The sequence below is a fragment of the Dyella sp. genome (genome assembly GCF_035486915.1).
Lineage (GTDB): Bacteria > Pseudomonadota > Gammaproteobacteria > Xanthomonadales > Rhodanobacteraceae > Dyella_B.
Genome location: NZ_DATHMR010000178.1, coordinates 1 through 57,671 on the forward strand (window position 1 = coordinate 1; position 57,671 = coordinate 57,671).

Consider the following 57,671-nt stretch of genomic DNA (forward strand, 5'->3'; position numbering starts at 1 on the left):
CCGAGACTCCGCTATGTCTGGTTTGGGTGAAAGCGGACATGTTCACCGAGACTCGATGCCGCAGCTCTCCCACAGAGATTCACTTCGTGATATCTGGTTGCGGCGCAACCACCTGCGGATTCGGCGGCTTGACATCAAGCAACTCCAGATCAAACACCAGCGCCTGATTCGGACCGATACGCGGCAGCAGGCCCTGTTCGCCGAAGGCCAATATGGAAGGAACCACCACCGTCCAGCGATCGCCCACATGCATGCGCGGTATCACGTATCGCCAGCCTGAAATCACGCTGCCCACAGTGAAGCTGACTGGACGGCCATGTGCCCACGTGTTGTCGAATTCCGTGCCGTCGATCAGCATAGCGCGGTAGTTGATCGTGACGATGCTGTGGTCATCCGGACTAACGGTGCCATCGCCCTTCTTGATCACCGAATACTGAATGCCTGAAGGAAGTTGTACGACGCCAGGCTGCGTAGCATTACGCGTCATGAATTCCGCGCTCTTGCGAGCATTGTCGACCGCAATTTGATTGAACTCCGAAACTGCATTGCCGTGGATCTGTTCGCCAAGGCCGGCGAGCTGCTCGTACATATCTTCCTTGGGCACGGCAGGCGCGCGTTTGGCGTAGGCGTCTTCCATAGCTTTTCGTACGACATTGATGTCCACGCCCGCCGGAAGCTCTCCGCTTGAAAGCTGCCAGCCGACGCGATAACCGATCGCATAAGAAAGTTTGTACTTGTCGGCTTTGACTGGCGCGGACTGCGGCGAGCTGGGCGCAGTCGGCCCTTGTGCCTGGACTGCAAAAGCGGCAATCAGCGGCAACCCAGAAACCAGCCATCGCGTGTATGCCATGTCTTTCCCCGTGGCGGCAAGCATATGGTCGAAGTCATCGATTGGATTCGGGCGTTTGATACGGCCACGCCCTTCGCCCAATCCCATCGCTAGCATCTACTTGAGAAAACCATAAGGGGACAAAGGTTCCCGCTGCTAACACGGGGCGCCCTCATCCGCGCGGCAGGCTGGCTGGATTTCTCTAGACAATCGCATTGGGCGAGACGGCTTATATCCATAACATCTGCTTTGGGTTGCGAAAGCGGACATCATCATCCTAAGGCAATCCCATCAAAGCAAAACGGTATAGCCATGCCGCCTTTTCCAAAATCCCCGCATAAACATGTCATCTTTTACCGCGTATCGCCCTACTTAAACTGGGTAGTCGCTTGATGTCACTAAATGCTCGGTCATTTGTCGAGAAGTTCGACAGATGGCACGTTTAAGCGGGGAGCGACATGGGTGGTCTGCCAATCAGAACCGCTCGCCGACCATCGCTTCACTCTTGACCCAAAGCGCCTTCGCACGTTCCGCATCAAGCGCGTAGGGACGAATGCCCTCACTCACCGCACCAAGGTTGGGATCGGTGACGATTTCGCCGACATGGCAGTCTTCGCAGTACTTTGCTCCGACATCGTTTGCATCGGCTACCACAGCCGCCCATACCGATGTCGCCGCACCTTGCGGAACAGACTTCAGCACAAACAGCTCTTTGCCAGCGGCCTTATTCTCCTCGTTGACTTCGTCGACGCGTCGCTGGAACGAAGCATCGTCTGGATAGATGTGCCGTCCCAGCTCAGTTCTAATGCCGCCTGGATGTACCGCCGTGGCACGAACACCGCGATGCTTGTGGCGTCGATCGAACTCCACGGCAAACAGGATGTTGGCGGTCTTGGAACGCCCGTAGGCAACGAATTCCGCATAGGGGGTGTGTTCGAAATTGGGATCGTCCAGATCAACGTCGGCAAACCGATGGCCGGCTGAAGAAAGGTTCACCAATCGTCCGCCATCGTTGATGAGCGAGGCGATGCGATTGACCAGCACGAAATGGCCCAGATGATTGGTGCCGAATTGCGTTTCGAAGCCGTCTTCGGTAAGCCCGAACGGACATGCCATCACGCCAGCGTTAGCGATCACCACGTCGAAACGATCGCCGCGCTCCAGCAGCCGGTCGGCGCACCTGCGTACGCTGTCCAGGGAGGCAAGATCCAGCTCGATCAGCTCCAGGCCACCCTGCCCGCGCGCGTCGGTCAGTACGCCTTTGGTCGCCGATTCTGCCTTGGCTAGATCGCGGGCCGTACCGACAACCTGCGCGCCATGGGCCGCCAAAATGCGGGCGGTTTCCACACCCAAACCGGCCGATACGCCAGTCACCAGAATACGTTTGCCGCTCAGATCGATGCCTTCCAGCACCTCGTCCGTGGTCGATCTCGCACTGAATTGCTTCGTCATAAATACCTCGTTTTGCTTTAAAGATCGCGGGGCGGCTTACCGTCAGTACCCTTCGGGAGTCAGGGTCCGCTATGATGGCGGTAAACCGGAGGATGTCTCCGGATATTTATATGGAGGCTTCCTCCGTTTTGCAAGGGGTACCTGTGGCCACTGCGAAAAAAACCTCGACCACCCCGCGCAAACCGCGCGCGGACGCGGAACGCAACCGCCATCGCCTCGCGGAGGTGGCGAAAGAGGCGTTCGCGGAACACGGCGGCGACGTCACACTCGACGAAATCGCCAAGCGCGCAGGCGTGGGTATTGGCACGCTGTACCGGCACTTCCCCACACGCGACGCCATGCTTCAGGCGGTCTACCGCCACGAAGTGGAACAACTCGCCGCCGCTGCCACCACCTTGCTTGAAACGATGAAACCGCTGGACGCACTGCGCGCTTGGCTGCGTCTATTTGCCGAATACATCGGAACAAAGAAAATCATCGTTCAGGCGCTCAGCGCGGCAACGAGCGACAACGCGGCGCTGTTCGAATATTCCTCGACGCAAATCAATGTGACTGCGAATCGGCTGATCGCGCGTGCCATCGAAAACGGCGATGTGCACAAAGACGTTCGCGCGCTCGATCTTCTCTATGCCGTGTTCGGATTCTCCAAGGCCAACGATCAGACCGATTGGGTCCCGCGTGCATATCGGCTTATCGATATTCTGATCGCCGGCCTTGCGAACGTGAGTGCTGACGCCAAGTAGAAGCAGCGGCAGCGAATGGTGTGGCATAAACAGGCCACGGCAGCGCGCCGGCAGGCTGGCGCAATACTCAAAACATCAGATCTTGAAAGCCATGGTGGCTTCGACGGCTTGCTTCCAGCCTGCGTATAGCGCCTCGCGTCGTGCTTCCGGCATCACCGGTTCGAAACGATGATCGACAGCCCATTGACGCGCGATGTCTTCGCGGCTCGGCCAGAATCCGGTTGCAAGGCCCGCAAGAAAAGCGGCACCCAGCGCGGTGGTTTCGGCAACCTTCGGACGCAGCACGGGCACGTTGAGAATGTCGCTCTGAAATTGGCCGAGGAATTCGTTCGCAATGGCGCCGCCGTCAGCGCGCAGTTCTTTCAATCGAATGCCCGCGTCGGCTTCCATCGCTGCCAGAACGTCGCGCGTCTGGTAAGCCATTGACTCCACCGCCGCGCGAACGAAATGCTCTTTGGTCGTACCACGGGAAAGACCGAACACGGCGCCGCGCACATCGCTGCGCCAATAAGGAGCGCCCAATCCAACGAAAGCCGGCACCATGTACACGCCGTCGTTCGAGCCGGCGCGTTCGGCGTATTCTTGCGAATCGCTGGCCTTGCCCAGCATGCGTAACCCATCGCGCAACCACTGGATTACCGAACCGGCCACGAAGATGCTGCCTTCCAACGCATATTCCACTTTGCCTTGCAGGCCCCAGGCGATGGTCGTGAGCAAGCCATTGTTGGACGTTACGGCTTTCTCGCCGGTATTCATCAGCATGAAGCAACCGGTGCCATAGGTATTCTTGGCCATGCCTGGTTCAAAACAGGCCTGCCCGAAGAGCGCCGCCTGCTGGTCCCCTGCTACACCAGCAATCGGCACTTCCTGACCGAAAAAATGCTGACTAAGCGTGTGACCATAGATTTCGCTGCACGAACGCACTTCAGGCAGCATGGCGCGCGGCACATCCAGCATGGCCAATAATTCATCGTCCCATTGCTGCGCATGGATGTCGTACATCAACGTGCGCGACGCATTGGTGTAATCGGTCACATGCACCTTGCCACCGGTGAGATTCCAGATTAACCAGGTGTCGATGGTGCCGAACAACAGTTCGCCGCGTTTGGCGCGATCGCGCGCACCGTCGACACGGTCGAGTATCCATTTGACTTTAGTGCCGGAAAAATAAGCGTCAATCAGCAAACCGGTCTTTGCCCGCACCATCTTATCGTGACCGGCGGCGATGAGCTCATCGCAAATCTCGCGCGTCTGGCGCGACTGCCAAACAATCGCATTGTAAATCGGCTGCCCTGTGGCCTTGTCCCAAACGACCGTGGTCTCGCGCTGATTGGTGATACCGATGCCGGCAATTGCACTCGCGTGCACCTGCGCATTGTTCATCACTTCGGTGATGGTGGTCAGTACGCTTGTCATGATCTCGCGCGGATTGTGTTCCACCCAACCCGATTGCGGAAAAATCTGCGTAAATTCGCGTTGCGCAATGCTGACGACGGCTCCCGCCCGATCGAACAGAATGGCACGTGAGCTGGTCGTGCCCTGATCAATGGCCAGGATGTATGACTTGTCCATGAAACGACTCCAGTGAAAGTCAACTGCAGCCTGCGCGTGCAACGCTCAGGCCATCGATACATTCAGCAATTCGCCTATTGTTGTTGCGCGCGCTGACGCGCAGGCAGGAACGGGTAGATCAGCCACTGATAGGCAGCGGCGCCGACGATGCCGCCGATCAATGGACCGACGATGGGAATCCACCAGTAGTTCTCCGGTGCCGGCAACGCCGAGGAACCCCACCCGGCGAAATAGGCGAACAGGCGCGGCCCGAAATCGCGCGCCGGGTTGATGGCCCAAGCTTCCAGATAGCCCGTCGACGCACCGATGGTCGCCACCAGTAAACCGATGATGAGCGCACCCGAATTGGCGCCTGGCGCCATTTCGTTGTACTGCTCGGTGATCGCAAAAATGCCAAGCAATAAAAAAGCGGTGAGAATGACCTGATCGACCAGTGCATGCATCGGCGTAACAACCAATCCGGGGTGCGTGAAGAACACGCCCGCAGCGCCACCCGCTTCGCGTGTGAGTTGATGCACCTGGTTGTAATGATCGATCACCGGCGCAAACAGCACATACACGACAGCGGCGCCGATGAAGGCACCCACGACCTGCGCAATACTGTAGGGAATCACTTTCTTCCATGGAAAGCCGCGGAACATGGCAAGCGCCAATGTCACGGCGGGATTAGCGTGCGTGCCGGATACCGATCCGGTCACATAAATTGCGATCGTCACCGCCAGACCCCATGCAATGCACACGCCCCAGTAAGCATTGGCGTACGGACTTGGGTCATACAGCACGTACATGCAGGCCACGGAGTCGCCAAGTCCAATGATGATAAAGGTGGCCATGGCTTCGGAAATCAATTCGCCAATGCTTTGCCGGCTCATGCTCGTGCCTCCGCCATGCATGGGACGGCGAACAGCTGAGTTGTGTGGTTCAACATGATGTTCCTCTCATAATGCTTTTTACTCCCTGCCTCATCCTTCCCTGCCGTCATCGCAGCGCGTGCCAACTGGCAAAGAAAGGGGTGATTCAAGCAAACGACGCGCGACGCGACGGTGCATCCGCAAGATACCCCGTCAGACGCGCTGCTTGCTCGGCATTGAAGCGCAAGCCTAGCTTGCTGCGACGCCAGAGCACATCGGCGGCATCCACTGCCCATTCCATCGTGCGCAGGTAATCCACTTCGGCCTGATACAGATCCGCGCCGAAATGCTCTCCCAAATCCTGCAAAGAACGGGCTTGTCCGAGAATACGCGTTGTTCGGCTGCCATAGCTGTGCACAAGGCGCCACGCCATGGGCTCGGGCAGCCACGGATGTGACGACTGCAATTCGCGTTGCAAACGGTCGACATCCTGCCGCTCGCCACCGGGAAGCGGGTGACCTTTGGACGTCCATGCTTCGGATGCCTGTGGAAACAGCGTCGCCAGGCGATCCATGGCTTCTTCGGCCAACTTGCGATACGTAGTCAGCTTGCCGCCGAACACGTTGAGCAGTGGCGCGCCTTGCCGATCCAGTTCAAGCAGGTAATCACGCGTGACTTCTGAAGCGTTGCCGACTTCATCGTCAACCAATGGACGCACGCCGCTGTAGCTCCACACCACATCGGCTGGCGCAATGCTGCGCTTGAAGTAGCGATTGGCTGCGTCGCAGAGATAATTTGTCTCTTCGCCATTGATATGCGGTGTGGATGGATCGTCGTGGTAGTCCATATCGGTGGTACCGATCAGCGTGAAGTCATGTTCGTAAGGAATGGCGAATACGATCCGGCGATCGGGCTGCTGAAAGATGTAAGCATGCTGATGATCGAACAGGCGCGGCACGACAATATGACTACCCTTGACCAGACGCAGCGCATGATCGTGTCCGACCTTGGCGACCTGATCAAGGAATTGCACGGCCCACGGGCCGGTGGCGTTGACCAGCACCTTGGCACTGACGGTCGAAAGCTCGCCTTGCGCTGTTTGCAGTTGCGCCGTCCAGCCATCTGTAGCACGGCTTGCACTGACGCAACGCGTGTGCGTGAAGATCGTCGCGCCACGTTCCATCGCATCCATCGCATTGAGCACCACCAGCCGCGCATCCTGCACCCAAGCATCGGAATAGATGAAGCCGGTGTGGAACTCATTGCGCAGCGGTGGTCCGGACTCATGTCGCTTCAACGCGACACGTCGTGATCCTGGCAGCGTGCGCCGCCCTCGGCCAAGGTTGTCATACAGAAACAAACCAAGACGGATCAACCACGCCGGCCGCAGATGCGATTGGTGCGGCAACACGAAACGCAACGGCCAGATGATGTGCGGCGCGGCGCGCAGCAGCACCTCACGCTCGGCCAGGGCCTTGCCGACCAGGGCGAACTCATATTGCTCCAGATAGCGCAGGCCGCCATGGATCAGCTTGGTACTGGCACTGGAGGTGTGCGCGGCCAAATCGTCGCGCTCGCACAGGCAGACCGAAAGCCCCCGCCCTGCCGCGTCGCGCGCAATGCCGACACCATTGATACCGCCACCGACCACCAAGAGATCGAACTGCTCAGTCATTGCACGTCCTTTGTCTTAAGCACCGGATTCTTCCTGCCGTGCTTCTTCAAGCGTAAGTGTGGTCTCGGGAATTTCCGTCAATCGAGCACGGGGAATGGGTTTTCCGCTCTTTTCGGAATAACCATACGTTCCTTGATCGATCCTCAGCAACGCCCGCTGCACTTGGGCAAGCCGTTTCAAATTTAAGTGAAACTGCGCTTCATCGTTCTCTTGGATGGCCATCCTCTCGGCACTATCCGCGTCATCGTGCGCCTCCCCTCCCGCCTCATATTGCAGTGTCTCTTCCTCGGAAGCAGACTCGTCGGCGATCTTTATCAGCTCGTCGCGTAATTGGATCAACCTTTTCTTTTGATCCTCGAGAAATGATTTGTCAAAGGTGGGGGACGGGTGTTCATGGTGGCTCATGACGTTTTCCTCTGCCTGTGGATGAGGATGACTCGCAGACTGTAAACCCAAGCGGCCATCGGATACGCTAGGGAATGCGTAAATTGCTTCGGTTTTAACGCACCAGCGGCCAGAATACGTCCGAAAACAACGTATCTCTGTAAACCCGACAGCTATTGTCCTATCGCACCTGCCTGTTGTATTCCCTCATTGGGGCAGATTGGACAAGCGCCACTTCCGCGACGTTCTGGCTTCGCCCCGGATCAAGAACTTCGCAGTTGCCATATAGGGTGGTCAACTCATGAGCGATCCACGTTCGACGACACCGCCAGCGAAACACTACGCTGTCACCCACACGGATGCCGAATGGCGCACTTTGCTCACACCTGAGCAATACGCGGTACTGCGCGGCCACGGCACCGAGCGCCCAGGGAGCTGCGCGCTGCTTTACGAAAAGCGGCCCGGCGCGTTTGCATGCGCAGGTTGCGGTCAGCGATTGTTCGCTTCCACGACCAAATTCGAGAGCGGGACCGGTTGGCCGAGTTTTGACACTCCCATCGCCGACGCTGTCGACACGACCGACGACAACAGCTTTGGGATGCAACGCACGGAGGTGAACTGCAGCCGCTGCGGCAGTCATCTCGGACACGTCTTCCCGGACGGACCGCCGCCGTCGGGCTTACGCTATTGCATGAACGGCGTAGCGATGAACTTTGTGCCGGACTGAATCGCGATGCGCGCGCTTACTTACCCAGCTGCATAGACAGCGGCGCATCCGTACCATCGATAACTCCTCGCGCGCTTTCATGCGGTGCAGGCCCTTGCAGCCGAATCTGCAAGGCCAGATCCGTACGCGAATCGGCATGTTCGAGTGCTTCGGCATAACCGATCGTGCCGGCGGCATAGAGCGCATACAGCGCCTGATCGAAAGTCTGCATGCCGACTTCGCTGTTCTGCTTCATGGCTTCGCGAATCGTCGCGATCTCGCCCTTCTCGATCAGATCTGAAATGTAAGCGGTGACGAGCAACAATTCGACCGCAGGAACACGCGTACGATCCACCGCATGCAGCAGCCGCTGCGAGACGACGGCTTTGAGATTAAGCGAAAGATCGATCAGCAATTGATGCCGCGCAGTGTCGGGAAAGAAATTGAGGATGCGATCCAACGTCTGATTGGCGTTATTGGCATGCAGCGTCGACAGACACAAGTGACCGGTTTCCGCATAGGCAATCGCCTGTTGCATGGTTTCACGGTCGCGAATTTCACCAATCATGATCACGTTGGGCGCTTCACGCATAGCGTTTCGCAGCGCGTTGGCATAGCTCAACGTGTCGATGCCAACCTCGCGTTGATCGATGATCGACTGATGGTGTTCATGCAGGTACTCGACAGGATCCTCGACAGTGAGGATATGACCAGCGCGATTTCGATTGCGATAGTCGAGCATCGAAGCAAGGGTCGTCGACTTGCCCGAACCCGTGGCGCCGACGACCAGAATCAAGCCACGCGGGAGCATCACCAGATCGCGTAGCGTCGGCGGTAACCGCAGGCTGTCGATCGAGGGAATCTCCGTGGAAATGTAGCGAATCGCAATCGCGATCTCGTTTCGCTGCCGATAAATATTGACGCGAAAACGGCCAATGCCTGCCGGTGCAATACCGAGATTCATCTCCAGAGTCGCTTCGAAGTCCTTTTGCTGTCGATCGTTCATCACCGAGTAGGCGATGGCATGCGTGTCGATGGGCGTAAGCGCCTTATCGCCGATAAAGCGTTGAACGCCCGCGACGACAATCGCCGGTGGTGCGCCATGACTCAGGTAGAGATCGGACGCACGCTCGGTCGCCATGGTTGCGAGCAGATCGGAAATATCCATACCGTAACTCCCCGCGGCACGTGGCCATCGATGCGTTTCGCCCTACTCTTTCGCCCTACTCTAGGGTGACGTTTGCCTGGCGGCAAGAACGGCCAATCTTTGGACGTCGGCCTGAAATAAAGTCAGTTCGACAAACTGTGCACGATCCATAATCGTGTCACTTTTTAAAACGACCCTTCTCAAGTGTGCCGGATTATCTATATAAACAGTTGTTTAAAATAGGCATTTTTACAGTCCGCGGGAAATGGCATAGTTAAAGGAATGACGACGAGCGTGTCACCTTTTACAGAATTGACTGCGTCTGAGCATCAAACCGGGCGACCCAAAAGGCTCACATCATGATCCCTCACTTTACAGATCACGCCGCCAACGAGCGCACGTATCTCGCCTGGGTTCGCACTGCCATTGCGGTGATGGCCTTTGGGTTCCTATTGGAGAGATTCGATATCTTTCTGTATTACGTCAGCCGGAGCGCCAGCCAAAGTCACTCTGTTCTGCACATTCGAGCTTCCGAATGGCTGGGCCTGATTCTCTTGCTATTTGGATCGTTGATCATTTTGTTCGCGACGCTTCGCTTTTACCGAAATCGCAAATTGATCACTAGCGAGGAAACGACTTCGTATGGTGGAACGTCCTTTGAACGTTTGATGGCGGGCATACTGATCGCCGTAGCGGTGTTTCTTATCGTCTATGTCGCCGATGAGATATTTGCGTTGAACTGAGTGGTGCGTTTAACCCTTCGGCCTGACGGATCTATCCACAAGCACGAAGCGTCGAGCTAACTCGATGCATCCCATCGAGCCACCAAAAAATCGATCGCACTGCGAAGCTTGGCCGTTGGGCGCGCATCCTGCGCGTAGATCAGATACATGGGCGATGGTAAAAGCGACCATTCTGGAAGTACCGCAATCAACCGACCCGCGTCGAGATCATCGGCGAGTACAGCTTCTGGTTGCAGCACGATGCCGGCACCACTCAACGCGGCAATACGCAGCGCGTTGCCCTGGTTTGCAGTGAATCGGCTTCGTACCGTGACGTGACATGTGGCACCGGCAGGTCCAATGAGATGCCACTGATCGAATCGCCGCCAATACGATGGGCCGAGACATTCGTGCGCACTCAACTGCTCGGGATGCTCAGGTTGGCCACGACGATTCAGATAGCTGACGGAAGCGGCAAGTATTCGGCGATAGGGCCGCAGCGGACGCGCAACGATACCAGGCTCGTTGATCTCACCCATATGGATGCCTAATTCAAAGCCTCCATCGACGAGATTGGGTGGACGATTGTCCAAGGTGAGCTCGATGCTGACGTCCGGATGTTGCGCCATGTAGTCACTCAGTGCCGGCACGAGGATGTGACTTCCGAAGCTGACCGGCGCAATCACACGCAATTGGCCGCGCGGTGTCGCGTGCAGTTCCCCTGCGCTTGCTTCGGCCAACTCCACTTCCGCGAGCACGTGTTTGCAGCGCTCGTAGTAGAGCCGCCCCACATCCGAAAGTTGTTGGCGTCGGGTGGTGCGATGAAGCAGGCGCGCACCCAACCGTTGTTCGATATCGCTGATGTGCTTGGCGACCATCGTGGCCGACACCCGGCTCGCCTCGGCGGCAGCGGCGAAACTTCCGCTTTCCACCACGCGCACGAACATTTCCATGTTGGCCAGCTTGTTCACGATTGACAACCCATGGGTTTGGAATGGGTCAAATCATCCCATATTTATCAACCACGACAAGGCGCGCACTATGGCGCGCTGCCCCATTCGGCGCGCTAAATTCAGAGGGTCGCCGTGCCACACTGTCATCTCGATCTACCCAGCCTCGATCTGAGGGCGTTTTACAAGCTGCCCGACCATACAGGAGCGAAAATCGTGAGCGCCGACAATGCGCCCTACCACGCGCATATCTATTACGAAACGTCCCAACGAGCCCTGGCTGATACAGCACGCGCCCGTCTTTGCAGCTTTATGCAGTCGAGAAAGATTCCTCAGCTTCTGTTTGTCGGCCAACTTACGAATGGCAAAGCGGGACCGCATCCCATCCCGCAGTTTGAAATTCATTTCACGAAAGAGGCGCTGCCCGCGATCCTCGACTTCATCCAGTCATCAGGATTCAGGGCGCTGGTTCATCCGCTGACGGATGACGACCTTGCCGATCACACGCTATTGGCGCATTGGATCGGAACACCGCTGGAACTCGATCTGACAACGCTCGATCCACCGGGCCAGAACAAGGGTGTTGCGCGCTTCGGGAAATCCGACTTCTGACACGTTGCGCACGCGCTTTTTCGAACGGAAATCATGGCGCCTTCGTCGGCAGAGGCTTCGGTGCGGGTGTTGGGCGAATGTCATCCAAAGCCACGGAATAGCCACCCTCGGATACCAGATCACTAAGCGCTCGCGACAGACTCCATTCGGTTGGCTTGGTGCTGGTGGGTTCGATGGGCGTTTCGTCAACAGGCCTCCGGCGAACCGGAGTTTCGGGAGATGTGCTGGCAGTTCCGCCCGTCAACGAAGCTCCGGCTTTGGCGCCAAGCGCAATAGCGACCGCTGCTGCGGGGTTCATGCTATCGACCATCGAACTGGGTATGAGGATCGTCGTACCCCGCTCTTTGGTTGTCTCATAGATGATGTTCATGGCGCGCAGCTGCAAAGCTGTTGGCTGATCAGCATAGACGCGGGCCGCCTCAACGAATTTACTCGCGATCTCGGCTTCCGCCGAACCCAGGATGATGCGCGCCTGCTTTTCACGCTCCGCTTGCGCCTGCCGGGACATCGCATCCTGCAGCGCCACCGGAATGGCCACATCGCGGATTTCCACCGACTGCACCGTTACGCCCCATTCAACGGTCTTACGGCCAATGTCCGCACATAACTCCAGGTCAGCGGAGCGGCGATCGGATAAGAGCGCCGTCAGCATGGACGATCCGATCATTTCCCGTAGAGATGTCTGCGCTACCCGGCCAATCGCCTGCCGGTAATCGGTGATAGCCAGGGCCGCTTTTTTGGCGTCATGTACATGCCAGAAGATGATCGCATCGACGTTTACGGGCACGGTGTCGCGCGTCAGCGCTTGCTCTGCATTGAACGCGGTGGTTTGGATGCGCTCGTCGATGATGGCGACGACGCGGTCCACGATGGGGATGATCAGGAAGAGCCCTGGTCCGCGAACTCCTTGCAGTTTTCCCGCCCTCAGTACGACGAATTTCTGCCATGTGTTGGCCATTTTCAGCGATTGCGCGATGACAGCTGCAATGACCCAAAACCCAATGGCAGCGATAAGGTTGCCTCGAGCCATGGATAGACCGCCGATGGCTGTAAAAATGGCCACGATGAAAAGAGTAATGGGGTTCATGGCGATACTCCTGACTGCAGATCCCGCGGGATGTGACGACTCTAGAGTGAATGGTGAAGGCTGCAGCGTCCCGTGTCGGTACGGTGGCGTACCCATGGCCGCGTCGATGACCGATTGCCGCGCCACGCGACTAGGCCTCTATCTCAGCGGGAAATAGCCATAATCGCCTTGCCACAGCTACGGACACTCGCATGGGCTTGGCTGTCGATCCGCGCAGCAATCGACTGCTCGCGGCGTTGCCAGACGCTGAATGGAAGCGCTGGCTGCCGCAGCTGGAGCCCGTTGACATGCCGCTAGGTCAGGTGCTTTACGAATCGGGTAGCCGGCTGGCTCATGTCTATTTTCCGACCACATCGATCGTCTCACTGCTTTATGTGATGGAGGACGGCGCCTCCGCAGAAATTGCGGTCGTGGGTAACGAGGGCATTGTCGGCATCTCCCTTTTTATGGGCGGTGAGTCGACACCTAGCCGCGCACTGGTTCAGAGTGCAGGAAAGGGCTTGCGCCTGCGCGCGGACGTGATGTTGCAGGAATTCAACCGCGCTGGGCCGGTGTTGCACCTACTTCTGCGCTACACCCATGCGCTGATTACACAAATGGCCCAGACCGCAGTGTGCAATCGGCATCACTCTGTGGATCAGCAGTTGTGCAGATGGCTGCTACTCAGCCTGGATCGTCTGGATACCAACGACCTTGTCATGACCCAGGAATTGATCGCCAACATGCTCGGTGTGCGTCGCGAAGGTGTCACCGAGGCGGCCGGCCATTTACAGCATGCAGGACTGATCCATTATCGACGTGGCCATATTACAGTCATCGATCGCGCAGGCCTTGAACAACGCACGTGCGAATGTTACGCCGTGGTCAAGAAGGAATACGATCGCCTCCTTCCACCGCTTTCGGTAGTCTGACCGTCTCTGCCGATCAATGTGCGCGCTGGCTCATAAGCGCGTTAGGATTTACGCGTACACGTTGCTCCGCTGGCCGCCGATCGTACGCGTGCCCGGCGCGTCATACCGCCCAAACGGTGACCATAATATGCTCATAGCACTCGCTCGGTCGCGCTGTGTCCTTCTGGCGTTGGCCGCCACGCTCACTTCTGCATCAGTCCTCGCCGATAGCCCCGCACCTGTAGCAAACATCGATTCGGGTCGTCTCTCAGGTATCCACGATGCGAAGACCGGTTTGAACGAATTCAAGGGCATCCCGTACGCCACACCACCCCTCGGCCCGCTGCGCTGGAAGCCGCCACAACCCGTTGCGACCTGGACGGACGTAAAGAAGGCCGATCATTTCGGCCCGCGTTGCATGCAGCGTCCTCTCTTCAGCGACATGGTGTTTCGTTCCGACGGCATGAGCGAGGACTGCTTGTACCTCAACGTGTGGACGCCTACACATAGCGCCAACCAAAAACTGCCCGTGCTGGTGTATTTCTACGGCGGCGGCTTTAAAGGAGGTGACGGTTCCGAGCCGCGCTATGATGGTGCAAGCCTTGCTCAACGGGGAATCGTAACGGTCACGGTGAATTATCGGCTGGATGTTTTCGGCTTCCTGGCCCTATCGGCCCTTGCCGCCGAATCGCCCGAGCGCGCCACCGGCAATTACGGTTTGCTCGACCAGAACGCTGCCTTGCGCTGGGTCCAGCGCAACATCGCTGCGTTTGGTGGCGATCCGGGTCAAGTCACCATCGGAGGTGAATCTGCCGGTTCCATGTCGGTATCCGCGCAAATGGCTTCGCCCTTGTCTAAAGGTTTGATGCAGCGTGCAATCGGCGAGAGCGGTGCGGTGCTCGGCAATCTCAAGCCGAAACCACTGGCCCTGGCGGAGCGTGACGGCGAAGCGTTTGAGCAAGGTGCCGGCGCGCACTCGCTGGAACAATTGCGCGCGATGGACGCCAATGCCCTACTCAAGGCCGTCGATGAAGAAGACACGCATGTTTCTCGACTTACCATCGACGGCTACTTCCTGCCCCAATCACCGGAAGTCATCTATCGGGCTGGAGACCAGGCACACATTCCGCTACTAGTTGGCTCCAACTCGCAGGAAGGCGATTACACCTATGTACTCGGCGACAAGGCTCCGACACCAGCGAACTATCGCGCTGCCATGGAACAACGTCTTGGCACGCATGCGCGCGAAGCACTGGAGCTCTATCCGGGTCAAACCGAAGCCGAAGTCAAAACATCCGCCACCGCCTTTGCTGGCGATCGCTCCATCGCCTTCTCTACGTGGCGCTGGATGAATCTGCACCGCCAGACCGGCCAAGCCCCGGTGTTCTACTACTACTTCACCCAGTCACGCCCAGCCAAGCGCGATGGCAGCGCCGGCCCGGACTCCGGTGCCGTGCACAGTGGTGAAATCGAATACGCGCTGGGCAATCTGTCGAGCAACCACGTCTACGCATGGACTGCCGACGACTACCGCGTCTCCTCCGTGATGGAGGGTTACTGGGAGCGCTTTATCAAGACGGGCAATCCCAACGGTGCAGGCCTGCCACACTGGCCCGCTGCCGAGAGCAAGGATGGCGGCTTGTCGCGCCAGGAGATTGGCACCAATACACACACGCGCGTTGACCGCAACGCAGCGCGGTATGAATTTATGCAAGATAGCGACATCTAATGTTGTGCCCGCTTTCGAAAGCGGGCACTAGCAAGCACTCCTCACCCATCCGCATCGACAGTAACGCCTGAACGTCGAGCCCCACGATTGTCGTTTCTTTACAATTCGTCGACAGCGCTCAAATTTATTTGGCCTACGATGGCCCAGTCGCATGAGACTGCAGGCAGATCTGTGCTGAGTTACCACCAAACTAGTCAGAGCCATGATCCGCGCTAACAAGCCTGGGATTCGCGCGCTTGAATGCCTGAATTTTTTTATGGCCGATGTCCAGGCAGGTATCGGTCCATTCCTGGGAGTGTTCCTTCAAGCCAGAAATTGGCATACGGGTGCTATTGGCGCAGTAATGACCTTGGGCGGCATTGTCGGCATGTTGGCCACTGCGCCCGCCGGCGCACTGGTGGACGCAACTCATCGCAAGCGCGCATTGGTAGTGATCAGTAGCATTCTCACAGTAACGGCATCAGCGGTACTGCTTTTGTCACCGAAGATGTGGGTGGTGGCTTCGTCTCAGATTGCGACCGCTCTGGCCGGCGCGGCGTTGGGGCCTGCCCTCGCTGGCATCACGTTAGGTATGGTTCGCAAAGCAGGATTCGATCGCCAGTTTGGTCGCAACCAAGCAATCAATCATGCGGGCAATGTCGTAGGCGCTGCACTGTCCGGCTTGCTGGGTTGGAAATTTGGATTCATCGCGGTGTTCGGATTGGCCGCGTTGTTTGCGGTCTTTGCGCTCGTCAGTGTCTTGTTGATTCCAGCAACGGCTATCGACAACTGCGCCGCCCGTGGCTGGGAGAATCGCGAAACGCATGAGCATCACGTCTCCGGGCTTCGTGTGCTACTGACCTGCAAGCCACTGCTAATACTTGGCTTCGCACTGCTTCTCTTTCACTTGGGGAATGCGGCGATGTTGCCGCTGTACGGCATGGCGGTGGTCGCGGCACATCAAGGGAATCCCGCGCTGTTTACGGCACTCACCATCGTAGTCGCCCAAACGGTCATGGTGACGATGTCCATATTTGCGATTCGATGGATGCGCAAACATGGGCATTGGTTCGTCATCTTACTAGCGTTCATTGCATTGCCCATACGCGGCATCATCGCGGCTTATCTCATTAAGAGCTGGGGCGTGTGGCCTGTGCAGGCGCTGGATGGTGTGGGCGCCGGACTTCAGAGTGTCGCCGTGCCCGCGATGGTGGCGGCGCTTTTACAAGGCACCGGACGCGTCAACGTCGGTCAAGGCGCGGTCATGACCATGCAAGGTGTAGGCGCTGCGTTGAGCCCGTTGCTTGGCGGCATCGTGGCCGACGCATTTGGATTCCGCATGACTTTTTTGTTGCTGGGCGCTATCTCCGTAGGATCGCTCGCGTTGTGGTGTGGCTACGCCCGCCAACTGCGTCAACGTGGCGACACCGACGCGACACCCGGGCCCCCGATCGTTCCACCGCGGACGGCCGCTACATGACATTCCACTGTGACATTCAACACGCGATCGTCGATTGAATTTTACGATCGCCCCAGGCGTTAGCTTTGGGTCGAAAACGGACATTACGACGATTTACACCATGGTCCCCAATTGTGGGCTTTTTGACTAGACGACCGATACACGTTGCTTGGGAAATGCCCCTAACCGCTTGGTTTCGTACCTGCGATAAGTGATAGTCATCGGTGGTGAGTTTCATCATTAAATGCGGCAGCGAGTGCGAAACTTATGAAGAATGTATCCGCTGGAAAGCGAGCGATGTGGTGTTTGCTAGTCAGCATGATGGCGTGGATGCAAGGCGCTTGGGCTGTATTGCCGTCCACTCAGGTTCCCGACATTCCGGTAGCGGCGCGGCGCCCTCTGGATCAGCCTCAGCCGCCGCCAGGTCCTGGTCCGAGTGCTGCGACGATAGATGCGTGGCAGGATCGCAAGTTCGGCATGTTCATTCACTTCGGCCTGTATTCCTTGGCCGGTGGCATGTGGAATGGCCATCGCGTGGATAACGGTTATAGCGAGCAGATTCTCGCCAATGCGCCGATACCGCCCAACGAATACGAAGCACTGGCAAAACGCTTCGATCCCGTAAATTTCGATGCCGACGCGATTGTCGCCCTCGCCAAGGCCGCGGGCATGAAGTTCATCGTTATCACGGCCAAGCATCATGACGGGTTCAATTTGTTCCAAACCGCGCAAACGCCCTATAACGCGGTGGATGGCACGCCTTATCACAAAGATATCGTCAAACAACTAGCGGACGCCTGTGCGCGTGCTGGCCTGAAGTTCGGTGTCTACTACTCGACGATCGATTGGCATCATCCGGGCGGCAACACATATATCGAAGGCAACAGCAATCCGATCACGCCTGCGCAGGAAGCATTCAATGTTGCGCAGCTCAAGGAGTTGTTGAGCCACTACGGACCCATCGCCGAAATCTGGTTTGATATGGGCAAGCCTACGTCGGCGCAAAGTACTCACTTCGCGCAAACCGTGCATGTACTGCAGCCGCAAACCATGATCTCCGGGCGCGTTTGGAATTATCGTGGCGACTTCGCTGTTATGGGCGACAACGGCGAGCCCGACGTATCGGTCGAACTGCCCTGGCAAGCGCCCGCATCCATGTTTCCGGAAACCTGGGGCTATCGCTCCTGGCAATCGAGGACGGACTTGCCAGGCAAGATTCGCGAGAACATCACTCGATTGGTTCGTGTCGTGAGCCAAGGCGGCAACTACATTCTTAATATCGGTCCAGAGGGAGATGGCTCCGTCGTGCCTTACGAAGCGCAGGTGCTGCAAGGCATCGGTGCGTGGCTGCAGCGCAACGGCGCTGCCATTTACGCCACTCGCAAACAGCCGTTCGCAGCGTTGGACTTTGGTTATGCAACGGTGGGGCCGCACGCGATCTATCTGTTCGTGGCCAAAATGCCTGCGGACCACCAGCTTCATCTACCTGGGTTGATCGACACCGCACTAGGTCGCGCATATCGACTTGGTTCACCCGGTGCCACCGTTGAAATACAGCACGATGCCGACGGTGTAAGCATCCCATTGGATCGTCTACCGAATTGGCCCCTTGCGGATGCCGGTGGCTCCCATGTGGATTCCTTCATGGCTGTCGTTGTGCTGCCCTTCAAGGGCGTGCTTCATGTTCGCCCGCAGGCTATCGCCGCAGCGCGCGATGGCCGCTTTCACTTGCTGCCTGCGCAGGCCTCGCACTATCTCAACTACAACGGCGACGGCTACGAAGATCCCGCCACGCTTTATAAACTTGCCTGGCAGCTCGACGCGAATGCGTCGAATTACGTCCTCACTGTCAGCTATACGCCTCTGCCTCAGCACACTCAGATGGATCTATGGGTCGATGGACAACGCTATCCGCTGAATTTGACGGGTGCTGTTGCGGACAACCAGAACATCGCTAGCCAAACCACTCGCGTGCACCGAGACCGCAATGCGCATCCTTACGGGATGCAACTAGAGCTCACGCCCCACTCGCCATTCGAACAGGGCAGCCGCCTACCAGTGACCATACATTCGATAGAGCTATCGCCGACGCGGTGATTTGCGTCGGCAGCCTGCCCTACTGCATTGAGCACTACCAGCCGATGCCGAATGCCATGTGCTCTGGCTGTTGTGTCGTAATCGTTGTGCTCTGGTTGTTGTTGTCGTCGTACGAGAAACCGTATGCCAACCCACTGACCGAGTGTTGATGCCAGAACCACGAATAGAAGTTGGCCGGCGAGGTTGGGTAATAGGTCGAAGCATTCGCCCAGTTCGTGGGAGTCAGCAGCACGCCACGATTTGTTGCCGCGCAGATCTGGTTTTCCAACTGCAACTGGATGGCGTTCTCGTCCTGTTGCTGAGGCGAGCTTCCTGGAACGCCACTGGCCATTGTGCCTGCGCATTCAAGCACATCCTGCGTAGACGGTTGTTGGACAACAAAGGTCTCGCCAACGTTGGCGGCAGCGGGATTAACCTCCGTAAAGGTCATGGCCGATCCCACAGCGGTGCCGCTGAATTGGCGGCCGTTGAGGGTCAACGTCAGCGGTGTGGCGCTGAACTGCGCCCACGCGCTTGCGATGTAGCTGGCGAAGTAATTTCCGTTGGTTCCACCGGTATTGAATGTGGTTTCCGCGGGCGAGAGGATGCGCAAATTGCTCGGTGCCGGCGTATTGAAGGCTGCCGGTGTTTGACTGACGTATTCCTGGTCAAGGTTGGCGATCGACTCGTTGATACCTACCTGCATGTGGTAGGTCTCCTTGGCCCCCCACACATCCAGCAGAAGCGGCAAGCCGAACTGATTGACCTGCGTGGTGTTGATAAAGATGCCGCCGTTTGCGCCGTAGGTAAACTCATACCAATCGTAGTGAACGTTGATGTTGGGATCGGTGTTGTTGAGCGGATTGGGGCCTGCGTATCCGTTGTTGCCACCGTTCGCGCCAGCCATGATCGACATATACAGCGGACTGCCTTCCGAAATGTAGATACGCCCGGACGTCAGCGGCGGCAACAGCAGCTGATGATTGGCCTGCGCAAGCGTGAAGGCGTAGTTGGGATACGTCTGCCCGTTCGGTGCGACCAATGCGTTTGCAGCCGTGTTGTCTGCGACATTGGCCGGCGTGACAGTACCGTCGTAGTTAACCCACGAGAGTGCTCCGGTGGCCGGATCGTTGCCGAGGATCTCGACATAGATCTGATTGTCTGCCCATGCGCCGTTGGTGTTGTTGTTGAGGTCGGTGGCAATGACACCGGGAACGACCGTATAGCTGGGTGCAAGATTGACGCTCAGCGTTGCGGCCGACGACGTCGCAGATCCGGCAGAGTTGCTGACTGAGACTGTGAAAGCACTGGCGTTATCCGGATAAGTGGTTCCGGGTGTTGTGTAACTCGCACTCGTTGCCTCAGCAATGGCGGTGCCATTCTTGTACCACTGATAAGCCAGCGAGCCGCCGCTCGCCGCCACGGTGAAGGTGGCTGTGCGTCCAATTGTGACGGTCTGACTTGTCGGCGCGGTCGTAATGACAGGTGCAGTTACCGTGCCGGAGCCAGAGCCCGATGCCGGTGTCGTGGTGATAGCCGTGTTGGAAGCGGGAGACGTGCCAGCCGCATTGGCCGCTTCGACGACGTAAGAGTACGTGGTCGATGCCGTCAGGCCCGTATCGCTGTAAACACTTCCAGCTACACCATTTACGATGGGAGTGCCGTTGCGAATGACCGTATACGTCACACCGGAGGTGGCCGATGCAGTCCAGCTGAGATCGACTTCACTCGACGAAGGAGCCGTTGCCGTCAGGTTTGTCGGCGCAAGCGGAATCGCCATCGTGCTGGCGCTGGCTTGTGTCGTCGGTGCGGACGTGCCGGACGTATTGGAAGCTTCGATCACGTAGTAGTACGTCGTATTTACCGTAAGACCGGTATCCGAATAGCTGGTGCCGGTTGCCGTGGCAATTTGATTTGCGCTGGAAGGCGTAAAGCCGGACGTCGTGCTGCGGAAGACATCGTAGACCACGCCGGGCGCTGACGAAGCCGTCCAGTTCACGTTGATCTGGCTGGCCGAAACGGATGTCGCCGACAGATTGCTCGGTGAGCCGATGGGCGCAGAGACCACTTCGATGCCGTTGATTTCGGCGTTATCGGTAATCGTGGTGAACTGCAGCACGATCTGGCCTTGCGCATTCGCAGTCGCCGTGAAGGGCTCTACCACTGCAATGTCCTGGCCGCCGGCCGTTGCGATGATATCGAAGTTGCTCAACACCTGCGTACCGTTGATGCCCACGTTGAACACGCGCTGCCCTGGCTTGGTCCAGTAGAACTCGTCGAAGTGCAGACGCACCGTGTAGCTGGCCCCGGCAGTCAGACCCGTAAGCGTATAAGTGAAGTTGTTGCCGGAACGCTGGTGCTGGTAAACCGACTGAGGCGCGGGATTCGTCACACCGGACGTATTGATCGTCGAACCCGTACCGGATGCACCACCGCCGTTGAAGTCCTCATCGGCGACATAGGAACCCGCTGCAGGACCACCGGCGCTGATCGCAAGCACATCGGAGCCACACCCCGAAGCGCAGTTGACATCGAACGTAGTGGCCGTAGCAGTGTTGGACGCCATGGACGTACCCGCCGAATCGACCGCCTCGACCGTATAAGAGTAGGTCGTGGTGGATGTGAGACCGGTATCGCTGTAGGTCGTTCCGGCCAGGCCATTGACCACAGCCGTTCCGTTACGGAACACCGTATACATCACTCCCGACGCTGCCGATGCCGTCCAGCTCAGATTGATCTGGCTGGAAGACGCCACGGTTGCCGCCAGATTCGATGGCGCGTTGGGCGGCGTATTCGTAGCAGACGCCGTTTCAACTTCGATGCCGTTGACCGCTGCGTTGTCTTTGACCGAGACGAACTGGAGCACGATTTGCCCCTGCGCATTGGCTGTCGCCGCAAACTGCTCGACGATCGCAATGTCCTGGCCGCCGGCCGCCGCGAAGATATCGAAGTTGGTCAGTACCTGCGTACCGTTGATGCTGATGTTGGAGACACGCTGACCCGCCTGAGTCCAATAGAACTCATCGAAGTGCAAGCGCACCACGTAGTTCGCGCCTGGCGTCAAACCGGGAAGCGTATAGGTGAAGTTGCCGAAGCGTTGATTCTGATAAACCGACTGCGGCGCAGGATTGGTCACGCCATTGATATTGATCGTCGCATTGGTGCCCGATGGTGTGCCGCCATTGAAGTCTTCGTCGGCGGCGAAATAGCCAGCCGCAGGGCCACCTGCACTAATCGCGATCGCATCCGGACTGCTGCAGTTCGTCGTGCATGCGGAAACGGGCGTCGTTGCTGTCGCCGTGTTGGACGCCGCTGAAGCGCCTGCTGCATCCGTGGCTTCGACGATATAGTAATAGGTGGCGGCCGCAGTCACGCCAGTATCCGAATACGTGGTTCCGGATGTCGTGGCGATCTGGTTTGCACTGGATGGAGTGAACCCGGCCGCGCTGCTGCGATAGATCGTGTAGCTGACCGTGCAGCCTGTTCCCGCCGTGCTCGCGCCCCAGGTCAGATTCACTTGATTGGAAGCACTGGCGCCAGCAGCCAGTGTGCCTGGCGTGCTCGGAACAGCGTTACAGCTGTTCTGTTGTACCGCGAGTGTGGCCAGGTTACTGGTGGTCGTGCCGAATACGTCGCTGATAGCTATGCTGAAGACTGCACCATTGTTGGCCGCTGTGGTGGCCGGTGTCGTGTAGCTCGATGACGTTGCGCCCGCGATAGGCGTTCCGTTTACGGACCACTGGTAGGTCAAGGTGCCAAGACCCGTCGCCGTCGCGCTGAACGTTGCCGGTTGTCCCACGGCGACGGCCTGATTGGTCGGTTGTGCCGTAATGACAGGCACGGTCCCTGCGTCGGTGCCCGAGACACACAACGTGGCGCCAGGATAATTGTTGGTGACCTGATAATTGGATGTGCCGTCGAAACTCACCACCGCGGATTTCGTGGAATCATTCGGATCAACCGTTGATGTCCACGTACTCCACGTTCCTGAAAAGGCGGTCGTGTTGTTATTCACACCACCGATGCTGAACGCTTCCGACTGCGTGGGCAGACGCATATTGATGCTCGCGCAATAGGCCTGCGCATTCACGCCTGTGAACTGCGAACCTGGCGTCGTGTCCGTCATCACGGTGCGCGTCCAGGTCAAACCGGTCAGATTGTCCGTCACCAAGCTGGAGTTCGATGCGTTGACGGTATATCGATCCGTTGCGCTACAGCATTGCGCCACGTTGTAGACCTGGAACTCATAGACCGAGTAGCCATACTGTGTCGCGCGCTGTATCCCCAACAGCCGAACATAACGTCCGGTTACCGTCGGGAAGTTGAGCGTTTCCGTTCCGCCCACACCCGCGTTGTTGGTGTAGGCCACATTCCATGTCGGATTGGTTGCCGGATCGGCGTTGGTGTAGAGAATCTGATACTGGGTCGCGTACGCGTTTTCCCAGTTGATGATCACGGTATTGAAGGATTGCGTCGAACCCAGATCGATCTGCAACCACGAGGGATCGACGCCGGGGACGGCTGGCGTCGGTGGTGCGCCGGCGGTCGCAGAACCCCAACGCGTAGAAAGATTGCCGTCGACAGCGTTCTCCGGTCCCAGACATCCCGTGCCTGTGTACGGCGGCGTTGTCGTTCCGTCATTGCACGCATTCTGCGTGCTGCTTGAAGTCGCAACCGCATTCAGTGCCAGATTGACACCCGGCGGCGCAAGCGTGATTTGCGCCGCGTTGCTGGTAGCAGGCGCAGCCGCATCGTTATTCACCGTGACGGTGTAAGCGCCGACGTTCGCAGCACTCACCGCAGGAACCGAATAAGTCAGCGTATTGGACTGTTGCGTGCCACTGGTGAGAATGGTGGCGGTGCCTCCCGGAGGCGTGAACTGCCACTGATACGTAAACGGCGGAGACCCGGCAACGACAGCCGTAAATTGAACAGGCTCATTGACGGGCACGATGGCGTTGGCAGGCTGCGTCGCAAAGGACACCGCGGTTGCAGCACCGACCGTCACCACTGCGGTCGAGGATTGAACCGCGCCGAGGTCATTGGTGACCACCACATAGAAACTTGCGCTACCGGCCGCTGTAAAAACCGGCGTGGTGTACGACGCTTGATTGGCGCCTGCAATAGCACCCGAACCCACCTGATACCACTGATAGGTGAGTGTCGGCGAACCCGTTGCCGCCACCGTGAGCGTCGCCGATTCGCCAGCCACCACCACTTGAGATGCCGGCTGTGTGGCGATAACCACGTTAGCGGGCGCATCGACACTGAGCGTGACGGGTGCCGATGTCACCGTACCGGAGCTGCTGCTTATCGTCACGGTGAAGGTGTCACCGTTATTCGCAGCGCTCGTCGCAGGTGTCGTGTATGCAGCGCTGGTTGCACCGGCGATCGGGCCGCTCGAATCGGACCACTGATAACTGAGCGTGCCCGAACCCGAAGCGACCACACTGAAGGTTGCCGGATAGCCCGACGTTGTCGCCACGCTCACGGGTGGAACGATGATAACCGGAGCCTGCGATTGCGATTGCGACGAAGCCGCCGGTGCCACCGAGGTCAACGTAACACTGCTGCTTGTCAGCCCAGGTGCACTAGCCGTCACGGTGACGGTGCCGGGCGTAAACGTGCTGCGCAACGCAATTTTCTGCAATCCGCCTTCGAAGTTCAGTTCCGGATCGCCGGGCGAGTGGAAGAAGGCGTAAGGCACGCCTTGAATCACAGTGCTGTTCGCTTGCGAGAAAGCATCCTGGTAGTAACTCGTCCACGAGGGATCGGCGACGAGTTGCTGCGTGCCACCCATGTAGGTGGCCGGTCCGGACACGGAGAACGTAACGTTGTCCTTTGCCGTCGGCACAAGGTTGCCATCGGCATCTTCCACCTGTGCAACGACAAAGGCAGCATCCGAACCATTGGCTGTCCACTGAAAACTCGTGCCATCCGGCTTGGTCACATCAGGAACAACGCTGAGAACAATCTTGCTTTCTGTTCCTGCGGTCGTACGGGTATCGCTTACACCCTGCACGGGATTGCCGTTCGCATCCAGACATTCCGCAGTGACTGTGCCAGGCGCCCAGTTCACCATCCAGTGAACCTGCCCCGGCATGACCGTCGTGCTCTGCGTGAGGTCCGTACTGGAATTGACGTTCCACGGATTGGGTGTCTGGTCCTGCAGCAATGTGCCGGTGACGGGGTCGGCAGGAACGCCGTTGATGAGCAGACGCACGCCCGGACAGTTGCTGAATGCATTCTCTTGAATCGGTGTGCCTGCGGTGTACTCGTAAGCACGGTTCCAGTGATGCGCGAGATGCACGACTGGCTGTACCGAATACGGTATCCAGTTGGCCTGATAGATGTAGTAGAGCAAACGAGGAAAGCGATTTGCGTCGGTCGAGGAGTAACCCAGCGAGCGAACGAAGTTCACCATGTTGGGCTGATTCTGATATTCCGCCCAAAGACTGACTTCGCCGGGCGATTCGGCGAAATACCATTGCGCCATGCCAAACGCGTTGGCCGCCCTTCCCCGACGCCAGTCATCGAGATACGGCGCTGCAAAAGCAAGCTCGTCGTCATAAGCAAGGCCACGGCCCGTGCCCATGTTGTCCCAATACTCGGCACCGAATGCCGGATTGTTCGGGTTCTGCTGCTTGTTGCCGACTTCGCAACCGGCACCATCGCATTCGTCGATCAAACCGTACGAGGAACTGAACGTACGATCGGCGCTTCCACGCGGGTTGATGTTGTCCCACGTCGTTTCAATGGTTCCAAGTTCGGTCGCAAGCAACGGGTTCATGCCACCGTTATCGCGCTCCCAATCGAGAACGGACGGGTGGCTGCGATCGCGGATGATCATGTCGCGATGCAATTCCTGCTTCAACTGCAGATCGTCAGCCGTCGGATTGGAGCTGGCATTCCAATATCCCTCGCCATCGCCACTAGGCTGGTCGATCATGATGCCGTAGGCATCGGCAGCTGCCACCAATTCTTCACTGCTGGTGGAGTGGCCAGGCCGCCACACGTTACCGCCTTGTGCAGCGATCTGCGCCATGTCGCGCCACACCTGTTCGTCGGGAACCGACGATCCAAGCCCCGGATAGTCGTAGCGACCCGATCCACCCCATAGATAGACGGCGTGACCATTGAAGTAAGGGAAATTTGCATCCCACGTGATGGTGCGGATGCCCAACGTGTCTTGTGTCGAATCGACCACTACACCGTTCACGCTGACGATGTGATAGACCTTGTACAGATACGGCGAGCCGCACAAGACCGGTGGCGTTCCACAGGTCGCATTGTTCGGATACCACAACGTCGGATTGGGAACGGTAATCTGCTGATCGAACATCGGCGTCGCGCCGGACGGAAACGTGCTCGACGTCATCGCCGGCACAGCCTGCGTGACCGGCGATGCAGTGACAACGACGTTGCCCTGCGCGTCCACGATCTGCGTCGTCAACGTGACCTGCTGCGTTGTCGACGTCTCATTGACGACATTGGTCTGTACATCGACAACCGCCGAAGCGGCCTTTGCCGTGCCTTGCGCGGCAGGAACCTCCGATACCGTTCCGACGTAGGTACCCCAGGTCTTCTGATTCGAATAAACGTTCGGCGGAATGTGAACCGGATTGGTGACGTACAACTTCACATTGCGGAACAATCCGGCCATGGCCTGACCGAAGCGGAAAGCGCCGGAAAAGTTGGGTGTCTCAAACCATGACGCACCGCGCGAAACATCGATGGCAATCACGTTGTCCGTTTTGCCATCTGCAACGATGTACGGCGTCAGGTCGACGACCACCGGGATGAAACCCACCACATGCGTAGCCTGCGCATCGGCAGTTACGGCGCTGACGCCCTGCAACAACGTGCCGTTTATGAAGATCTGGATACCGGTGTGCGAGCCTTGAACATTCAGCAGGAACTTTTGACCTGCGTACTTCGGGTCCACTTTGAAATGCAGACGGTACCAGTTGTAGTTTCCCGTCAAAGACCCTTGGCCGCCACCGGACGTCTGATTGATGAAGGTGCGCGAGATGTTCGCATCGTAGGGCAAACCCACCTGCGTCCAGCTGGCACTCGTATCGGAACTCTCGTTGAAACCGGTCGTTGAGTAGGCGGTCGAATTATTGGTGTTCTCGTACCACCAGTTGCTCTGCGGCGCATTCGACGTCGAGCTTGCGTTCCCGATGTACTGCGGAATGCCAGCGGCGAGATTGATCGTTTGGCGCTGCGACGTGGGTAGTGTCGGTTCTACCTGTTGGGCATTGGCATGACGACCCGTCACCAGCGTCAGCAGTGCAAGAAGCATCACGCACACCGCCCGTACGCTGTCTGCGGTCAGTGATCCCTCTCGCCTGGTTCCTCGGCGTTGGATCGCAAGACTGCACTTCGAAGCGGCGAAATCCCAAGGCGTATGCAGTCCCACGGTCGTCCCCTTTTGCTATCCGGCCCTTCAAACAAAAATTATGTGGCGAGACACATAATTTTCCGTCAGACGGTTGCAAGCGTGGCCACGATGGACTCGTGCTGCGTGGCTTGGTACCGAATGAACCCCTTATAGGGTGGCCGCATCATCCGCACTGCTTGCGATTACCGCAATGCAAAAGAGAAGTTTTTTACGCACACTTTCGTGTAAATATTTAGGTATTGCGATGCAGTTATCACTTAGATGTCTAAATTTTAGACGTCTAAATTTAAAAATGCACATTGCAATATAAAAGAAATAATTAAACTCTTGGACGATCTTCGTTTCGCCGGAACGTTTTGTGTCGCACGCGGTAGACTAAACCGCATCGTGCAATCATGAGCGCATCACTCGATGACAGGCCACGCATAGCGAGCGATGCTCCTGACCGATGGCGTCGGCAATGAAGCACTGTGCTTTCGCAACCGCTTGACAGCATGCATGGCCGCGTCGGCCCTGTTCAGAAGCGCTTGTGCGTGGGAGCACCCTGGTTCGGCCACGACCACTCCGACACTGGCACCTTCGTAGTCGACCAGCGCCGAGTCCAACTTGAAGCGCCCCTTGGTGGCACTTTCCAATCGCCGGGCTAACGCTGCGCCGGCCTCATCGGCCCTTTCCCGCTGCTCGACGGCCAGCACCACAAATTCATCGCCGCCAATACGCGCAGCGATATCGCTGTCTCGTAGCATCCGTCGAAGTCGCTTTGCCACCGCCTGCAGCAACAGGTCGCCGACGTCATGTCCAAACCGATCGTTGATAGGCTTGAAGTTATCCAGGCCCACAGAGGCTACGATCAGTGCCTGATCTTCCTGGTTGGACGCAAGCCGTCGCTGCATGTCCTCAAGCAAGGCGCGCCGATTGGGTAACTGTGTCATCGCATCGGTCAGCACGGTCGTCGCCAGGGAGCTGTTGGCTTGCTGTAGTGCTACAAGCAGCCGTTCGCGTTCAACCTGCTGGCTGATCAATTGCGCGAAGAGAGCCAGGACATGCGTGGATGTCTCGGAACATGTCCTGCGCTCGTCGCTTGCAGCGCAAAGGGTTCCAAAAAGCTCGCCGCTTCTTCCACGGACCGGGGCGCTCACGTAGGTCATCAGTCCTAACGTTCGCCCCATGTCGCAGTCTCCCCACTGACCTGCGACATCGTCCGTATAGAACCGACCTTCGTCCAATGCGCGTTTGCAAAGAGTGCTTTGCCAGGGCGCGGACAGGCCTTCCGGAACGGTCAGGCGATGGGTGTTGCGCGCGTACAGGACATGGAGGACACCGGCCGACTCATCCAGCCTGGTCAGATAAGTCGATTCCATTCCTGTGGCTGTCTGCAAAAGTTCCAGGAGCGGCCGGGCCAACGCCTCCAGGGTATGGGCGTGCGTGACCGTGGCGACCAGTGCACCAAGGAGGCTGGGCGGAACAGTTGTGCGGGCAAGGTGGTTCATATGCATGGGTATCGGCCGCGGACGGGAGGGCTTGAAGCGCACCGTGCTGGCCCATTGCCACTCCCTGATTTGGCTTAGGTATACGTCGCCATCTTTGCCGCTGAGCTGGCTGGCGCGGCGTTATTAAGCGGCAGCGCATTGACAAAAATCCAAAAGCTTCCGCAAGAAAATGAAATAAAACGATTTATATTCGGACAATAAATGGCAGGCAATCCCTTGAGCTTGTCCGGCGTCCCATTCAGGTATTGATGCAAAAAACGGTCTTATCTCAAATCCGATCCTTCGCGTGTGTCATTCCAAGCATGTGTTGTAGTGAAGGATCAAATAAGGCGGCGGCTTTTCCGAACCAAAATGCTGCTTGTGCAAAATGGGCAGCCATGCTGTTTACCCCGTAATGTTCAAGGTTGAAGTAAGGCAACAAACCCAACTGATATTGGGCTTTAAAACAAGATCAATGATAAACATCGACGCCGATCGCTTGCGCGACAAGTGTGGCGTTGAGCGTCAGCACGACGAATACCGCCAATATCGCCAAGACTTGTACGGGCGGCTTGTTGCGATACCGTCCCATGAAATCTTTTCGGCCGGTAAACCAGACCAAAGCAATCATGGGAAACGGAAGCGCCAAACTCAGTACGACCTGACTGTCGATCAGCGCCTTGGTCAGGTTGACGCCGAGCCCAACGACGATAAGGCTGGGGACCATCGTGATCGCACGACGCAACCAGAGTGGAATTCGGAAGCCCACGAACCCTTGCGCGATCATTTGCCCCGCCATGGTGCCGACGACTGAACTGGAAATGCCCGAAGCGATCAACGAGGTCAGGAACAGTCCAGCGGCTGCCGCGCCAAAAATCGGCGCCAACGTGTGATAAGCGACGTCGATTTGCGCTACCCCCGAATGACCGCTGTGAAAGGCGTCGGCGGCCATAACGATCATCGCCACATTGATAAGCCCGGCTATCGTCAACGCGATGCCAATTTCGAGATTCGAATACTTGAGCAGCTTAAAACGCTCGACGTCGCTTCTAGGCAGCACTCGCGATTGAGTAAGTCCGGAATGAAGAAAGAGCGCGTGCGGCATCACGGTTGCACCGATGATACCCACCGCGATATTGACCGCCTGTGCATCGGGCAGTCGATAAACGAGCAGCCCTTCAACCACACCTGACCATTGAACGCGCGCCAGTAACAGCTCGGACAGATAACACAATCCGATAACCCCCACCAACGCGCCGACAACCAGTTCGATGGGGCGAAAACCGCGCCTCTGCAACAACAAAACGCCGTAGGTGACGAATGCCGTGACAAGCATGGCCGGCAACAGCGGCATATGAAACAGCAATGAAAGCCCCAAGGCTGCGCCAAGAAATTCAGCGAGATCCGTCGCCATCGCGGCGAGTTCGCTCACGCACCACATCAACCAGACCAGGGGCTTTGGCATGTGCTCACGGCACAGCTCTGCAAGATTACGCCCTGTGACGATACCAATCTTGGCCGACAGCGCCTGGAAAAGCATCGCGACAAGACTTGCGATCAGCGCAACCCAAAGCAGGTCATAACCATATCGAGCACCGGCTTGGATGTTTGTCGCGAAGTTACCGGGATCAACATAGGCAACCGACACCATGACCGCCGGACCGGCGATCTTGAGGAGAGATGTCCACCCGCGCCCGCGCCCATCCAGAACCTTTCGTATGTCGAGGATCGCATGGTCGGTCACCGTGAGGGTGCCGTTGAAAACACCGGCGTCCACAGAGGGCTCATTTAGCGGTTGCTGGCGCACGGGCAGATGATCGCTTCCGGGATTGAATGAGAATCACTCTAATCCTGGTCACGCGTGCCTGGAATTTCATTGTTTCAATGCGATTGATAGCCCGAGCCTATGACGCGGTTCGCGCGTACATCGTGTGATCCGCGCAAGCATACGAGTGCACGTGAGCGACCTCATGGATGAGGTCGCTCACGTTATTCAAAAAATGCTGGGCACGAACGTGCCTGATCAATAACGCCGATCAACAACGAAATCGGCACGGCAGCCGCGATTTACCCAAATTCCGTTGGGTTGCCAGCCCCAGCTGTCGCCTTGTCGGCAGCTTGCGCTGGATAGCTGCCTCACAATGCGAACGCTACCGCCCCGGCCGACACCGGCTGGACAGAGGCGATAGCTGTTGCCACTGCTCTCGCAACGAATTTGAACAGAACCGCCACCTGGCGGTGGACCCCAACCGCCGCGAGCGTCCGCGAATTCAGCGCGGCATCCACGATCGACCCAGATGCTGCCGCGATCGAAGCCCCACGTCTGGCCGCGCACGCAACGTACTTGCGACATCTGCCGTATCAGTTGCGCATCGCGCCAGGCGACGGGACAACGGGCGAAGCGGTTGTCATTGCTGGCGCAGTAAACGTTTGGCCTGGGTCCCTGTGCATGTACAACAGGCGCTGCTGCCTGCAGCGATATTCCGATGACAAATGCAGCTATTGCAGAGAGTGAAGCTTTGCCTGGGTTGCTCATCATTGCGCTCCTTATAGAACAAGTCGTTTGCACGGCTACGCGGATGATATTCGCTTCGGTTGCTTTCCTTTGAACGCTGGCACTCGTCGATCGCTGATTATTGAGTCATCCATGGACCGTGGCGTTGATGCGCAGCGAACCACGCAGCAACGCCATCGAAAGCTTACGGCGCCTTACCAGTCTGCAACTGCTCGACGATGGTGAGCGACTTCTTGACGTGATCCTGAGGCTTAAGATGATCGGCCTCGGATGAAAGTGTCGCGATGATCTTGCCGTCACGGCCAATGACGAACGTGGTGCGTTCGATGAAGCCGTGATCGATGGCGACACCGCGCACGTCCTTCGCACCGGCCTGCGCACCTTCCGTCTTGAGGTTGAAGGACGTTGCAATGCTGCCATTGGCATCCGACGCCACCGGGAACTTGCCGGCGCAGTAGTTCGGGTCGGATGAAAACGTGTTCAGGCGCTTGATGCTGTCTTCCGACACACCAATGATGGTGGCGCCGGCGGCATCGAATTTATCCTTCTGCGTGGCAAAGGTGTGCGCTTCGATATCGCAGCCGCCCGTGTACGCCGAGGGATAGAAATAAACGACGACGGGCCCTTTCTTCAACGCATCCTTGAGGGAAAACGTGAAGTCTTTGCCGGCCAGGCTGGCTTGAGCGGTGAAATCGGGCGCCTGAGTGCCTGTGCTCAGCGCAGCGAGCGCGGATGTGGCGAAAACCAGCGAGGTTGCGATCACACCTACGGCGATCGTGCCTGCGAGATACTTTTTCATTACGGCGTTCCTCTGGATATGTTCGATGAAGCGAGGGATGAAAATCCGGTCAGCTACGCATCCGTACCTTGCGGGCGTGCTTTGCGTCGACCCTATCCACGTTTTCGTTCGCAGATTGAGGCTTGGTGTGAGTGCCGTTTTGCCGTGCCGAAGTTTTATCAGCGTTGTCCTGCAATGCCTGTGAAGGATGGGACTTGACCAATGTCATGATCCGCTGCGCATCGGCGGCCGTCGCCGGATTGTAGATCACCATGCTGAGGTCGGGTCGCCCATCGACGGCAAAAGCCGAATATTCCATAGAGATCAACCCAAGATGCGGATGCCGCAGGTATTTGGTGCCCTGCCCGTAAGCCTGGACATCGTTGCTGCGCCACATCTGTGCAAAATCGGGGCTGCGTTCACTGAGTTCGTCCACAAGCGCCTCCACTTCCTTGGAGGCCCCTGCCCGCGCTGCGTCGGCGCGGAATGCGGCGACACAGAATCGCGCGACACTTTCCCAATCAAGCTGCGCTTCGCGTACATGGGGATCGAAGAAGATGAGACGCAGAATGTTTCGTTGGTGAGCCTCCAACGCGTCGTAATCGCGCAACACGACCGAAGCGGCACGATTCCACGCAATGACGTCCCATGTGGCCGTTTTTATGAAAGCGGGCGTGAATTCCAATGCATCGAGCACGCGTTGAAGACGTGGCGTAACGCCGTCAACCGCGTGATAGCGCACTTCGGGTGTACGCCCCAGCGCAAGCAGAAAGATGTGTTCGCGCTCCACATCCGTCAGCATCAATGCCCGGGCAATGCGATCGAGCACATCGGGCGATGGGGCACCGCCTCTTCCCTGCTCGAGCCAGGTGTACCAGGTAGCGCTGACGTTGGCGCGCTGTGCGACTTCTTCGCGCCGCAGTCCGGGTGTCCGTCTTCGTTTCAACGGAAAACCGAGAGCTGCCGGATCGAGCTTGGAGCGGCGATCCTTGAGGTAATTGCCAAGCGGATTGTCGTTGGAGCCAGGCATGGTCAACCCGTTAGTTCAGCCTATTCGTTGAGCCTATTAGTCGTTATACCTGTATAACGCCACTACTTTACCCGGATAGCTTACGAGCTGACAGTAACCCTCGTCTATAACCGGAGGATGTAACCATGCGTGTTTTTGTTACGGGGGCGACGGGATTCGTAGGCTCGGCGGTCGTCAAAGAGCTGCTTGCCGCGGGGCACAAGGTGACGGGTCTGGTTCGTTCGGATGAAGGTGCCAAATCCCTCGCCGCAGTGGGTGCCGAGGTCCATCGGGGCGATCTGGAAGATCTGGAGAGCCTGCGCCGCGGAGCAGCCGCGTCGGATGGTGTCATCCATACCGCTTTTATCCATGATTTCTCGAAGTTTGCGGCCAACTGCGAGATCGACAAACGAGCCATCGAAGCACTCGGCGCTGAACTTGCCGGCTCGAAGCGGCCACTCATCGTCACGTCGGGAACGGGATTGCTTCAAGCCGGCGGCACGGTCACCGAAGACACCTTACCCCCTGCCTCCACTGCGATTCCACGCGTTTCGGAACAGACGGCTTTGGCGATGCTGCCGCAAGGCGTTCACGCGTCCGTTGTTCGCCTGCCGCCATCGGTTCATGGCGAGGGCGATCACGGCTTCGTTCCGAGAATTATCGGTTTCGCACGCGAAAAAGGTGAATCGGTTTACATCGGCGATGGCAACAATCATTGGTCGGCCGTGCATCGATCGGATGCGGCGCATCTTTACAGGTTGGTGCTTGAGAAAGGCTCTGCGGGAGCTCGCTATCACGCCACCGCTGAAGAAGGCGTACCGTTCCGTGACATCGCCGCCGTCATCGGTAAACGCCTGAATATTCCGGTCGTCAGCAAAACACTGGAGGAAGCATCCAGTCACTTTGGATGGTTCACGCATTTCGCAAACATGGGCAACCTGGCATCAAGTCAGCGAACCCGCGAGCAGCTCGGATGGCAGCCAAAGCACATTGGACTCATCGCCGATGTCGATCATCCGTATTACTTCAAAACCTGATGGCACGAGGCTGGTGCCCAGCCCTACCTGGCCGCGTGCCAATTAAAAACAGCGGCAGGCACTAGCGTTTCAAGCGAAAAATCCATGGCTGCGTACATGTCCAGCATGTCACGCAGCATGGATTCCAATCGTTGGTCACGCAGGTTGGGTTCGTAGAGCGCCCTTTGTTGAATGTCATCGAGCACAGTTGATGACCACTGGTAGAGCGCATCCGCGTGTTCGGACAGCCTTCCTCTCAACCACGCTTTCAATGGCGTGTGCAGCGTGTACCCGTAACGTTCGGCAATACGTGACGCAAATTCGGGCGCGATGGTCTCAATGCCACGAAACCATTCGGTATACCCTCCTGCTGCTTCATTGACGATGGTGGGTGCAACGGCTCGATGCGCGGGCCAGCGTTCGATAAAGAGTCGTTCAACGCGACGCGCCTCGCGCAGTTGAGTGGTTTCGATCAATAACCCTCGCTCCAGGTCAAAATATGCGTAAAAGCGCGGATGGAAGGCCCGAAAGCGCTCGAACGGATCATGCGTCAAGCCAACCTTGACGAGGTCCTCGCCCAGGTTCGGAAGCACATAGACATACGTTCGACCGCCACGCTCTCTCACCGCACTTGAAACCTCGCACTCATAGTTACTTGGCACCCCCGTAAAGCATGCGCCTTTGCGGTTGCATCGAATCATAATCCATTGTTTTGACCATGCATTTGTGCCAGTGTCGCCGCACGCTGCGATCGCACCCATCGCCGCTGGATTGATGGTTCCTTGCGCGGCTTTCGTTGCGAAAAGTAAAACTCGAACGTCTTTGATCTCTGCCACAGTGCTGCGTATCAAGCCTTGGAAACCGAGTGAAATAAGCAGGTCAACCGAGTTAGAGAAAGGCACGTTTCAGGTACTTCTGTAACTATCCGCCGTAGAATCGGTAGCGCGAATGGAACGCACTGTCGCGTTGCTTGGTAAAAGCAATGTATTCGTTGGTGACAAGAGCGCCCGGATAAGCCGCATGGGCAGGATTCAAGGTGATTGAGGATGTGACCCTGACAAACCGATTCCATGGCACGTCGTTCGACCGATAGACCCCTTCTTTGTCTTCTGTCGTGGCATTGGGCATCTAAAAATAAGATGAGAATTACTGCATGAATGCTGCACTAAAGGCACCTGCCAGCTGGCAAGCCATTGTTTTTGGTTTGATCACACTTATAGCCTGCGTGGCGGCCTTTGTTGGATTGTCAAACAGCAGCTTGTGGATCGACGAACTGCTATCCGTCTATCTGGTTAATCATCACGATGGCTTGGGTGAGGTTTTCCGTCGTCAGCTTACCGATGCGCACCCTCCCGTGTACTCATTCTTCTTATACGGTTGGACGCGCGTTGCAGGTTTTTCGGAATTGGCCTTACGCCTGCCGAGCGCTATGTTCGCAGTGCTGGCCATCGTCGTTTTCGCGATCGGTACGAGGCGCGTGCTCAGCACCACAGCGATTGCTTTTGCGTGCGCTGTCGCAGCCACTTCGGATTTCTGGTTTTATCAATCGCAAAACGCACGCAGTTATACGTTGTGCATGGTCCTGGCTTCGGCCATGTTGGCTGTTGCCATCGCATTTCGCAGAAGGGTTCGCAGCCAGCCCCATTTTCCAGTAGCGCTTTGGATAGAGCTCAGTCTGCTGGCTTTGGTTGCCAGCTTTACTCACGCCTATCTTCTGCTAGGACAGGGCATGGTTTTGTTTGTCCTGATTCTTACTATACCGGCGTGGCGCACACGTGCAGCGTTGGTTGCTACGGGCTTGGTGGTACTGGGCTTCAACGTCGTTTACTACAAAATACTGATGCATTCTTCTGAGCACAATCTGCAAGATATGTGGTTCAGCAACGACGCCGGTTTTTTTAACCAGCAATTACATCAGGCGCTTACTTTGCTCGTCGCTGGACAGGTAGCCATCGTGGTGGCGCTGCTACTTGTTTTTGCGTGTCGACAGCGCATTAACCGCGAGCCTTTTTTTGTCTTTAATGATCAGGATACACGCTGGACAACGATCGTCGCTTGCGCAGTCCTTGTTGGGGTCATCGTTTGTGGCATTGGCGTATCGATTGCCGTTGCACCATCTTTCTCGGATCGTAACCTACTGACATGTTCGCCATTTGCGTGGTTTCTGGCGGGGCGTCTTTACGACGCCGCCGGGCCACGAGGCGACACGCGCAGAAGTTCGATCCTCGCTATATTGGCAATGCTCTTGGTTGGCTCCTATTTGTTGCTTTTGCCGGGGCGGGAGCTATCACGAAACGAAAATTGGCGTGCAACCGCTCACTACGTAGAGCAGCTACCGGGATGCGCCGGTCAAACGTTGCCTGTCGTGCTTCCGTATCGATTTGGCCATGAATCGGAATTTTTTCGGACGCTCGCCCAAAACGCCTACTTTGACTATTACATGCCAGCGGGAGTACAGACAGCGGCTTACATGCCGCGAGAACTGGCTGCGAGACACCCCATGCCAGGGTTACCTGAATTGCTCGCGTCACGCGCCGCCAATGCCGACACGGGAGCTTGCTCGTTGCTTGCCTGGAACGTCCATGACCCGGATGAGGGGCGCGCACTTAAGATCGCACTGGATTTGGCACGGCAACCCGGCATTGCACAGCATCGCGTATTGATGCAGGAATTCAATACCTACACGCGCCCACACCTGAAGTTGAAGCTGAAATGGCAAACCACGCCAGAAGGCTATGTGTATGTAGCCATCCCTAAAGCGCCAGTTGACTCTCCCGTCGAAGCGCCGGCCACTCCCCATGTGCAACTAACGAAACAAGATGCCAAGGTGTTGGGTGATCAAGTCATTGTCGATTACTTGACGAGCCATGCAGGCAACGCTGGAGCTCCTTACACGGTGGACGTGTACTCCATTCAGCGTTGGAATGGAAAGACCGTTCACCAGGATTTTCTGGCCGTCCAGCGCATAACCTGCGACGTGCTGGCTAGCAAGATAAATTGGGACGTATGGCCCAATCCTACTTATCCGGGTTGCAGTCCGCTGCCTGCGCCCACCCCGGCCAATCAAATTGACGGGGGCTTGTGATGAAATTCAAACTAAATAAGGCACATTCTTAGACACCTTTACAGGTAGTCTGAACGAATGAATGACGCAAGAAATGAGAGCGATCTGACGATTGGACTGGCGTTGCGCGCAGCGGCAGCAAAGGAATGCAAATCACTGCAGCGTTCGTTGGCGCTGAAAAAGCAACGCCACGACAATATTCACCGTGCCCGTAAGTCATGCCGGCGTCTGCGGAGTCTGCTTGCCTTCCTGGCTCCACAACCCACCAAACAAGTAACCGCACTGGACAATGCACTACGTCAGCTTTTGCGTGAATTCTCCGTATTGCGCGATGCGCATATAGCCAAACGTACGGCACGGTTGTTGGCCTCAGCGCACGAAGCCAGATTGACACCTGCACTTTTGGGTGCGCTTCAAAAGCACAGCATCGAACTGCTCCGTGACGCACTCAAGGCCGACCCCGATTGGCGACGCAAACGCAACAAAGTGGAACGGCTTACAATCAGATTGCAGAGGCTACCCTGGCAGGACATCAGTCCTTCGCGGGTCAAGGACGTGATTGATCACAGCGCCAGGCGCGTGAAGAACGCGCGCAAAAAAGCCATGGACGAACGCACACCGGACAGTTTTCACCGCTGGCGTCGACGTGCACGAAAGCTGCGATACGAACTCGAACTTGCCAGCAAAGCCCGTAGGGCGGCAGGCATGAAGAACGAGCGTTCAAAACGTTATGCAGAGCGTGCAAAGAAGTTGGTGCTGGTAACCGACCGTCTTGGTTGGCGCCAGGACTTTCAGGTGTTCCTTCAAATGCTTGATGTGCTGGCAGATACCTCTGTCGATGCAGCTGCTTTGAGCCATGCACTAAAAAGGAAATCGTCGGATCTTTCATCGCAGACCGCTTTATCGACGCCTAAGGGAAAAGCCATTCGCGCATATGTTGCGCAGGATTCCAGTCATCCACAACGCTGACGAATACCTTCAGTGACAGACCAGAACCGGGATACTGCAGCACGTCAACACCTTATTGGTTTCGCTGCCAAGCAAAAGCCTGTCGAGGGTGGTGTACCCGTGCGTGCCCATCACAATCAGGTCGCACAGTTGCATTTTTGCAGCACCGACGATGGCCACATAGGGGCGCCGATCAAACGCATAGCCGCTTTGACAAGCGACGCCAGCCCGCTCCGCCAATGTCTGGATTTCCGCCAGATGGTGCTGGGCGCGCGCAATGGCACGTTCCGCATAGGAGTCTTCGGAGTGCTGAATGACGTCCGTGAAATACGCCACGGCGGCCAGCGGCGCCAACACGTGAAATGCATAAACGCGCGCACCGACCTTGCTGGCTAGATCGATACCGATCTGCGCCGCATGCATGGCGTGATCGGAACCATCTGTCGGTATCAGAAAGTGCGAGAACATGATGCCTCCCCGAGTCTGCTGACCCGTATCGAACGCATCGTCGTGATGTCCATGTTGAATGCGACGGGTTTGTCGCCCTCATCAAAAGACTTGTTTCGATCTTACACCCGCCGTGCGCAATGGGCGGAACGCATCATGTCCTACGCAGTGGCTGCCAAAGCCCGAATGTCTGCAGTTTCCAGGACGGCTTTGGCGTAACCATGCCTTACCACCGCGAGCATCGCCTGTCCAACCATCTCGGTTGTCAGAATATGGTTGGGCAAAAGTGCGCGTAATGGCGTCAACAGTGGCTTGGTTAGGCTATAGAACAGTTGATAAGAAGCCGTCTTGGATCGTATGCCGTGCAAGGGCTGGATAACGCCCGGGCGGAACACATACACCGCTTTGAACGGCAACCGTTGCAAAGCGTTTTCCGTCCGTCCTTTCACACGTGCCCACATGCTGCGGCCCTGCTCGGTGCTGTCCGTACCTGCGCCCGATACGTAAGTAAACGTCATGCCGGGATTCCAGGCCGCGAGCTTTTCGGCAACGGCGAGCGTGAGATCGTAAGTAAGATGGCTATAAGCCGCTTCGGTCATGCCCGCCGCCGATACCCCGAGACAGAAAAAGCAGGCATCGAAGCCCTGGAGTTCGGAAGCCATGGCGTCGACATCGAAGAGATTGTCCTGCACGACTTCCTTAAGCTTGGCGTTCTGCTGGCCAGTCCCTTTGCGGCCCACGGTCTGCACCAGTGCAACATCGCGAGCCTGCAGGCATTCGCGTAGAACACCCTGCCCGACCATGCCGGTTGCGCCAAACAGCAGAACGTTCATAAAGGTTTTCCTCAGGGAAGGCTCATGGGCCTGAATCCGTTCTAATGGCCGGCTCGCCACATTTCAACGTCGCCCATCAAATAGCGCGATAATCGGCTTATGATTTTTTATGGTGGTAGGGCCTGAAATATGGCGTATGTCGAAGCCGCACCCGTCGCAGCGGGGGATACGGCGCTTATCGATTTCATCGAGCGGCACCAGCGTCTGTTTGTGTTGACGGGCGCCGGGTGTAGCACCGATTCGGGTATTCCGGACTATCGCGATGCCGACGGTGGCTGGAAGCGATCGCAGCCCGTCACGTATCAGGCATTCATGAGTGAGGTACTGACGCGCAAGCGCTATTGGGCGCGCAGCCTCATTGGGTGGCGACGATTCGGTCATGCGTTACCCAACGCCACTCATCACGCACTGGCCAAACTGGAGCAACGCGGAAACGTGCAGTTGTTGCTTACGCAGAACGTCGATGGCTTGCACCAACGTGCGGGTAGCCGCAATGTGGTCGACATGCATGGCCGGTTAGACACGGTGCGGTGCATGGGATGCGAAGGCCGCTTTCCGCGTCATGCTTTTCAATCGATGCTGCTGGAACACAACCCGGCGTGGGCAACGCTGGACGCTGCCGACGCGCCGGATGGCGATGCCGACCTGGATGGCCACGACTTTGCGACGTTCGTCATTCCGCCCTGCCCGGATTGCGGCGGCATGCTGAAACCGGATGTGGTGTTCTTCGGCGAAAACGTGCCGCGCGATCGCGTGGCTACGGCAATGAAAGCGCTGGACGACGCCGACGCAATGCTGGTGGTCGGCTCGTCACTCATGGTTTTCTCGGGCTATCGTTTTGCGCACGCGGCCGCAAAAGCTGGCAAGCCCATCGCTGCCGTCAATTTGGGACGCACTCGCGCCGATCCATTGTTGAACTTGAAGATTGAACAGCCGTGCGCGGAAGCGCTGGCCTTTCTGCTGCGCGATACTTCAGCGGCGGGCGCGGAAGAAATCGCGTAAGAGCGTGGCCGATTCGTCCGCCAATAAACCACCCTGCACCTCGATGCGATGGTTGTGCCGGTCCGATACCAGCGTGTCGAAAACGCTGCCCGCCGCCCCCGTCTTGGGGTCGATTGTTCCATACACCACGCGACCGATGCGCGCGTGCACCAACGCCATCGCGCACATGGCGCATGGTTCCAGCGTGACGTAAAGCGTGGCACCGACGATGCGGTAGTTCGCCACTTTTTCTCCCGCCGCACGTAAGGCCATGATCTCGGCGTGTGCCGTCGGATCATGCAACGTGATGTTGCGGTTCCAGCCCAATCCGACGATTTGCCCGTCTTGCACCATCACCGCACCGACCGGCACTTCGTTCTCGGCATCGCGGGCGTGCTCGGCCAACTGCAAAGCGCGGTGCATGTATGCCTTGTCCTCGGCACTGAAGATGGGCGACTCGGGATTACCTACTAATTCATCAGCCATTTCAGTACTTTAGACGACTTTCTTCCAGTAATTGAATGCCATGGGCGCGAACAGTGTTCGCTAAGCTCATGATTTTATTATTCCCACTCAATGGTTGCCGGCGGCTTGCCACTGATGTCATAGACGACGCGAGAAATACCGCGCAACTCATTGATAATTCTATTCGAAACGGTGCCAAGAAAATCGTAGGGCAGCGGTGCCCAGTGCGCGGTCATGAAATCGATGGTCTCCACTGCACGCAGTGCGATAACCCATTCATAAGCGCGGGCATCGCCCACCACACCCACCGACTTGATGGGCAGAAACACCGCGAACGCCTGGCTGACCTTGTCGTACAGATCGGCTTTGCGCAGTTCCTCGATAAAGATGGCGTCGGCGCGAGCCAGCAGTTCGGCGTATTCCCGCTTCACCTCGCCCAGGATGCGCACACCCAGCCCCGGACCCGGGAACGGATGGCGATAAACCATCTCGCGCGGCAAACCGAGTTCGACGCCGATGCGGCGCACCTCGTCCTTGAACAACTCACGTAGCGGTTCGACCAGCTTGAGCTTCATGTGCTCAGGCAAGCCCCCCACGTTGTGATGACTCTTGATGACGTGCGCCTTGCCCGTCTTGCTGCCCGCCGATTCGATGACGTCGGGATAGATGGTGCCTTGCGCCAGCCACTTCACATGGCCGCCACCGGTTGCGGTGACTTTGGCCGACTCCTCGTCGAAGATCTCCACGAACAGGCGGCCAATGATTTTGCGCTTGGCTTCCGGATCGGCAACGCCTTCCAATGCCTTGAAGTAGCGATCGGCCGCATTGACGCGAATGACCTTCACGCCCATGTGCTCGGCCATAGTGTCCATGACCTGATCGCCTTCTTTCCAGCGCAGCAAACCGGTGTCCACGAAAACGCAGGTCAGCTGATCGCCGATAGCGCGATGCAGAAGCGCGGCGACGACGGAGGAATCCACGCCGCCGGATAGACCCAACAGCACGTGATCCTTGCCGACCTGTTCGCGTACGCGAGCAATCTGGTCATCGATGATGTGCGCCGCAGTCCAGAGCGTTTGGCAGCCGCAGATGTCGGTGACGAAGCGCTTGAGCAAGGCGTTGCCCTGCTTCGTGTGCGTCACTTCCGGATGGAACTGCACGCCGTACCACCCCTTGGCCTCATTCGACATGGCGGCGACTGGAATACGATCGGTCGTCGCGGTGATCGTGAAACCCGGCGGCGCCTTGGCGACGTGATCGCCGTGGCTCATCCAGACTTCGAGCACATGTGAGGAATCGTGATCGCTCAGCCCCGTGAGCAGGCGATCGGCCGCGACCACATCCACGCGTGCATGCCCGAATTCACGCGCATCGGCCGCTTCCGTTGCACCGCCCAGTTGCGCGGCGAGCGTTTGCATGCCGTAGCAGATGCCAAGAATCGGCAGGCCTGAATCGAATACTTCCTGCGGCGCTTTCGGTGCGCCATGCAGCGTGGTCGATTCGGGGCCACCGGAAAGAATGATGCCCTTCGCACCAAAGGCAGCGATCTCGGATGGGTTATGGTCCCACGCCCAGATTTCGCAATAGACGCCAATCTCGCGGATGCGTCGCGCGATCAGCTGCGTGTACTGCGCACCGAAATCGAGGATGAGGATTTTGTCGCTATGGATGTTTGTCATAGGGCCGAAAGCCAGAAAACGTTGCGTTCGTGGGAATGCGCTTTGTATGCCTCATCGTCATTCCGGCGCAGACCGGAATCCAGCGTCGACACGCTGCGATGGTCGCCTTATCGCAACAGCACAATTTGCAAGCTGTTCGCGACAACCCCGCGATGCGTTTACTGGACTCCGGCTTGCGCCGGAATGACGGGATGAGGCGTTGAGGCACCCATCCACGTTAACCATCTCAGGAATTGAGCCGATAATTCGGCGCTTCCTTCGTGATCTGAATGTCATGCGGATGCGCTTCGGTCACACCGGCCGAAGTCACTTTCACGAACTGCGCCTTGTTGCGCACATCGTCGATCGTAGCCGCACCCAGGTAACCCATCGAAGCACGCAAACCGCCAATCAACTGATGAATGATATTGCGCAGTGGACCGCGATACGGAACGCGACCTTCGATGCCTTCGGGTACGAGCTTGTCGGCGTCGGCGTCGTCCTGGAAGTAGCGGTCTTTCGAACCGAGCGCCATCGCACCGATGGAACCCATGCCGCGATAGCTCTTATACGAACGTCCCTGGAACAGCTCGACTTCGCCGGGTGATTCTTCGGTGCCGGCAAACATGGAGCCGAGCATCACTGTGGACGCGCCGGCAGCCAACGCCTTGGGAATATCGCCGGAATAGCGAATGCCACCGTCAGCGATCAGCGGGATCTCGTCTTTCAGCGCCGTGGCCACCATGTCGATGGCCGTAATCTGCGGCACACCGACACCAGCTACAACACGTGTAGTGCAGATGGAGCCGGGGCCCACACCCACCTTCACGGCATCCACGCCTGCATGAAGCAACGCGATCGCGGCTTCACCCGTAACAATGTTGCCGGCAATGACTTGCACATGCGAATAGCGTTTCTTCACCCATCCAGCACGATCGATCACGCCTTGCGAATGACCGTGTGCGGTATCGACGACGATCACGTCTACGCCTGCATCGATCAAGGCTTCGACGCGCTGTTCGGTGTCGCCACCCACGCCAACCGCCGCACCGACAAGCAGACGCTCATGCGCATCCTTGGCCGCGTTCGGGTTATCGCGCGCCTTCTGGATGTCCTTGACGGTAATCAAACCGCGCAGCTGGAACGAGTCATTCACGACGAGCACTTTTTCAATGCGATTCCTGTGCAGCAGCTGCAGCACTTCGTCCTGGCTGGCGCCTTCCTTCACGGTGACCAGCTTTTCCTGGCGCGTCATGATGTTGCGCACCGGATCGTCATGCTTGCGTTCAAAACGCAGGTCGCGACTGGTGACGATGCCGACAAGCTGTTCGCCATCAACGACGGGTACGCCGGAGATGTTGTGCGCGCGGGTCAGCTTGAGCACATCGCGAATCGATGTATGCGGGCCCACGGTGATCGGGCTGCGAATGACGCCCGCTTCGAACTTTTTCACCAGCCGAACTTCTGCCGCTTGCTGCTCGGCCGTCATGTTCTTGTGGATGATGCCGATGCCGCCGTTCTGCGCCATGGTGATGGCAAGACGCGCTTCGGTAACGGTGTCCATGGCAGCGGACACGATGGGGATGTTCAGTCGAAGGTTCCGCGTGAGCCGCGTGGAAGTGTCCACGTCGCGCGGCAAAACTTGGGAGTGGGCCGGGACGAGGTAAACATCGTCGTAGGTGAGGGCCTCGGCGAGGATACGCATGCGAAAAGTCTCGCTCCAAAGAGAGGATTATACGCGGGAGCGGCTTGCTGCGCGACTGCTTGAAATGCGCCGGGACAGACTCCATGAGCCAAATCTTCAGGAAATACCCCTGGTTTTGGCAGTATCCGATCGACCATGGCGGCGTTTGGCCGCAACCATAGTTTTCATTTATCGGCGTGCGCTACCGGCGTGCTTCGGCCGCTTCCAGCGTGTTTTCCATCAGGGTCGCCACCGTCATGGGGCCCACCCCGCCTGGCACCGGCGTGATCCAGCTGGCTCGTTGCGCGGCGATGTCGAAGTCCACGTCGCCGACGAGACGTCCGTCTTCCAGACGATTGATGCCGACATCCACGACCACCGCGCCGGGTTTGATCCACTCGCCTTTGACCAAGCCGGGTTTGCCAACGGCGACAACCAGGATGTCCGCCTGCCGCACGTAGGTTTCCAGATCGTGTGTGAAACGATGGCAGCATGTGGTCGTGCAGCCGGCGATCAGAAGTTCGAGCACCAAAGGGCGTCCGACGTGATTGGATACACCTACTACTACGGCATGCTGTCCACGCACGGGGCGATCGGTATGGCCGAGCAACGTCATCACACCCTTGGGCGTACATGGCCGTAGACCGAAACGACGCAAGGCGAGCCGGCCGACGTTGACGGCCTGGAAGCCATCCACGTCTTTGTTCGGATCGATGCGATCCACCAGAGCGTCTTCGTCGATGTGATCGGGCAGCGGCGATTGCACCAGGATGCCGTGCACGGCGGGATCTACATTGAGCCGATCGATCAGCGCGAACAACTGCGCTTCCGTCGTGGTGGATGGCAGGTCGTAATCGAAGGAACGGAAGCCAACCTGATGGCAGGCTTTGCGCTTGTTGCGCACGTAGACCGAAGAGGCTGCATCGTTACCGACCAGCACGACGGCAAGGCCGGGCTCGTCCAGACCCTGAGCCTTGCGTTCGCTCACGCGTTTGGCGATCCGCTCCAGTACTTCCTGCGCGATGCGTTTGCCGTCGAGGATGCGTGCGTTCATGGTGTTTTCCTGCCCCTCAAAGTGAGACATTATCCCGACTACTCTTCGCTCACACAAACACGCCGCAATGTCCGAACTGCTCCGCCCCGGTCCGGTCACGCTGGACGCTCCTCCACTGATCCTGCGCCCTTGGCATCACGACGATGCTCCCGCGCTGCTCGAAGCGATACAAGAATCGGTTGAGAGCGTCGGCCGATGGCTGCCCTGGTGCAACACCGGCTACGACATGGACGAGGCGCTGAAGAAGGTCGCATCGTGTATCGAGGCGTGGGACAAGGGTGAATACTTTTCGTTTGCCGTGCTCGACACGCTGGGCCGATTGCTCGGCGACATCCGGCTCAACCGTATCGACGAGGACGACTTGAGCGCCAATCTAGGATACTGGTTGCGCTCCTCTGCCACCGGCAACGGTTATGCCGCGCTTGCCGGACGCGCCGTGATCGCGTTCGGTTTCCAAGCAGTGGCACTAAAGCGTATTGAGCTCGTCGTGGCGGTCAGCAACCTTGCAAGCCAGCGTTGCGCGGAACGTATCGGAGCTCAACGAGAGGGCATCGCACGCCAACGCATCTTTCTACATGGTCAGTCCGAAGACGCCGTGGTCTATGGTCTGATTCCGAGTGATCTTGCCTAGCCTGTCGCAGTACACCACTGCACGATATCGTCGTAGCCATTGAACACCGCGTTCGGGCCGCAGCCCGGGCACGCGGGATCTCGTGGCAATCGGGTCTCGCGAAAACGCATGCCGAGTGCATCGAAAGTCAAAAGGCGACCTGTCAATGGCTCGCCGAGGTCCAGGATAAGCTTCAACGCTTCCGTTGCCTGCAAGAGACCCACGATACCCGGCAATACGCCCAGAACACCCGCTTCGCTGCAATTGGGCGCGTCTTCGGCAGCTGGCGGCTCGGGGAACAAACAGCGGTAGCACGGTGATTCCGGCTTGCGCGAATCGAACACGCTGACCTGACCGGTGAAGCGTTCGACGGCGCCGTAGACCATCGGCATGTTCAAACGACGTGTCGCGGCAGACAGCAAATAGCGCGCGGGGAAATTATCGGCACCGTCGATCACCAGATCGTGCCCGACAAGCAAGCGCTCGACGTTGTCGGCCTGAAGACGCTCGTTGCGCAGTTCGATCTGGATGCGTGGATTGAGCGCCGCCAGCGTCATGCGTGCCGACTCTGTCTTGGCCATGCCTACGCGTGCATCGGCGTGAATGACCTGGCGATGCAGATTCGAGCGTTCGACGCGATCGTCATCCACAAGCGTAAGTCGGCCGACGCCTGCGGCGGCGAGATAGAGCGCTGCAGGTGCGCCCAGTCCTCCTGCGCCCAGCAGCACAACGCTCGCGTTGCCTAATTTCAGTTGCCCCGCTTCACCGATTTGCGGCAATCGCAGTTGACGGGCGTAGCGCTCTACCGCATCGGCGTCGAGGTTGCCTGTGGCGATGGGAAACCCTTCACTACTCCAGCGCTGGAAACCACCGGCAACGGAGGCAACATCGCGATACCCCATGCGCTGCAAGGTTTCGGCTGCCAGCAAAGAGCGTCGGCCGCTGGCGCAAAGCGTAAGAATGGGACGCGCGCGATCCGGTTCGTGATCTTCGATACGAAGTTCGAGAAAGCCCCGCGATATACCTAACGCACCCGCGGGAAGTCCGGCGGCGCGCTCGTTGTCTTCGCGCACGTCGATCAACAATGCGCCTTGGGCTTGCCGGCTGAATGCGTCGGCGGGGGAAATTTCCGGCACGCTCTGACGTAGTGCGGCCAACCAGGAGTCTCGGTCGAGAGGTTCGCTCATGGATGCATTGTACCGTGGGGATAGCGGTACCTGACGCAAGGGCGATGCCGGGCAATCCCCCGACACGGGCCGATGCCTTTAACGCCTGCGCTTCATCTCGCGAATCATGCGTTGGCGCTTGCGCTGCTGTCCTTCCGTAAGAACGTTCTTTTTGCCGGCGAAGGGGTTGTCGCCATCGCGGAAGTCGATACGAATCGGCGTGCCTTCGAGCTTGTAGCGCTGGCGGAAGAAGTTTTCCAGATAACGTCGATAAGCGGGCGCGATATGTTTTGTGCGACTACCGTGAATGACGATCGTCGGCGGATTGCTGCCGCCGGGATGCGCAAAGCGCAACTTCGGCGCATGGCCTCGTACCAGCGGTGGCTGGTAGCTTTCGTAGGCCCGTTCCAGCGTGCGTGTGAGATCCGACGATCCCAGCTCGCGTGTGGCCGAGGAGTGTGCACGCACAATCGCACGCATCAGCTCGCGTAAACCCGAACCGTGTAACGCCGAGATGAAAACCTGCTTGGCCCAGTTGACGAATACAAGCCGGCGCTCCAGTGCGCGCTGACATTGTTCGCGCTGATACGTATCCATGCCGTCCCACTTGTTGACGGCAATAACCAGCGCCCTGCCCTCGTCGATGGCGTGACCGATCAGGGTGAGATCCTGATCGGCGAGGTTTTCGCGAGCGTCGATCATGACGACGACAACCTGCGCCGCCGCCATTGATTGAAGCGTCTTGATGACGCTGAACTTCTCGACGCCTTCCTCGACGCGCGCCTTGCGACGAACGCCAGCGGTGTCGATCAAGGTGTAACGCTTGCCGTCACGCTCAAGCGGTACGCGGATGGGATCGCGCGTGGTGCCGGCGACGTCGGAAACGATCAGTCGATCTTCACCGAGTAAGCGGTTGATCAATGTCGATTTGCCAGCGTTCGGGCGACCGACGATCGCGACTCGAATGCCCGCATCGTCGGGCGCCAGCTCTTCATGTACGTCTTCCGGCAGAAGCGGAAGCGCCGCAGCAATCAGGTCTTCTGTGCCACGATTGTGTGCTGCAGACAGCGGCAGGGTGATGGCGATACCAAAGCCCGCAAATTCGGCCAGCGCGTTTTCCTCATCAAGACCGTCGGTCTTGTTGACGCCCACGATGATCGGTTTGCCGCTACGACGCAGCTCATCAAGAATGTAGCGATCCTGCGGCAACAAGCCGTCGCGTGCGTCGACGACAAAGACGAGCACTTGCGCCTCGTCGATAGCGAGGCGCACTTGTTGCGCAGTCAGTGCGTCGATACCGTCCTCGATACCGGACAAGCCGCCGGTGTCGACAACAACGAAGGGCCGCTCGCCCGTTCGGCAGACACCGTAATGTCGATCGCGCGTGACGCCCGGCATGTCAGCGACCAAGGCGTCACGGCTACGCGTCAGCGCATTGAAAAGGGTCGATTTACCGACGTTGGGACGACCGACCAGGGCGATGACGGGGAGCACGAATCATGGTTCCAGGGATTATTTCGCGCCGAGGCGATAGGCGACGAGATGACCCTGCACATCGATCACATAAGCCAAGTCGCCCACAACCACCGGTTGCGCACGAATGGCCTTCTTGGACAGGCGTTCGCGGCCGGCTAGTGCGCCGTCGCTCGTCTGCAGCCAGTGCACGTAACCTTCGATGTCGCCAAGCACAATGTAGTTACCCTGCACGGCCGGTGCCGACACCCAGCGATAACGCAACGCGTCGTTCTTCCACATGTCGGCACCGCTGCTCTTGTCGAATGCCCAGACCTGGGATTCTTCATTGGCAGCGAAAAGGCTGTTGCCGCTGATGGACAGGGATGTGTACGTGGAGAACGGGCGTGCCCACAAGGGACGGCCGCTGGGACCATCAATCGATGTCAGGCTGCCGTGGTAGGCAGCAGCGTAGAGACTGGTGCCATCGAGAATCACGGCGCCATCCGCATCGTTCATGCGTTCGATGTCAGTGCGGCCTTCACCGCTGGCGAGCTTCTGTTCCCACAGCTTGTCGCCGTTGTCCTGGCGCAAGGCGATCAGCTTGCCGTCATCGCTACCGAAGAACACCACGCCGTTGGCAGCGAGCATCGGGCCATTGCCGCGCAGGCTGAGCAACGGAACGTTGCCTTGATCGTTCACCCAGCGACGATCGCCGCTGTTGCTATCGAGACCGTACACGCGACCATCCTGCGTGCGCACGATGATCAGATCGCCAGCGATGGTGGGGCCATCGATCACTTCAGAGGGCAACGCGACATGCCAGCGCTCGCTGCCATCCTTCGTATTCAAGCCATAGACATGACCGTTGAGGGTGCCGATAACCAACAGGTCGCCGAAAACGGACGGGCCGCCGGCGTAGACGGCGTCCGGACGATTCTTGTCGCCCCAGCCGAACCACCCATGAGTGCGTTGCTTCTTTTCCCAGATGGTCTTGCCGGTGGCAGCGTCGTAGGCGCCAATAGCACCGTCGGTGCTGGCGGCATAGATCACGCCATCCACCACGGCGGGCTCCATACGCACACCGCTATTACCGGCGCCGTGACCGACTCGCGTCGACCAGACCTTGGTCACCTGAACCGTCGGCTGGAATTTCTTGTCCAGCGGCGTCGGCGGCTGGATGTTTTCTTTCTTGAAGGAATGGCAGCCCGCAAGAGCTACCAGCGAACCTGCCGCTACGATCAGCCAAAAACGTTTCATGCACCCTGCTTCCCGGCCGTGGCCAGATCGTCGATTTTCATTTGCACTTCATTACCCTGCTGCGCTTCGGGGCCCAAAGCCTTTACGGCGGCCCGATATGCCTTGAGGGCATCGTCCGGCCGTCCAAGCTTGACCAGCACGTCGCCGCGTAGTTCCTGACTTACGACCGTGTAGCTGTCCGGCGGCATGCGGTCGAGCGCCGCCAAAGCGTTTTGTGCATCGCCTTTGCCAAGCTGCACGTGCGCGATACGCAGTTCCACCAGCGCTTTCAACGACGGGCTGGGCGCGTGCTGTTCAGCCCATGCAAGCGAGTCCAGTGCCTTGTCGTAATCTTTTGCTTCCACCTGGCGACGCGCGCGGTCGCTGACGGCGAACAAGGCGTACGGCGAATCGGAGTAATCGTTCATCAGCTGCTGAACGAGACTGTCCGATGCGGCGGTGTTGCCGCTATCAATAACGGCCTGAAGCTGCTGGTAGATGCCCGATGCGGCGGCCTGATGGGAAACTTGGTGATTGCGCCACTGCTGATAGCCGAAGATGCCGATCAGACCAATGACAATACCCACGACGATCGACAGGCCATTCTGCCGTAGCCATTTTTGTACGCGTTCGCTCTGTTCGTAGTCGTCGTATGCATCAAATGCCATGCAATCACCGTATCGCGAGAGACGCCGTCAGGCGCCAGTTGGGGTGTTCTTTAGTCGCCGACATTCGGCAACAGGCAGCACGGCCCACCTTGCGGGTGGGCAATGCGCAAGCATAACCGATCAGGGATCGGTCTAGGGGCGCCAAACGTGCCCTCAGGCGCCAGCCGGCGCCGCTTTGCCATCCTGAATGTCGACGCGGAAGTGCGCCACGTTTGAGTGACGGTATGGGTCCAGCGTCATCGGCTGTCCGTCGAGATTTACCTGTGCGCCGGTGGCATTGCCAATGCGCACTTCGAACGGCTGGTCGCTGCGATAGGTCTTCACCGTACCGGCAGGCAGCAAACCGTATTCAAGACGCGAGCCATCTTTGCCAATCACTTCCACCCAACTGCTGTTGGACAGGTTAAGCGTCAGACTATGACTGCCACTGCCGACGGCCGCGGGATTGGTGCTGGCCGCTGACGGCGTTGCGTTGGCATCGCTGTCGAGGTTCGGTACCGGCACCATCGAAGCCAGTAACGGTTGCTCCGAAGGGTGCGCAGCGGCGGACGACGTTGTCGCTGGCGTGGCAGCGGGTACGACGGATGCTGTCTGCTGGGCCAGCGTCGCACTGCTTGCAATTTTTTCTGCGGCGCTCGACGAAGCTGCCGGAGCGGCCGGCGGTGGCGCATCCTGTTGTGCAACAGGGGTCGCATCGAGCGGCGCCAGATGGCTCATGTCGTGAGTCAGCGTGCCGCGCATGCCAAGCCACACCGTGGGCACAGCAATAACCATCGTCAATACGACATACGTTGCCGCTGTCGCATAGCGATCAAGCAGATAACGCGAATGCGAAATGCCGCCCGTCGCCACCAGAGGAGGCTGCTCAGGTTTGAGGCGTGCGACGGCTTCTTCAATTTCGTTGTCGTCGATGTTCAGGTAACGACCGTATTTGCGGATATAACCGCCGATATAAACCTGGTAATCGTTACCGGTGAACTCGCTGTTCTCCAGCTGTTTGAGAACGCGCAACGGAAGACGCAGAGCGTGGCCGCACGTTTCCAGATCAAGGCCTTTCGCCTCACGCGCAGCGCGCAGACGCGAACCAAAGCCAGGTGCTTCATTGAAGCGGAATTCGGCAGTGTTTTGTTCCATGTTCACTGCGGTCGTAGCAGGTGCCGGGGAGGTTGCGTCCTCCTGGCCCGCCGGATTGGACGGCTCGGAAATCATGGGCGTGTTGTTTGATTGAGGGCCTGTGCCTGTTCCGAATCCGGGAACTGACTGAGTAGCCGTTTACTGTAATTCTGGGCGCCTTCCGTGTTGCCCAAACGGGATTCAATGTCATAACCAAGTTTCAAGGAATCGGCGCTCGGCTGGCCTACCGAATCAAAGCGCTGCATGAAGGCGCTGGCGTGGAACAGGTCATTATTGAGGTAAAGCACATCGGTGAGTTGCAGCAATGCATTGGCATTGTTGGGATTGCGCTGCACGGCCTGGCGAAGGCTGACTTCCGCTCCCGCGCGATCGTTCAATTTCAGCTGACAAACGCCCTGATTGGTAAGCGCAACATCCGGCGTCTGATAGAAAGGATCGGCAACAGCCTTGGAGAAATACGATAAGGATTCCTGCACCTTGCCGGTCCTGCACAGAAACTGGCCCAGATTATTGTTGACGTCACCCTGATTGGGCTTGAGCTCCACGGCCCTGCGGTAATGAATTTCCGCGTTCGGCATGTCGTCGATGCGCTCGTAGATGTACGCCATCACCGTCTGTGCCGGCACGTAGGTCGGATCGTCATTGGCGGCGATCTTTATCTTCTCGAGCGCGCCTTGCAGGTTGCCGATATCGATATAGTGCTGCGCCAGGCGCGTATGCACATCTGCGGCGCCTTCGGCTTTTTGGGCCTTGGTTTCTTGCGGCAGCTTGGGATCGCTGGGCGGCGGCACGGGATTCACAACACCCTGTCGATGGCAACCCGCCAGCAACATCGCCACACTGAGACCGAGCAGTATCCCCTTACGCCGCATGCGCTGCATCCTCTTCCAGACGTTTACGGAATTCGGCCTGGCGACGGGTGCGGTCGAGCACCTGACCCTTGAGCTGGCCGCAAGCGGCATCGATATCGTCACCACGCGTGCGACGCAGCATGGTGAGAATGTTTGCGTTCAACAGTTGCGTCTGGAACGCATGAATCACTTCCTTATCGGAACGTTCAAAGCGTGTACCAGGGAACGGATTGAACGGAATCAGATTGACCTTGCACGTTGGCAGACGACGCATGAACTTGATCAGCTGACGCGCATGCTCAGGTTGATCGTTCACGCCCTTCATCAGCGTGTATTCGAACGTGATCGACGTGCGCGGCTTGCGCGCGATCCAGCGCTGGCACGCGGCCGTGAGTTCGGCAAGCGGGAAGCGCTTGTTGAGCGGCACAAGTTCCGTACGCAGCTCATCGTTGGTGGCGTGGAGCGACACGGCAAGCGATACGTCGATGCTTTCGGACAGCTTGTCGATCATCGGCACCAGACCCGCCGTCGAGAGCGTCACGCGCTTGGAGGCGAGGCCGAAACCAAGGTCGTCGCGCATCAGGCTCATCGCCTTCACGACATTGTCGAAATTCAGTAACGGTTCGCCCATGCCCATCATCACCACGTTGGTGATGCGGCGGTTCTGGTGCGTGACGTTACCGAGATACTTCGCCGCTACCCACATCTGGCCGATGATTTCGGACGTCGACAGATTGCGGTTGAAACCCTGCGTAGCCGTCGAACAGAACTGGCAGTTCAAACCGCAACCCACCTGCGAGGAAACGCACAGTGTGCCGCGCGTGGGTTCCGGGATATAAACGGCTTCGACGGCGTTTCCGCCGTCCATACCAAGCAGCCATTTATGGGTGCCGTCCGCAGCGGCCTTGTCGAACAGCGTCTTGGGCGGACCGATGTAGCACGAGGCTTCGAGCTTGGCGCGCAGCGCCTTGCCCACATCGGTCATGTTTTCGAAGTTGTCTTCCAGGTGGTGATACATCCACTTCATCACCTGCTCGGCACGATAAGGCTTCTCGCCGAGCTGCGCGAAAAACTCGCGCAACCCTTGGCGATCGAAGTCGAGCAGATTGACTTTTTCCACCTGGCTCACGACATCACGACCTCAACGCGGGAAAACTTCAGTTGCTGCGAAGAAGTACGCGATTTCGACAGCAGCGGTTTCTGCGGCATCCGAACCATGCACGGCGTTCGCATCGATGGAATCGGCGAAGTCGGCACGGATGGTGCCCTTGGCCGCGTCCTTCGGATTGGTGGCACCCATCAATTCGCGATTCTTGAGAATCGCATTCTCCCCTTGCAGCACCTGAATCATGACCGGACCGGAGATCATGAATTCGACCAGCGCATTGAAGAACGGACGCTCGCGATGCACGGCATAAAAGCCTTCCGCTTCTTTACGCGAAAGATGCTTCATTTTTGCTGCAACAACTTTCAGACCCGCTTTTTCAAAACGAGCGTAGATTTCACCGACGACATTCTTGACGACAGCGTCAGGTTTGATGATGGAAAGGGTGCGCTCCAGCGCCATACGGTCTGCTCCGGGTATACGGATTATTTTTAGTGGGCGGTCTGACGGTTCAGTCAGCTGAATTTAGAACTAAATGCGTCACGAAATGCGGATTTAGCTCACGAAAGTTTGACAGATTCTAGCCCATAAGCAACCCCGCTAAGCCGCCCTTCCAAACGATCGTTTGACTGTTCCGCGGCATCGCGCGTATGCTCAAACGATCGTTTGATTTCACACGACAGGCCGCACCCTCGTGAATAGCTCAGCGAATACCAAGGAACGCATCCTCACCGCTGCCGAAGCACTGTTTGCCCAGCGTGGTTTCGAAGGTGCTTCCCTCAGGCAGCTGACTGCCGCAGCGGGGGTGAATCTGGCCGCGGTGAACTACCACTTTGGCTCGAAGGACAACCTCGTCGAGGAGGTCTTCAAACGGCGCTTGGACCAGCTCAATGCCCGCCGTATGGCTGCCTTGCGGCAGATTGCCGGCCAGCCCGAAACCACGCTGGAAGACCTCCTGGGGGCCTTTATTCGCCCCGCCCTGGACCTTTCCCACGAGGGCGGCGGCGGTCTTTTCATGCGCGTGCTGGCGCGTGCCTTCGCCGAGCACGACGACTCCCTTCGCAAGTTCCTGTCGGACAACTACGGCCACGTGATGCGCCAGTTCACCACGGAATTCGCCCGGATGCTGCCGCACCTGAGCAAAGAAGAGCTGTATTGGCGCATCGACCTGGTGACCGGTGCCCTGACCCACGCCATGTCCGGCTTCGGCATCATCCAGCGCAAAAGCGATGTCAGTGAAGTCACACATCGCGAGCAGACTGCCGCCCATCTGATCCGTTTTGCCGCGGCAGGCCTCAGCGCCCCCTGAATTCGTACGACCGGCCCTCGTGGTCACCCCCAAACCGTTTCGTTCCCTGTTTTTCGCTTTCGTACCCTCGGAGAAGCCAATGACCGCTCCATCTTCATCGAAGCCAGCGCTGCGCATCCGCAAGGCCGCAGTGCTCGGCGCCGGTGTCATGGGCGCGCAGATCGCCGCGCACCTGACCAATGCCAACGTCGAAACCGTATTGTTCGACCTGCCCGCCAAGGAAGGTCCCAAGAGCGGTATTGCGATCAAGGCCATCGAGAACCTGAAAAAGCTCTCGCCTGCCCCGCTCGCCGACAGCACGCGTGCGGCGGCCATCATTCCGGCCAACTACGACGATGATCTTGAACACCTCAAAGACGTCGATCTGGTGATCGAAGCGATCGCCGAGCGAATGGACTGGAAGCTCGATCTCTACAAGAAGATCGCTTCGCACGTGTCCAAGACGGCGATCCTTGCGAGCAACACCTCGGGCCTTTCCATCAACGGTCTGGCCGAGGGGCTGCCCGAAGACATGCGTCACCGCTTCACCGGCGTGCACTTCTTTAATCCGCCGCGCTACATGCACTTGGTCGAGCTGATTCCAACCAGGCTCACCGACAAGAACGTGCTGGAAGGCCTGGAAGCGTTCCTGACCACGACGGTCGGCAAGGGGGTTGTTTATGCGAAAGACACGCCGAACTTCATCGGCAACCGCATCGGCGTCTTCTCGATGCTAGCCACGATGTATCACACCGAGCAGTTCAAACTCGGCTTCGATACGGTCGATGCGCTGACCGGGCCGGCCGTCGGTCGTCCGAAAAGTGCGACCTACCGCACCGCCGACGTGGTCGGTCTGGACACCATGGCGCACGTCATCCAGACGATGAACGACACGCTGGCCGACGACCCCTGGCACGAATACTTCAAGGCACCGGTATGGTTGAGCGGCCTGATCGAACAAGGTGCGCTGGGGCAGAAGACGGGCGCAGGTTTCTACAAGAAGGCGGGTAAGGACATCGTCGTGCTCGATGTCGCCAAGCGCGACTATCGGCCTTCCGAACAGAAACCGTCGGATGAGGTTGCGGCCATCCTTGCCATCAAGGATCCGGCCGAGAAGTTCGGCAAACTGCGCGCCTCGAACGATCCGCAGGCGCAATTCCTGTGGGCCACGTTCCGCGATCTGTTCCACTATACCGCCTATCACCTGGCCGATATCGCCGACACCGCCCGCGATGTCGACTTTGCCATTCGCTGGGGTTACGGCTGGAAGCTCGGCCCGTTCGAAACCTGGCAGGCCGCTGGCTGGCAACAGGTAGCGAAGTGGATCCAGGAAGACATCGATGCCGGTAAGGCGATGAGCAAGGCGCCGCTACCGAAGTGGGTGACGGACGGCCGCACCGGCGTGCACGGCAAGAACGGTTCGTACTCGGCCTCGTCCAACACGGATAAGCCGCGTTCCCAGCACCCGGTCTACAAGCGTCAGCTGTTCCCCGATCCGATCCTCGGCGAGAAGTTCGATCAGGGCACCACCGTGTGGGAAAACGACGGCGTTCGTCTGTGGACGCTTGGCGACGATGGCGTGGGCATCATTTCGTTCAAGACGAAGATGAATACCGTCAACGATTTCGTACTCGATGGCATCCAGCACGCGATCGGCATCGCCGAAGAGCAGCTCAAGGCGGTGGTCATCTGGCAAACCGGCGAGCCCTTCTCCGCCGGTGCCGATCTCAAGGGTGCGCTGGGTCTGCTGCAGGCTGGCAAGATCGACGACTTCCGCAAGATGGTCGAGAACTTTCAGCGCACCAGCATGCGCATCAAGCATTCGCTGGTGCCGGTAGTTTCTGCGGTGCGTGGTCTCGCACTCGGCGGCGGCTGCGAATTCCAGATGCATTCGGCGCGCACAGTTGCTGCGTTGGAGAGCTACATCGGCTTGGTCGAAGCCGGCGTCGGTCTGCTGCCGGCGGGCGGCGGTTTGCATGAACTGGCCGTGCGCGCGGCGCAAGCCAATCCAACCGATCCGTTCGAGGCGCTGAAGAAAATCTTCGAGACCATCGCGATGGCGAAGGTGTCCGGCAGCGCGCTCGAAGCCAAACAGTCGGGATTGTTGCGCGACAGCGATGTTGTGGTGTTCAACGCGTATGAGCTCCTTTACGTCGCCAAGCAAGTGGCAATCTCGCTGGCCGAAAGCGGCTGGCGCGCACCGCTCTACGCCCGCACCATTCCGGTGGCTGGCGATGTGGGCACCGCCACGTTCAGGGCGTCGCTTGCCAACTTGCAGGCCGGTTACTTTGCTTCCGAACACGATGTCGAGATCGCAACGCGTATCGCCGACACCTTGTGCGGCGGCGCGATCGAACGCGGTTCGCTGGTCGATGAGGAATGGCTGCTCGATCTGGAGCGCAAGCACTTCGTCGAACTCGCCCAAACCCAGAAGACGCAGGCGCGCATCGCTCACACGATGACCACTGGCAAACCGCTGAGGAACTAAACGCTCGTCACCCCAGCGAACGCTGGGGTCCAGCGACTTTTCCGCACATCGATTAAAGACACTGGGTCCCAGCTTGCGCTGGGATGACGAACAAAACAAAGCGCGTCGCTGCCCTTCGCGCGACGCCACGGAGTAAAGACCATGACCAAGCAAGTGCAAGACGCCTACATCGTCGCCGCCACCCGCACACCGGTCGGCAAGGCGCCGCGTGGCGTATTCCGCAACACCCGTCCCGATGACATGCTCGCGCACGTCATCCGTGCCGTGATGGCGCAGGCACCCAACATCGATCCGCGTCGCATTGGCGACGTCATCATCGGCTGCGCGATGCCCGAAGCCGAGCAAGGCATGAACGTCGCGCGCATCGGCCTGCTGCTCGCCGATCTGCCAGACACGGTGCCGGGCGTCACCATCAACCGCTTCTGCTCCTCTGGCCTGCAAGCTGTTGCGATGGCGGCCGACCGCATTCGTCTGGGCGAAGC

General features: G+C 58.1%; 46 protein-coding genes (1 of these 46 running past the window's edge). 16 read left to right on the forward strand and 30 right to left on the reverse strand.

Annotation, left to right across the window (positions count from 1 at the left end; genetic code table 11):
• Window positions 1-79: 79 nt before the first annotated feature.
• Both VK725_RS14465 and VK725_RS14470 read right to left on the reverse strand, forming a co-directional pair.
• A complete protein-coding gene (locus VK725_RS14465) occupies window positions 80-850 on the reverse strand; it encodes an FKBP-type peptidyl-prolyl cis-trans isomerase (RefSeq protein WP_325318759.1) in 771 nt (256 codons plus the stop codon).
• 453 nt (window positions 851-1,303) lie between these two features.
• A complete protein-coding gene (locus tag VK725_RS14470; RefSeq protein WP_325318760.1) occupies window positions 1,304-2,281 on the reverse strand; it encodes an SDR family NAD(P)-dependent oxidoreductase in 978 nt (325 codons plus the stop codon).
• Between the two features lie 143 nt (window positions 2,282-2,424).
• On the opposite strand from VK725_RS14470, the gene VK725_RS14475 reads away from it, so the two are divergent.
• Window positions 2,425-3,024: a TetR/AcrR family transcriptional regulator gene (locus VK725_RS14475; RefSeq protein ID WP_325318761.1), complete on the forward strand. Its 600-nt coding sequence runs from the start codon at window positions 2,425-2,427 to the stop codon at window positions 3,022-3,024.
• A gap of 75 nt (window positions 3,025-3,099) precedes the next feature.
• Here the strand turns inward: VK725_RS14475 and glpK are convergent, their stop codons facing one another.
• From glpK to VK725_RS14495, 4 genes are all read right to left on the reverse strand, one after another.
• Window positions 3,100-4,596, reverse strand: coding sequence for a glycerol kinase GlpK (gene glpK, locus VK725_RS14480; RefSeq protein ID WP_325318762.1), 1,497 nt, complete (start codon window positions 4,594-4,596; stop codon window positions 3,100-3,102).
• Window positions 4,597-4,670: 74 nt separating this feature from the next.
• Window positions 4,671-5,468 carry an MIP/aquaporin family protein gene (locus VK725_RS14485; protein ID WP_325318763.1) on the reverse strand — a complete coding sequence of 266 codons (798 nt, stop codon included), beginning with the start codon at window positions 5,466-5,468 and terminating at the stop codon, window positions 4,671-4,673.
• 145 nt (window positions 5,469-5,613) lie between these two features.
• Entirely contained in the window at window positions 5,614-7,122 is a 1,509-nt protein-coding gene (gene glpD / locus VK725_RS14490; protein WP_325318764.1) for a glycerol-3-phosphate dehydrogenase, read from the reverse strand.
• Between the two features lie 15 nt (window positions 7,123-7,137).
• On the reverse strand, window positions 7,138-7,527 hold the full coding sequence (locus VK725_RS14495; RefSeq protein ID WP_325318765.1) for a hypothetical protein: 390 nt from the start codon (window positions 7,525-7,527) through the stop codon (window positions 7,138-7,140).
• A gap of 280 nt (window positions 7,528-7,807) precedes the next feature.
• On the opposite strand from VK725_RS14495, the gene msrB reads away from it, so the two are divergent.
• Window positions 7,808-8,233: a peptide-methionine (R)-S-oxide reductase MsrB gene (gene msrB, locus VK725_RS14500; RefSeq protein WP_414648513.1), complete on the forward strand. Its 426-nt coding sequence runs from the start codon at window positions 7,808-7,810 to the stop codon at window positions 8,231-8,233.
• Window positions 8,234-8,249: 16 nt separating this feature from the next.
• Here the strand turns inward: msrB and VK725_RS14505 are convergent, their stop codons facing one another.
• Complete coding sequence (locus VK725_RS14505; RefSeq protein WP_325318766.1) at window positions 8,250-9,380, reverse strand: PilT/PilU family type 4a pilus ATPase; 1,131 nt, start codon at window positions 9,378-9,380, stop codon at window positions 8,250-8,252.
• Window positions 9,381-9,718: 338 nt separating this feature from the next.
• Here VK725_RS14505 and VK725_RS14510 point away from each other — a divergent pair, with 338 nt between their 5' ends.
• A complete protein-coding gene (locus VK725_RS14510) occupies window positions 9,719-10,102 on the forward strand; it encodes a YidH family protein (protein WP_325318767.1) in 384 nt (127 codons plus the stop codon).
• Between the two features lie 56 nt (window positions 10,103-10,158).
• Here VK725_RS14510 and VK725_RS14515 read toward each other — a convergent pair whose 3' ends face one another.
• Window positions 10,159-11,052, reverse strand: coding sequence for a LysR family transcriptional regulator (locus VK725_RS14515; protein WP_325318768.1), 894 nt, complete (start codon window positions 11,050-11,052; stop codon window positions 10,159-10,161).
• A gap of 195 nt (window positions 11,053-11,247) precedes the next feature.
• On the opposite strand from VK725_RS14515, the gene VK725_RS14520 reads away from it, so the two are divergent.
• On the forward strand, window positions 11,248-11,643 hold the full coding sequence (locus VK725_RS14520; RefSeq protein ID WP_325318769.1) for a DOPA 4,5-dioxygenase family protein: 396 nt from the start codon (window positions 11,248-11,250) through the stop codon (window positions 11,641-11,643).
• Between the two features lie 31 nt (window positions 11,644-11,674).
• Here the strand turns inward: VK725_RS14520 and VK725_RS14525 are convergent, their stop codons facing one another.
• A complete protein-coding gene (locus VK725_RS14525; RefSeq protein ID WP_325318770.1) occupies window positions 11,675-12,730 on the reverse strand; it encodes a slipin family protein in 1,056 nt (351 codons plus the stop codon).
• 191 nt (window positions 12,731-12,921) lie between these two features.
• Here VK725_RS14525 and VK725_RS14530 point away from each other — a divergent pair, with 191 nt between their 5' ends.
• The 4 genes from VK725_RS14530 (at window position 12,922) to VK725_RS14545 (ending at window position 18,884) form a co-directional block, all read left to right on the forward strand.
• On the forward strand, window positions 12,922-13,641 hold the full coding sequence (locus VK725_RS14530) for a Crp/Fnr family transcriptional regulator (RefSeq protein ID WP_325318771.1): 720 nt from the start codon (window positions 12,922-12,924) through the stop codon (window positions 13,639-13,641).
• Between the two features lie 127 nt (window positions 13,642-13,768).
• On the forward strand, window positions 13,769-15,349 hold the full coding sequence (locus VK725_RS14535) for a carboxylesterase/lipase family protein (protein ID WP_325318772.1): 1,581 nt from the start codon (window positions 13,769-13,771) through the stop codon (window positions 15,347-15,349).
• Window positions 15,350-15,551: 202 nt separating this feature from the next.
• A complete protein-coding gene (locus tag VK725_RS14540) occupies window positions 15,552-16,808 on the forward strand; it encodes an MFS transporter (protein WP_325318773.1) in 1,257 nt (418 codons plus the stop codon).
• A gap of 276 nt (window positions 16,809-17,084) precedes the next feature.
• Window positions 17,085-18,884 (forward strand): alpha-L-fucosidase, encoded by a 1,800-nt coding sequence (locus VK725_RS14545; protein ID WP_325318774.1) that lies wholly within the window; start codon window positions 17,085-17,087, stop codon window positions 18,882-18,884.
• A 34-nt stretch (window positions 18,885-18,918) separates the two neighbouring features.
• Here VK725_RS14545 and VK725_RS14550 read toward each other — a convergent pair whose 3' ends face one another.
• The 6 genes from VK725_RS14550 to VK725_RS14575 form a co-directional block, all read right to left on the reverse strand.
• Entirely contained in the window at window positions 18,919-27,168 is an 8,250-nt protein-coding gene (locus VK725_RS14550) for a beta-1,3-glucanase family protein (protein WP_325318775.1), read from the reverse strand.
• A 503-nt stretch (window positions 27,169-27,671) separates the two neighbouring features.
• Entirely contained in the window at window positions 27,672-28,757 is a 1,086-nt protein-coding gene (locus VK725_RS14555) for a sensor domain-containing diguanylate cyclase (RefSeq protein WP_325318776.1), read from the reverse strand.
• A 451-nt stretch (window positions 28,758-29,208) separates the two neighbouring features.
• A complete protein-coding gene (locus tag VK725_RS14560; RefSeq protein WP_325318777.1) occupies window positions 29,209-30,513 on the reverse strand; it encodes an Nramp family divalent metal transporter in 1,305 nt (434 codons plus the stop codon).
• 246 nt (window positions 30,514-30,759) lie between these two features.
• Window positions 30,760-31,275 (reverse strand): DUF3011 domain-containing protein, encoded by a 516-nt coding sequence (locus tag VK725_RS14565; RefSeq protein WP_325318778.1) that lies wholly within the window; start codon window positions 31,273-31,275, stop codon window positions 30,760-30,762.
• Between the two features lie 160 nt (window positions 31,276-31,435).
• Window positions 31,436-32,050, reverse strand: a complete 615-nt coding sequence (locus VK725_RS14570) for a peroxiredoxin (RefSeq protein WP_325318779.1) — start codon at window positions 32,048-32,050, stop codon at window positions 31,436-31,438.
• Window positions 32,051-32,099: 49 nt separating this feature from the next.
• Window positions 32,100-33,059, reverse strand: coding sequence for a helix-turn-helix transcriptional regulator (locus VK725_RS14575; RefSeq protein ID WP_325318780.1), 960 nt, complete (start codon window positions 33,057-33,059; stop codon window positions 32,100-32,102).
• 125 nt (window positions 33,060-33,184) lie between these two features.
• On the opposite strand from VK725_RS14575, the gene VK725_RS14580 reads away from it, so the two are divergent.
• Complete coding sequence (locus tag VK725_RS14580; RefSeq protein WP_325318781.1) at window positions 33,185-34,075, forward strand: SDR family oxidoreductase; 891 nt, start codon at window positions 33,185-33,187, stop codon at window positions 34,073-34,075.
• A 23-nt stretch (window positions 34,076-34,098) separates the two neighbouring features.
• On the opposite strand, the gene VK725_RS14585 is transcribed toward VK725_RS14580, so the two are convergent.
• Window positions 34,099-34,890 (reverse strand): GIY-YIG nuclease family protein, encoded by a 792-nt coding sequence (locus tag VK725_RS14585; RefSeq protein WP_325318782.1) that lies wholly within the window; start codon window positions 34,888-34,890, stop codon window positions 34,099-34,101.
• A gap of 317 nt (window positions 34,891-35,207) precedes the next feature.
• Between VK725_RS14585 and VK725_RS14590 the strand changes: the two genes are divergently transcribed.
• The gene (locus VK725_RS14590) at window positions 35,208-37,139 is read left to right on the forward strand and encodes a hypothetical protein (protein ID WP_325318783.1); all 1,932 of its coding nucleotides are present in this window, start codon (window positions 35,208-35,210) and stop codon (window positions 37,137-37,139) included.
• A gap of 57 nt (window positions 37,140-37,196) precedes the next feature.
• A complete protein-coding gene (locus VK725_RS14595; RefSeq protein ID WP_325318784.1) occupies window positions 37,197-38,087 on the forward strand; it encodes a CHAD domain-containing protein in 891 nt (296 codons plus the stop codon).
• A 9-nt stretch (window positions 38,088-38,096) separates the two neighbouring features.
• Here the strand turns inward: VK725_RS14595 and VK725_RS14600 are convergent, their stop codons facing one another.
• A complete protein-coding gene (locus VK725_RS14600; protein WP_325318785.1) occupies window positions 38,097-38,534 on the reverse strand; it encodes a universal stress protein in 438 nt (145 codons plus the stop codon).
• A 140-nt stretch (window positions 38,535-38,674) separates the two neighbouring features.
• A complete protein-coding gene (locus VK725_RS14605) occupies window positions 38,675-39,346 on the reverse strand; it encodes an NAD(P)H-binding protein (protein WP_325318786.1) in 672 nt (223 codons plus the stop codon).
• 129 nt (window positions 39,347-39,475) lie between these two features.
• On the opposite strand from VK725_RS14605, the gene VK725_RS14610 reads away from it, so the two are divergent.
• Window positions 39,476-40,348 (forward strand): NAD-dependent protein deacetylase, encoded by an 873-nt coding sequence (locus tag VK725_RS14610; protein ID WP_325318787.1) that lies wholly within the window; start codon window positions 39,476-39,478, stop codon window positions 40,346-40,348.
• Here VK725_RS14610 and tadA read toward each other — a convergent pair.
• The 4 genes from tadA to folD form a co-directional block, all read right to left on the reverse strand.
• Window positions 40,319-40,813: a tRNA adenosine(34) deaminase TadA gene (gene tadA, locus VK725_RS14615; protein WP_325318788.1), complete on the reverse strand. Its 495-nt coding sequence runs from the start codon at window positions 40,811-40,813 to the stop codon at window positions 40,319-40,321. The genes VK725_RS14610 and tadA overlap by 30 nt on opposite strands.
• Window positions 40,814-40,890: 77 nt before the next feature.
• A complete protein-coding gene (gene guaA / locus VK725_RS14620; RefSeq protein ID WP_325318789.1) occupies window positions 40,891-42,471 on the reverse strand; it encodes a glutamine-hydrolyzing GMP synthase in 1,581 nt (526 codons plus the stop codon).
• Window positions 42,472-42,697: 226 nt separating this feature from the next.
• On the reverse strand, window positions 42,698-44,155 hold the full coding sequence (gene guaB / locus VK725_RS14625) for an IMP dehydrogenase (RefSeq protein WP_325318790.1): 1,458 nt from the start codon (window positions 44,153-44,155) through the stop codon (window positions 42,698-42,700).
• 181 nt (window positions 44,156-44,336) lie between these two features.
• Window positions 44,337-45,188, reverse strand: coding sequence for a bifunctional methylenetetrahydrofolate dehydrogenase/methenyltetrahydrofolate cyclohydrolase FolD (gene folD, locus VK725_RS14630; protein WP_325318791.1), 852 nt, complete (start codon window positions 45,186-45,188; stop codon window positions 44,337-44,339).
• 67 nt (window positions 45,189-45,255) lie between these two features.
• On the opposite strand from folD, the gene VK725_RS14635 reads away from it, so the two are divergent.
• Window positions 45,256-45,819, forward strand: a complete 564-nt coding sequence (locus tag VK725_RS14635) for a GNAT family protein (protein ID WP_325318792.1) — start codon at window positions 45,256-45,258, stop codon at window positions 45,817-45,819.
• Here VK725_RS14635 and moeB read toward each other — a convergent pair.
• The 8 genes from moeB to ndk form a co-directional block, all read right to left on the reverse strand.
• On the reverse strand, window positions 45,816-46,985 hold the full coding sequence (gene moeB, locus VK725_RS14640; RefSeq protein WP_325318793.1) for a molybdopterin-synthase adenylyltransferase MoeB: 1,170 nt from the start codon (window positions 46,983-46,985) through the stop codon (window positions 45,816-45,818). The two genes, VK725_RS14635 and moeB, sit on opposite strands and share 4 nt — an antisense overlap.
• Before the next feature lie 78 nt (window positions 46,986-47,063).
• On the reverse strand, window positions 47,064-48,458 hold the full coding sequence (gene der / locus VK725_RS14645; protein ID WP_325318794.1) for a ribosome biogenesis GTPase Der: 1,395 nt from the start codon (window positions 48,456-48,458) through the stop codon (window positions 47,064-47,066).
• 18 nt (window positions 48,459-48,476) lie between these two features.
• Window positions 48,477-49,676: an outer membrane protein assembly factor BamB gene (bamB, locus tag VK725_RS14650; protein WP_325318795.1), complete on the reverse strand. Its 1,200-nt coding sequence runs from the start codon at window positions 49,674-49,676 to the stop codon at window positions 48,477-48,479.
• Window positions 49,673-50,323 carry a tetratricopeptide repeat protein gene (locus tag VK725_RS14655; RefSeq protein WP_325318796.1) on the reverse strand — a complete coding sequence of 217 codons (651 nt, stop codon included), beginning with the start codon at window positions 50,321-50,323 and terminating at the stop codon, window positions 49,673-49,675. Before VK725_RS14655 ends, bamB begins: the two co-directional genes overlap by 4 nt.
• A gap of 153 nt (window positions 50,324-50,476) precedes the next feature.
• On the reverse strand, window positions 50,477-51,457 hold the full coding sequence (locus tag VK725_RS14660) for a RodZ domain-containing protein (RefSeq protein WP_325318797.1): 981 nt from the start codon (window positions 51,455-51,457) through the stop codon (window positions 50,477-50,479).
• 71 nt (window positions 51,458-51,528) lie between these two features.
• On the reverse strand, window positions 51,529-52,329 hold the full coding sequence (gene pilW / locus VK725_RS14665; protein WP_325318798.1) for a type IV pilus biogenesis/stability protein PilW: 801 nt from the start codon (window positions 52,327-52,329) through the stop codon (window positions 51,529-51,531).
• Complete coding sequence (rlmN, locus tag VK725_RS14670) at window positions 52,319-53,437, reverse strand: 23S rRNA (adenine(2503)-C(2))-methyltransferase RlmN (RefSeq protein WP_325318799.1); 1,119 nt, start codon at window positions 53,435-53,437, stop codon at window positions 52,319-52,321. Before rlmN ends, pilW begins: the two co-directional genes overlap by 11 nt.
• 12 nt (window positions 53,438-53,449) lie before the next feature.
• The gene (ndk, locus tag VK725_RS14675; RefSeq protein WP_126672265.1) at window positions 53,450-53,875 is read right to left on the reverse strand and encodes a nucleoside-diphosphate kinase; all 426 of its coding nucleotides are present in this window, start codon (window positions 53,873-53,875) and stop codon (window positions 53,450-53,452) included.
• Between the two features lie 232 nt (window positions 53,876-54,107).
• Here ndk and VK725_RS14680 point away from each other — a divergent pair, with 232 nt between their 5' ends.
• The 3 genes from VK725_RS14680 to VK725_RS14690 form a co-directional block, all read left to right on the forward strand.
• Complete coding sequence (locus VK725_RS14680; RefSeq protein ID WP_325318800.1) at window positions 54,108-54,722, forward strand: TetR/AcrR family transcriptional regulator; 615 nt, start codon at window positions 54,108-54,110, stop codon at window positions 54,720-54,722.
• A 79-nt stretch (window positions 54,723-54,801) separates the two neighbouring features.
• On the forward strand, window positions 54,802-57,189 hold the full coding sequence (locus VK725_RS14685) for a 3-hydroxyacyl-CoA dehydrogenase/enoyl-CoA hydratase family protein (protein ID WP_325318801.1): 2,388 nt from the start codon (window positions 54,802-54,804) through the stop codon (window positions 57,187-57,189).
• 141 nt (window positions 57,190-57,330) lie between these two features.
• A protein-coding gene (locus tag VK725_RS14690) for an acetyl-CoA C-acyltransferase (protein ID WP_325318802.1) crosses the window boundary here: on the forward strand, window positions 57,331-57,671 show its beginning. 865 nt of this gene lie beyond the right edge of the window; only the first 341 of its 1,206 coding nucleotides appear in the window; the start codon lies at window positions 57,331-57,333; its stop codon lies beyond the right edge, outside the window.

What these genes read in the sequence shown, in the direction of transcription:
- VK725_RS14465 (WP_325318759.1), bottom strand. Translation starts at nt 850, where the DNA reads ATGGCATACACGCGATGGCTGGTTTCTGGGTTGCCGCTGATTGCCGCT.
- VK725_RS14470 (WP_325318760.1), bottom strand. Translation starts at nt 2,281, where the DNA reads ATGACGAAGCAATTCAGTGCGAGATCGACCACGGACGAGGTGCTGGAA.
- glpK (WP_325318762.1), bottom strand. Translation starts at nt 4,596, where the DNA reads ATGGACAAGTCATACATCCTGGCCATTGATCAGGGCACGACCAGCTCA.
- VK725_RS14485 (WP_325318763.1), bottom strand. Translation starts at nt 5,468, where the DNA reads ATGAGCCGGCAAAGCATTGGCGAATTGATTTCCGAAGCCATGGCCACC.
- glpD (WP_325318764.1), bottom strand. Translation starts at nt 7,122, where the DNA reads ATGACTGAGCAGTTCGATCTCTTGGTGGTCGGTGGCGGTATCAATGGT.
- VK725_RS14495 (WP_325318765.1), bottom strand. Translation starts at nt 7,527, where the DNA reads ATGAGCCACCATGAACACCCGTCCCCCACCTTTGACAAATCATTTCTC.
- msrB (WP_414648513.1), top strand. Translation starts at nt 7,808, where the DNA reads ATGAGCGATCCACGTTCGACGACACCGCCAGCGAAACACTACGCTGTC.
- VK725_RS14505 (WP_325318766.1), bottom strand. Translation starts at nt 9,380, where the DNA reads ATGGATATTTCCGATCTGCTCGCAACCATGGCGACCGAGCGTGCGTCC.
- VK725_RS14510 (WP_325318767.1), top strand. Translation starts at nt 9,719, where the DNA reads ATGATCCCTCACTTTACAGATCACGCCGCCAACGAGCGCACGTATCTC.
- VK725_RS14525 (WP_325318770.1), bottom strand. Translation starts at nt 12,730, where the DNA reads ATGAACCCCATTACTCTTTTCATCGTGGCCATTTTTACAGCCATCGGC.
- VK725_RS14530 (WP_325318771.1), top strand. Translation starts at nt 12,922, where the DNA reads ATGGGCTTGGCTGTCGATCCGCGCAGCAATCGACTGCTCGCGGCGTTG.
- VK725_RS14535 (WP_325318772.1), top strand. Translation starts at nt 13,769, where the DNA reads ATGCTCATAGCACTCGCTCGGTCGCGCTGTGTCCTTCTGGCGTTGGCC.
- VK725_RS14540 (WP_325318773.1), top strand. Translation starts at nt 15,552, where the DNA reads ATGATCCGCGCTAACAAGCCTGGGATTCGCGCGCTTGAATGCCTGAAT.
- VK725_RS14545 (WP_325318774.1), top strand. Translation starts at nt 17,085, where the DNA reads ATGTGGTGTTTGCTAGTCAGCATGATGGCGTGGATGCAAGGCGCTTGG.
- VK725_RS14550 (WP_325318775.1), bottom strand. Translation starts at nt 27,168, where the DNA reads ATGCTTCTTGCACTGCTGACGCTGGTGACGGGTCGTCATGCCAATGCC.
- VK725_RS14555 (WP_325318776.1), bottom strand. Translation starts at nt 28,757, where the DNA reads ATGAACCACCTTGCCCGCACAACTGTTCCGCCCAGCCTCCTTGGTGCA.
- VK725_RS14565 (WP_325318778.1), bottom strand. Translation starts at nt 31,275, where the DNA reads ATGATGAGCAACCCAGGCAAAGCTTCACTCTCTGCAATAGCTGCATTT.
- VK725_RS14570 (WP_325318779.1), bottom strand. Translation starts at nt 32,050, where the DNA reads ATGAAAAAGTATCTCGCAGGCACGATCGCCGTAGGTGTGATCGCAACC.
- VK725_RS14575 (WP_325318780.1), bottom strand. Translation starts at nt 33,059, where the DNA reads ATGCCTGGCTCCAACGACAATCCGCTTGGCAATTACCTCAAGGATCGC.
- VK725_RS14580 (WP_325318781.1), top strand. Translation starts at nt 33,185, where the DNA reads ATGCGTGTTTTTGTTACGGGGGCGACGGGATTCGTAGGCTCGGCGGTC.
- VK725_RS14590 (WP_325318783.1), top strand. Translation starts at nt 35,208, where the DNA reads ATGAATGCTGCACTAAAGGCACCTGCCAGCTGGCAAGCCATTGTTTTT.
- VK725_RS14595 (WP_325318784.1), top strand. Translation starts at nt 37,197, where the DNA reads ATGAATGACGCAAGAAATGAGAGCGATCTGACGATTGGACTGGCGTTG.
- VK725_RS14600 (WP_325318785.1), bottom strand. Translation starts at nt 38,534, where the DNA reads ATGTTCTCGCACTTTCTGATACCGACAGATGGTTCCGATCACGCCATG.
- VK725_RS14605 (WP_325318786.1), bottom strand. Translation starts at nt 39,346, where the DNA reads ATGAACGTTCTGCTGTTTGGCGCAACCGGCATGGTCGGGCAGGGTGTT.
- VK725_RS14610 (WP_325318787.1), top strand. Translation starts at nt 39,476, where the DNA reads ATGGCGTATGTCGAAGCCGCACCCGTCGCAGCGGGGGATACGGCGCTT.
- tadA (WP_325318788.1), bottom strand. Translation starts at nt 40,813, where the DNA reads ATGGCTGATGAATTAGTAGGTAATCCCGAGTCGCCCATCTTCAGTGCC.
- guaA (WP_325318789.1), bottom strand. Translation starts at nt 42,471, where the DNA reads ATGACAAACATCCATAGCGACAAAATCCTCATCCTCGATTTCGGTGCG.
- guaB (WP_325318790.1), bottom strand. Translation starts at nt 44,155, where the DNA reads ATGCGTATCCTCGCCGAGGCCCTCACCTACGACGATGTTTACCTCGTC.
- folD (WP_325318791.1), bottom strand. Translation starts at nt 45,188, where the DNA reads ATGAACGCACGCATCCTCGACGGCAAACGCATCGCGCAGGAAGTACTG.
- VK725_RS14635 (WP_325318792.1), top strand. Translation starts at nt 45,256, where the DNA reads ATGTCCGAACTGCTCCGCCCCGGTCCGGTCACGCTGGACGCTCCTCCA.
- moeB (WP_325318793.1), bottom strand. Translation starts at nt 46,985, where the DNA reads ATGAGCGAACCTCTCGACCGAGACTCCTGGTTGGCCGCACTACGTCAG.
- bamB (WP_325318795.1), bottom strand. Translation starts at nt 49,676, where the DNA reads ATGAAACGTTTTTGGCTGATCGTAGCGGCAGGTTCGCTGGTAGCTCTT.
- VK725_RS14655 (WP_325318796.1), bottom strand. Translation starts at nt 50,323, where the DNA reads ATGGCATTTGATGCATACGACGACTACGAACAGAGCGAACGCGTACAA.
- VK725_RS14660 (WP_325318797.1), bottom strand. Translation starts at nt 51,457, where the DNA reads ATGGAACAAAACACTGCCGAATTCCGCTTCAATGAAGCACCTGGCTTT.
- pilW (WP_325318798.1), bottom strand. Translation starts at nt 52,329, where the DNA reads ATGCGGCGTAAGGGGATACTGCTCGGTCTCAGTGTGGCGATGTTGCTG.
- ndk (WP_126672265.1), bottom strand. Translation starts at nt 53,875, where the DNA reads ATGGCGCTGGAGCGCACCCTTTCCATCATCAAACCTGACGCTGTCGTC.
- VK725_RS14685 (WP_325318801.1), top strand. Translation starts at nt 54,802, where the DNA reads ATGACCGCTCCATCTTCATCGAAGCCAGCGCTGCGCATCCGCAAGGCC.